The organism is Flavobacterium reichenbachii, from assembly GCF_002217435.1.
Lineage (GTDB): Bacteria > Bacteroidota > Bacteroidia > Flavobacteriales > Flavobacteriaceae > Flavobacterium > Flavobacterium reichenbachii.
On sequence record NZ_MUHF01000019.1, the window covers coordinates 1 to 57,671 of the forward strand.

The 57,671-nt window shown below is 32.2% G+C and carries 52 protein-coding genes and 1 tRNA gene (1 of these 53 running past the window's edge); 39 read left to right on the forward strand and 14 right to left on the reverse strand.

The annotated features are described in order from the left end of the window. Positions 1-121: 121 nt before the first annotated feature. Complete coding sequence (locus tag B0A68_RS15040) at positions 122-2,239, reverse strand: glutamine--tRNA ligase/YqeY domain fusion protein (protein WP_035687124.1); 2,118 nt, start codon at positions 2,237-2,239, stop codon at positions 122-124. Between the two features lie 107 nt (positions 2,240-2,346). Between B0A68_RS15040 and folB the strand changes: the two genes are divergently transcribed. Then, the gene (gene folB / locus B0A68_RS15045; RefSeq protein ID WP_035687122.1) at positions 2,347-2,706 is read left to right on the forward strand and encodes a dihydroneopterin aldolase; all 360 of its coding nucleotides are present in this window, start codon (positions 2,347-2,349) and stop codon (positions 2,704-2,706) included. Between the two features lie 94 nt (positions 2,707-2,800). Next, a tRNA-Cys gene (locus B0A68_RS24495) sits at positions 2,801-2,871 on the forward strand. 626 nt (positions 2,872-3,497) lie between these two features. Here the strand turns inward: B0A68_RS24495 and B0A68_RS15050 are convergent. The 3 genes from B0A68_RS15050 to rnr are packed head-to-tail and all read right to left on the reverse strand — an operon-like array spanning position 3,498 to position 7,067. Further along, positions 3,498-4,178 (reverse strand): LysE family translocator, encoded by a 681-nt coding sequence (locus B0A68_RS15050; RefSeq protein WP_035687120.1) that lies wholly within the window; start codon positions 4,176-4,178, stop codon positions 3,498-3,500. Positions 4,179-4,192: 14 nt separating this feature from the next. Next, positions 4,193-4,861, reverse strand: a complete 669-nt coding sequence (locus B0A68_RS15055; RefSeq protein ID WP_035687117.1) for a head GIN domain-containing protein — start codon at positions 4,859-4,861, stop codon at positions 4,193-4,195. 25 nt (positions 4,862-4,886) lie between these two features. Then, entirely contained in the window at positions 4,887-7,067 is a 2,181-nt protein-coding gene (gene rnr / locus B0A68_RS15060; protein WP_035687114.1) for a ribonuclease R, read from the reverse strand. A gap of 109 nt (positions 7,068-7,176) precedes the next feature. Here rnr and B0A68_RS15065 point away from each other — a divergent pair, with 109 nt between their 5' ends. Together B0A68_RS15065 and rpiB are read left to right on the forward strand one after the other, a co-directional pair. After that, positions 7,177-7,410, forward strand: coding sequence for a putative signal transducing protein (locus B0A68_RS15065; protein ID WP_035687110.1), 234 nt, complete (start codon positions 7,177-7,179; stop codon positions 7,408-7,410). A gap of 778 nt (positions 7,411-8,188) precedes the next feature. Next, complete coding sequence (gene rpiB, locus B0A68_RS15070) at positions 8,189-8,620, forward strand: ribose 5-phosphate isomerase B (RefSeq protein WP_035687107.1); 432 nt, start codon at positions 8,189-8,191, stop codon at positions 8,618-8,620. Positions 8,621-8,765: 145 nt separating this feature from the next. Here the strand turns inward: rpiB and B0A68_RS15075 are convergent, their stop codons facing one another. Further along, positions 8,766-9,032 carry a DUF1294 domain-containing protein gene (locus B0A68_RS15075; RefSeq protein WP_035687104.1) on the reverse strand — a complete coding sequence of 89 codons (267 nt, stop codon included), beginning with the start codon at positions 9,030-9,032 and terminating at the stop codon, positions 8,766-8,768. Positions 9,033-9,148: 116 nt separating this feature from the next. Between B0A68_RS15075 and B0A68_RS15080 the strand changes: the two genes are divergently transcribed. Further along, positions 9,149-11,272, forward strand: coding sequence for a Tex family protein (locus B0A68_RS15080; RefSeq protein ID WP_035687101.1), 2,124 nt, complete (start codon positions 9,149-9,151; stop codon positions 11,270-11,272). A 68-nt stretch (positions 11,273-11,340) separates the two neighbouring features. Here B0A68_RS15080 and B0A68_RS15085 read toward each other — a convergent pair whose 3' ends face one another. Further along, on the reverse strand, positions 11,341-12,738 hold the full coding sequence (locus B0A68_RS15085; RefSeq protein WP_035687099.1) for a glycosyl hydrolase family 8: 1,398 nt from the start codon (positions 12,736-12,738) through the stop codon (positions 11,341-11,343). 112 nt (positions 12,739-12,850) lie between these two features. Further along, positions 12,851-13,033 (reverse strand): Sec-independent protein translocase subunit TatA/TatB, encoded by a 183-nt coding sequence (locus B0A68_RS15090; protein ID WP_035687096.1) that lies wholly within the window; start codon positions 13,031-13,033, stop codon positions 12,851-12,853. A 210-nt stretch (positions 13,034-13,243) separates the two neighbouring features. Here B0A68_RS15090 and B0A68_RS15095 point away from each other — a divergent pair, with 210 nt between their 5' ends. The 8 genes from B0A68_RS15095 to B0A68_RS15130 all read left to right on the forward strand — a co-directional run bounded on the left by B0A68_RS15095 (position 13,244) and on the right by B0A68_RS15130 (position 22,357). Next, positions 13,244-13,747 carry a hypothetical protein gene (locus B0A68_RS15095; RefSeq protein ID WP_035687093.1) on the forward strand — a complete coding sequence of 168 codons (504 nt, stop codon included), beginning with the start codon at positions 13,244-13,246 and terminating at the stop codon, positions 13,745-13,747. An 11-nt stretch (positions 13,748-13,758) separates the two neighbouring features. After that, positions 13,759-15,243, forward strand: a complete 1,485-nt coding sequence (locus B0A68_RS15100; protein ID WP_035687090.1) for a GH3 auxin-responsive promoter family protein — start codon at positions 13,759-13,761, stop codon at positions 15,241-15,243. An 81-nt stretch (positions 15,244-15,324) separates the two neighbouring features. Continuing rightward, a complete protein-coding gene (locus tag B0A68_RS15105; RefSeq protein WP_035687087.1) occupies positions 15,325-15,900 on the forward strand; it encodes a transposase in 576 nt (191 codons plus the stop codon). A gap of 74 nt (positions 15,901-15,974) precedes the next feature. Then, complete coding sequence (locus tag B0A68_RS15110; RefSeq protein ID WP_035687085.1) at positions 15,975-17,654, forward strand: DUF6909 family protein; 1,680 nt, start codon at positions 15,975-15,977, stop codon at positions 17,652-17,654. 9 nt (positions 17,655-17,663) lie between these two features. Further along, positions 17,664-18,650, forward strand: coding sequence for a hypothetical protein (locus B0A68_RS15115; RefSeq protein WP_035687082.1), 987 nt, complete (start codon positions 17,664-17,666; stop codon positions 18,648-18,650). Positions 18,651-18,696: 46 nt separating this feature from the next. Continuing rightward, entirely contained in the window at positions 18,697-20,001 is a 1,305-nt protein-coding gene (locus tag B0A68_RS15120) for an MATE family efflux transporter (protein ID WP_035687079.1), read from the forward strand. 15 nt (positions 20,002-20,016) lie between these two features. After that, positions 20,017-21,081 carry a hypothetical protein gene (locus B0A68_RS15125; RefSeq protein ID WP_035687076.1) on the forward strand — a complete coding sequence of 355 codons (1,065 nt, stop codon included), beginning with the start codon at positions 20,017-20,019 and terminating at the stop codon, positions 21,079-21,081. A 139-nt stretch (positions 21,082-21,220) separates the two neighbouring features. Beyond that, the gene (locus tag B0A68_RS15130; RefSeq protein ID WP_240475267.1) at positions 21,221-22,357 is read left to right on the forward strand and encodes an O-antigen ligase family protein; all 1,137 of its coding nucleotides are present in this window, start codon (positions 21,221-21,223) and stop codon (positions 22,355-22,357) included. Here B0A68_RS15130 and B0A68_RS15135 read toward each other — a convergent pair. Beyond that, on the reverse strand, positions 22,326-23,402 hold the full coding sequence (locus tag B0A68_RS15135; protein WP_035687071.1) for a glycosyltransferase: 1,077 nt from the start codon (positions 23,400-23,402) through the stop codon (positions 22,326-22,328). The two genes, B0A68_RS15130 and B0A68_RS15135, sit on opposite strands and share 32 nt — an antisense overlap. A gap of 166 nt (positions 23,403-23,568) precedes the next feature. Here B0A68_RS15135 and B0A68_RS15140 point away from each other — a divergent pair, with 166 nt between their 5' ends. Genes B0A68_RS15140 through B0A68_RS15150 form a run of 3 tightly spaced genes read left to right on the forward strand, consistent with a single transcriptional unit; the run spans position 23,569 to position 26,723 of the window. Beyond that, positions 23,569-24,552 carry a UDP-glucuronic acid decarboxylase family protein gene (locus B0A68_RS15140; protein ID WP_035687069.1) on the forward strand — a complete coding sequence of 328 codons (984 nt, stop codon included), beginning with the start codon at positions 23,569-23,571 and terminating at the stop codon, positions 24,550-24,552. A 36-nt stretch (positions 24,553-24,588) separates the two neighbouring features. Continuing rightward, positions 24,589-25,956 carry an undecaprenyl-phosphate glucose phosphotransferase gene (locus tag B0A68_RS15145; protein ID WP_035687067.1) on the forward strand — a complete coding sequence of 456 codons (1,368 nt, stop codon included), beginning with the start codon at positions 24,589-24,591 and terminating at the stop codon, positions 25,954-25,956. Next, positions 25,956-26,723 (forward strand): glycosyltransferase family 2 protein, encoded by a 768-nt coding sequence (locus B0A68_RS15150; RefSeq protein WP_035687065.1) that lies wholly within the window; start codon positions 25,956-25,958, stop codon positions 26,721-26,723. Before B0A68_RS15145 ends, B0A68_RS15150 begins: the two co-directional genes overlap by 1 nt. 73 nt (positions 26,724-26,796) lie before the next feature. Here the strand turns inward: B0A68_RS15150 and B0A68_RS15155 are convergent, their stop codons facing one another. Then, positions 26,797-27,270: an ORF6N domain-containing protein gene (locus B0A68_RS15155; RefSeq protein WP_262486764.1), complete on the reverse strand. Its 474-nt coding sequence runs from the start codon at positions 27,268-27,270 to the stop codon at positions 26,797-26,799. Positions 27,271-27,360: 90 nt separating this feature from the next. Further along, on the reverse strand, positions 27,361-28,671 hold the full coding sequence (locus B0A68_RS15160) for a phenylacetate--CoA ligase family protein (protein WP_035687062.1): 1,311 nt from the start codon (positions 28,669-28,671) through the stop codon (positions 27,361-27,363). A gap of 134 nt (positions 28,672-28,805) precedes the next feature. On the opposite strand from B0A68_RS15160, the gene purD reads away from it, so the two are divergent. Further along, positions 28,806-30,080 (forward strand): phosphoribosylamine--glycine ligase, encoded by a 1,275-nt coding sequence (purD, locus tag B0A68_RS15165; RefSeq protein WP_035687060.1) that lies wholly within the window; start codon positions 28,806-28,808, stop codon positions 30,078-30,080. Here the strand turns inward: purD and B0A68_RS15170 are convergent. Continuing rightward, positions 30,072-30,302, reverse strand: coding sequence for a DUF6341 family protein (locus B0A68_RS15170; protein WP_035687056.1), 231 nt, complete (start codon positions 30,300-30,302; stop codon positions 30,072-30,074). The genes purD and B0A68_RS15170 overlap by 9 nt on opposite strands. A 136-nt stretch (positions 30,303-30,438) precedes the next feature. Here B0A68_RS15170 and B0A68_RS15175 point away from each other — a divergent pair, with 136 nt between their 5' ends. Beyond that, positions 30,439-31,368: a DUF6427 family protein gene (locus B0A68_RS15175; RefSeq protein WP_035687053.1), complete on the forward strand. Its 930-nt coding sequence runs from the start codon at positions 30,439-30,441 to the stop codon at positions 31,366-31,368. Here the strand turns inward: B0A68_RS15175 and upp are convergent. Further along, a complete protein-coding gene (gene upp / locus B0A68_RS15180) occupies positions 31,363-32,016 on the reverse strand; it encodes a uracil phosphoribosyltransferase (RefSeq protein WP_035687050.1) in 654 nt (217 codons plus the stop codon). The two genes, B0A68_RS15175 and upp, sit on opposite strands and share 6 nt — an antisense overlap. A gap of 111 nt (positions 32,017-32,127) precedes the next feature. Here upp and B0A68_RS15185 point away from each other — a divergent pair, with 111 nt between their 5' ends. Further along, the gene (locus B0A68_RS15185) at positions 32,128-32,733 is read left to right on the forward strand and encodes a DUF4254 domain-containing protein (RefSeq protein WP_035687048.1); all 606 of its coding nucleotides are present in this window, start codon (positions 32,128-32,130) and stop codon (positions 32,731-32,733) included. 43 nt (positions 32,734-32,776) lie between these two features. Next, a complete protein-coding gene (locus B0A68_RS15190; protein WP_035687046.1) occupies positions 32,777-33,784 on the forward strand; it encodes a glycosyltransferase family 9 protein in 1,008 nt (335 codons plus the stop codon). A 79-nt stretch (positions 33,785-33,863) separates the two neighbouring features. On the opposite strand, the gene B0A68_RS15195 is transcribed toward B0A68_RS15190, so the two are convergent. Next, positions 33,864-35,276, reverse strand: coding sequence for an MAC/perforin domain-containing protein (locus B0A68_RS15195; RefSeq protein ID WP_084679090.1), 1,413 nt, complete (start codon positions 35,274-35,276; stop codon positions 33,864-33,866). Between the two features lie 598 nt (positions 35,277-35,874). After that, positions 35,875-36,927 carry a ferredoxin--NADP reductase gene (locus B0A68_RS15205; protein WP_035687042.1) on the reverse strand — a complete coding sequence of 351 codons (1,053 nt, stop codon included), beginning with the start codon at positions 36,925-36,927 and terminating at the stop codon, positions 35,875-35,877. Positions 36,928-37,054: 127 nt separating this feature from the next. On the opposite strand from B0A68_RS15205, the gene B0A68_RS15210 reads away from it, so the two are divergent. The 19 genes from B0A68_RS15210 to B0A68_RS15305 all read left to right on the forward strand — a co-directional run. Beyond that, positions 37,055-38,515: a DUF5687 family protein gene (locus tag B0A68_RS15210; RefSeq protein WP_035687039.1), complete on the forward strand. Its 1,461-nt coding sequence runs from the start codon at positions 37,055-37,057 to the stop codon at positions 38,513-38,515. 91 nt (positions 38,516-38,606) lie between these two features. Next, positions 38,607-39,302 carry an ABC transporter ATP-binding protein gene (locus tag B0A68_RS15215; RefSeq protein ID WP_035687036.1) on the forward strand — a complete coding sequence of 232 codons (696 nt, stop codon included), beginning with the start codon at positions 38,607-38,609 and terminating at the stop codon, positions 39,300-39,302. Between the two features lie 87 nt (positions 39,303-39,389). After that, positions 39,390-42,005: a type IX secretion system periplasmic lipoprotein PorW/SprE gene (gene porW / locus B0A68_RS15220; protein WP_035687033.1), complete on the forward strand. Its 2,616-nt coding sequence runs from the start codon at positions 39,390-39,392 to the stop codon at positions 42,003-42,005. 2 nt (positions 42,006-42,007) lie between these two features. Beyond that, a complete protein-coding gene (locus tag B0A68_RS15225) occupies positions 42,008-42,406 on the forward strand; it encodes a bactofilin family protein (RefSeq protein WP_035687030.1) in 399 nt (132 codons plus the stop codon). Then, a complete protein-coding gene (locus B0A68_RS15230) occupies positions 42,387-42,614 on the forward strand; it encodes an AtpZ/AtpI family protein (RefSeq protein WP_035687027.1) in 228 nt (75 codons plus the stop codon). Before B0A68_RS15225 ends, B0A68_RS15230 begins: the two co-directional genes overlap by 20 nt. A 571-nt stretch (positions 42,615-43,185) precedes the next feature. Next, entirely contained in the window at positions 43,186-44,361 is a 1,176-nt protein-coding gene (atpB, locus tag B0A68_RS15240) for a F0F1 ATP synthase subunit A (protein WP_035687023.1), read from the forward strand. A 33-nt stretch (positions 44,362-44,394) separates the two neighbouring features. Continuing rightward, positions 44,395-44,592: an ATP synthase F0 subunit C gene (gene atpE, locus B0A68_RS15245; protein WP_008465835.1), complete on the forward strand. Its 198-nt coding sequence runs from the start codon at positions 44,395-44,397 to the stop codon at positions 44,590-44,592. 87 nt (positions 44,593-44,679) lie between these two features. After that, a complete protein-coding gene (locus B0A68_RS15250) occupies positions 44,680-45,180 on the forward strand; it encodes a F0F1 ATP synthase subunit B (protein ID WP_035687021.1) in 501 nt (166 codons plus the stop codon). A gap of 7 nt (positions 45,181-45,187) precedes the next feature. After that, complete coding sequence (gene atpH, locus B0A68_RS15255; RefSeq protein WP_035687019.1) at positions 45,188-45,721, forward strand: ATP synthase F1 subunit delta; 534 nt, start codon at positions 45,188-45,190, stop codon at positions 45,719-45,721. A gap of 38 nt (positions 45,722-45,759) precedes the next feature. Further along, the gene (gene atpA, locus B0A68_RS15260; protein WP_035687016.1) at positions 45,760-47,337 is read left to right on the forward strand and encodes a F0F1 ATP synthase subunit alpha; all 1,578 of its coding nucleotides are present in this window, start codon (positions 45,760-45,762) and stop codon (positions 47,335-47,337) included. Positions 47,338-47,428: 91 nt separating this feature from the next. Beyond that, complete coding sequence (gene atpG / locus B0A68_RS15265; RefSeq protein WP_035687013.1) at positions 47,429-48,289, forward strand: ATP synthase F1 subunit gamma; 861 nt, start codon at positions 47,429-47,431, stop codon at positions 48,287-48,289. A 686-nt stretch (positions 48,290-48,975) separates the two neighbouring features. Continuing rightward, on the forward strand, positions 48,976-49,416 hold the full coding sequence (locus tag B0A68_RS15270) for a GNAT family N-acetyltransferase (protein ID WP_035687010.1): 441 nt from the start codon (positions 48,976-48,978) through the stop codon (positions 49,414-49,416). A gap of 129 nt (positions 49,417-49,545) precedes the next feature. Next, a complete protein-coding gene (locus B0A68_RS15275; protein WP_035687008.1) occupies positions 49,546-50,220 on the forward strand; it encodes a YlbF family regulator in 675 nt (224 codons plus the stop codon). Beyond that, positions 50,220-51,341, forward strand: coding sequence for a DNA repair protein RecN (locus B0A68_RS15280; protein ID WP_035687005.1), 1,122 nt, complete (start codon positions 50,220-50,222; stop codon positions 51,339-51,341). Before B0A68_RS15275 ends, B0A68_RS15280 begins: the two co-directional genes overlap by 1 nt. 26 nt (positions 51,342-51,367) lie before the next feature. Beyond that, the gene (locus tag B0A68_RS15285; RefSeq protein ID WP_051892724.1) at positions 51,368-53,182 is read left to right on the forward strand and encodes a phosphate ABC transporter substrate-binding/OmpA family protein; all 1,815 of its coding nucleotides are present in this window, start codon (positions 51,368-51,370) and stop codon (positions 53,180-53,182) included. 49 nt (positions 53,183-53,231) lie between these two features. Continuing rightward, positions 53,232-54,002 (forward strand): ABC transporter permease, encoded by a 771-nt coding sequence (locus B0A68_RS15290; protein WP_035687002.1) that lies wholly within the window; start codon positions 53,232-53,234, stop codon positions 54,000-54,002. Between the two features lie 2 nt (positions 54,003-54,004). Further along, positions 54,005-54,835 (forward strand): ATP-binding cassette domain-containing protein, encoded by an 831-nt coding sequence (locus B0A68_RS15295; RefSeq protein ID WP_051892722.1) that lies wholly within the window; start codon positions 54,005-54,007, stop codon positions 54,833-54,835. A 9-nt stretch (positions 54,836-54,844) separates the two neighbouring features. Further along, entirely contained in the window at positions 54,845-56,362 is a 1,518-nt protein-coding gene (locus B0A68_RS15300; protein ID WP_084679088.1) for an AAA family ATPase, read from the forward strand. A gap of 89 nt (positions 56,363-56,451) precedes the next feature. Next, on the forward strand, positions 56,452-57,671 hold the 5' portion of the coding sequence (locus B0A68_RS15305; protein ID WP_035686999.1) for a lipopolysaccharide biosynthesis protein. The gene runs 244 nt beyond the window's last position; the window shows 1,220 of its 1,464 coding nt (coding positions 1-1,220); it begins with the start codon at positions 56,452-56,454; its stop codon lies off the right edge, out of view.

The following is a 57,671-nucleotide window of genomic DNA, read 5'->3' on the forward strand; positions in this document are numbered from 1 at the left end:
AAAATTAATTTATGAAAGCCGATTTTAATCTAATAAATTTATAGTTTTATAAATAATAATAGAAAATATAAATAATAAAAAAAGCGCTTATAAAAAGCGCTTTTCAATCAATTTTATTTATTTAAATTTTTACCATTTCAGATAAAATGTCTTTTTCTCTATCCGATACATTTTTCGGCGGATTAGAATATAATTTTAAAATTTCATCATCATATTGATTTCTCAAACTTTCGTTTTCTAAATCTCTTAAATTCAAAAGTGCTTTTGATCGAACGTAAGTTGATTCACTTTTCAAAGACATCGAATATAATTTTTTAATATCATCTTCTTCAAAATCCGGAGATTTCCAATTAGAATATTTCAAAATAAATTGAGCAAATAAAAGCGATGCTTTATTATTGTTGATATTCTTCTTTAACGAATTTTGTATGAGTGAAAAACTAGTAACATTTTTTATGTTCTCCCCTATTGCACTTTCAATCGCAATTCGCTCTGGTTTAGATTCAACTTTAAAATATTTGTTGATTTCTTTTAAAGAATTATTAATGCTGTTTTCTTCTTTTTTACCTTTTTCTTCCCAAGCATCTTTCAATCCAACCGTTTTGTTAAACACTAATTTTGAAGGAGTTGAGTCTTTATCAACCGTAAAATAACCTAAACGCTGAAACTGAAATTTATCTTCGTTTTGAGCGGTTGCTAAACTTGGTTCCACAAATCCTTTTACAATTTCTAATGAATTTGGATTCACAAAATCTAAGAAATTTTTCTCTTTATAACTATCCGGCGCTTCGTCAGTAAACAAACGATCGTACAAACGAACTTCTGCTTCTACTGCATGAGAAATAGAAACCCAATGTAAGGTTCCAGACACTTTTCTCTGACTTGCTTCTGTCCCGCTTCCGCTCAAAGAATCGGTATCGTAAGTAACATGAATTTCTGTAATATTCCCTTCTGAATCTTTTATAACACTTTCTCCTTTAATGATATACGCATTTTTAAGACGTACTTCTTTTCCTAAAGTCAAACGGAAATATTTTGCCGGAGCATCTTCTAAAAAGTCTTCTCTTTCTATATATAATTCACGTGAAAAAGGTACTTTTCTAAAACCTGCATTCTCATCTTCCTGATTATTTTCGGCTTCCAGCCACTCTTCTTTTCCTTCTGGATAATTAGTAATAACCAATTTTATAGGATCTAAAACGGCCATCACACGAGGTGCAATTTTGTTCAAATCTTCACGAATACAAAACTCTAAAACCGATACATTTATCAAGTTATCACGTTTTGCAATACCAATTGTATTAGCAAAATTACGTAAAGATGCTGCTGTATAACCACGTCTTCTTAAACCTGAAATGGTTGACATTCTTGGATCATCCCAACCGTTAACATGCTTTTCCTTAACGAGTTGCTGTAATTTTCTTTTACTAACAACCGTATGTGATAAATTACGTCTTGCAAATTCTCTTTGCTTCGGGCGCAGTTTATTATCTTCTAAAATCTGGTCTAAAAACCAATCGTATAATTCGCGGTGAGGCAAGAATTCGAGTGTACAAAATGAGTGTGAGATTTCTTCTAAATAATCACTTTGACCGTGTGCCCAATCATACATCGGATAAATTTTCCAATCGTCTCCGGTTCTATGATGATGTCTGTGTAAAATCCTGTACATAATAGGATCACGCATCAGCATATTGGTTGATTTCATGTCTATTTTGGCGCGAAGAATATGAGTTCCAGCCTCAAATTCACCGTTTTTCATTCTTTCGAATAAATCTAAATTTTCTTCAACAGAACGATTTCTAAATGGACTATCTGTTCCAACTGTAGACGGAGTTCCTTTTTGAATCGCCATATCTTCAGAAGACTGACTGTCAACATAGGCTTTATCTTTTTTAATTAATAAAACAGCCCAATCGTATAATTGCTGGAAATAATCAGATGCATAACGTTCTTCTGCCCAGGTATAACCCAGCCATTCCACATCTTTTTTAATGGCGTCAACAAATTCCTGCTCTTCTTTCTCAGGGTTTGTATCATCAAAACGCAAATTTACAGGAGATTGATAATCAATTCCTAAACCAAAATTTAATGCAATAGAACTTGCATGACCAATGTGCAAATAACCATTTGGTTCTGGTGGAAAACGAAAATGAAGTTTAGTTTGGGAAAGACCTGATTTAAGATCTTCCTCTATGATTTGTTCAATAAAATTGAGTGATTTATCTTCTGATGCCATTATTTTATAGTAATTTTAGCAAAGATAAAAAAAAGGTTTCAGGTTTCAGGTTTAAAGTTATTTAAGTGGCGTATAACCTGAAACTTTAAACTTTAAACAACAAGAAAATGGGAGTTATTAAACTAAAAAACATCCGCACTTTTTCGTACCACGGATGTTTAATTGAAGAAGGAAAAATAGGATCTGACTACACTGTAGATCTAAAAATTAAAACTAATTTACAGAAATCAGCACAAACAGATCATCTTGCAGATACGGTCGATTATGTTCATTTAAACAAAATTGTAACCGAAGAAATGGCTATTCGTTCGCATTTATTAGAGCATGTGGCTAAAAGAATCAATATTCGCGTCCTTGAAGAAATTAATACAATAGAAAAAACTACAGTTTGGGTTTCTAAAATAAATCCTCCTATTGGTGGTGATGTTGAATCTGTTACGATTAAAATGACAGAAGTTAGAAAGTAATTTTTTTACTTTAAAAACTAATTTTTTAAAATACTTCATTTTAATCTTTTGAATTTTAAAGATTTTAGTTACTTTTGCCATCCGTTCAAGCAATGGCGTCGTGGCCGAGCGGCTAGGCTGGGCTCTGCAAAAGCTCCTACTCCGGTTCGAATCCGGACGATGCCTCAAAAACCTTCAAGGAAACTTGGAGGTTTTTTTTATGATTAATTTTTAGAAAAAAATTATATAAACATTAGGTTCGAATCCGCACGATGCCTCAAAAACCTTCAAGGAAACTTGGAGGTTTTTTTATGATTAATTTTTAGAAAAAATTATATAAACATTAGGTTCGAATCCGCACGATGCCTCAAAAACCTTCAAGGAAACTTGGAGGTTTTTTTATGACTAATTTTTAGAAAAATTATATAAACATTAGGTTCGAATCCACACGATGCCTTTATACTTTCAAGGAAACTTGGAGGTTTTTTATGATTAATTTTTAGAAAAAATTATATAAACATTAGGTTAGAATCCGCACGATGCCTCTAAAAGAGATGCAGAAATGTGTCTCTTTTTTTGTGCTTAATTTTTCTTTTTTGTCTTTGAGAGCAACTAAGCAATCTCATTTAGTATATCCATTTTGTAAACTTATGCTAGTGAGATTGCTTAGTTCCTCGCAAAGACAATTGGAGTCAACTTTGTCAAAGTTTTAAACTTTGACAAAGTTTATACGCATAAAAAAACCTCTCAAATTGAGAGGTTTTAAATTATAAAAGTAAAAGTTTATATCACATATTTTTTTTAAAGTTAGACTACTCTTTTTCAATTCTTTCAAAGGCATTTTTTACCATTTCTTTTTCTTTAGGAAACCAACCTTGCACAATTAAAGCGATTCCAAAAACCATTAAAACAATACTAATAACTTTCTTTATTTTTAGAATATTAGTTGGTGTCATTTTAGTTTTTAATTGTTTTGCTAATAGAATTTTAAGACAATCAACAAGTAAATAAGTAATGATTACTGAAGTAAAAAATGTAAACATTCTTGAGTTCTGCATTTCTAATTTTGGTCCGACAGAAATAATAACGGCCAACCAAAAACCTAATACACCAATGTTAATAACGTTGAGTAAAAAACCTTTAATAAACAGACTTCCGTAGTTTCTTTTTATTATATCACGGTCAATTTCTTCGTCGTCAATTTTTTCTTCATTTCGTAATCGTACAAAAGAAATTACTCCATAAGCCAGCATAATTATGCCCCCAAAAATAAAGAGTGCAGGTTTATCTTTTAAACTCTGAATCAGTCTATAGCTTCCTAAATAGGCAATTCCTATAAAAAAAATATCACCTAATACTACACCAAAATCAAAAACTATTGCAGCTCTGAATCCTTTTGTAATACTGGTTTCTAATAGTATAAAAAATACTGGGCCTACCATAAAACTTAGGAAAAGTCCCCATGGCAGCCCAGCTAAAATATCATTTATCATTCAAATAGAATTAATTACTTTACTTCTTCGATTTTTCCTCCCAAAACGGTTTTCTGATTAATTTGTTTTGGTTTTCCATAAATGTAAATAGAGCCTCCTGCGCTTACTTTTGCATCTACAAGTACCGAAGCATTCACATCTGCTTTTCCTCCCGCAGAAACGCTTACTTTGGTTTGTGAGGTAGCTAATTTACTTGCAAGCAAATATCCGCCTGCTCCTAAACCTGCATCTAAGTTTGCCGCCTTACCAGAAAGCGTAATTTCTCCTCCGGATACTGAACTTACATTTAGTTTATCAACATCCAAATTTATATTAATTTTTCCGCCTTCCTGCGCACTAACTTTAAAAGCTGTAGATTTTATTGTCTCTTTACTAGAAACTATTGCACCTTCATTAACATCAATTAGTTCTAAACGTTTGTAATACACAGTAATATCAAGATCATCTCCAGATAATAATTTAGGAAAAGGCATTCTTAATTTTAGTAAACCTTTTTTGTTAACAACTTCTACTTCTGCTTCACGAGCTCCTTTTATAACAATTTTGTTTTCTGATGACTGTACTAATTTTATACTTAGTTTATCAAAAACTTTAACCGAATCAAAATCTCCTAATTCTTTGGTAACCTGACCAAAAGATAATTGTGCAACCAATATTGCAGCGCCTATAATCAATTTTTTCATGTTTCTTCTTTTTTAAATTTAACAACTATTCTGCTCTTCGTAAAAAATGAAAATCCAATTGTTTTTTAACCAAATCTGCATTTTTTACTTTAACGTAAATTTCATCTCCTAATTGTAAAATACTGTTTGATGTTGCACCAACTAAGGCATATTGTTTTTCATCAAAAGTATAATAATCGTCTTTTATCTCGCGTATTCTAACCATACCTTCGCATTTGTTAGATACGATTTCTACATAAATTCCCCATTCAGTAACACCAGAAATAACTCCAAGAAATTCTTCGTCCTGATGATCCTGCATGTATTTAACCTGCATGTATTTAATACTATCTCGTTCAGCATTTGTTGCTAAACTTTCCATATTTGAACAATGAAGACATTTTGTTTCATAAACTTCTTCATCTACAGAAGCTCCATTATCTAAATAATATTGCAGCAATCTGTGTACCATAACGTCTGGATAACGACGAATTGGAGAAGTAAAATGACTGTAATAATCAAAAGCTAAACCGTAATGACCAATATTTTCTGTAGAATATTTGGCTTTACTCATACTTCTAATCGCCAGTGTATCAATCAAATTCTGTTCTTTCTTACCGTTTACTTCTTCCATCAAAGCATTCAGTGATTTCGAGATATCTCCTTTGTTTCTAAAATCAATTTTATAACCAAACTTTGCAATTACAGTTTGCATCGCAATTAATTTATCTTCATTTGGTTCATCGTGAATTCTGTAAACAAATGTTTTCTTTTGTTTTCCGATATACTCGGCTACTTTTCTGTTTGCCAAAAGCATAAATTCTTCAATCAGATGATTGGCATCTTTAGAAACTTTAAAATAAACGCCTTCTGGTTCACCTTCTGCATCCAGATTAAATTTTACTTCGACTTTATCAAAAGAAATAGCACCATTCTGCATTCTTTTCTTTCTTAAAATCTTTGCTAATTCATCTAATTTTAAAGTCGCATTTGTTATTTCATCTGAAACTTTATAAGATTCTCCTGTAATTGAAACATCCAACGGAATCGTATTATCTTTTGTTTCAATAATATACTGTGCTTCTTCGTAAGCAAATCGCTGATCTGAATAAATTACAGTTCTACCAAACCATTGGTTAATAACTTGTGCGCTTTCTGAAACTTCAAAAATGGCAGAGAATGTATACTTCTCTTCATTTGGACGAAGAGAACAGGCAAAATTAGATAAAACTTCAGGAAGCATTGGCACTACTCTATCTACCAAATAAACCGAAGTTGCTCTTTGATACGCTTCATCATCCAGGATTGTTCCTTCTTCCAGATAATAAGAAACATCGGCAATGTGAATTCCTATTTCGTAATTTCCGTTTTCTAACTTTTTGAAAGACAAGGCATCATCAAAATCTTTTGCATCTTTTGGATCTATCGTAAACGTAAGTGTATCACGCATATCACGTCGTTTTGCAATTTCGGCTTCCTGAATTGAGGTATCGATTTTTTGAGCATACACCTCTACTTCTACCGGAAAATCCGATGGTAAACCGTACTCTGCTAAAATGGCGTGAATTTCTGTATTGTGTTCTCCGGGTTTTCCTAAAACTTTAATCACAGATCCAAACGGACTGTCGGCTCTTTTTGGCCAGTCTTCAATCGTAACCAAAACAACATCACCGTTTTCTGCTTCTCCTATTTTATCTTTTGGGATAAAAATATCGGTATACATTTTAGGATTTGCAGTAGAAACAAATGCAAAATTTGCCTGAATGTCAATAACTCCTACAAACTCTGTTTTATTTCTTTCTACAACTTCAATTACTTCACCTTCAGGTCTTTTTCCTTTTCTTCTGTTGTAAACATACACTTTGACTTTGTCTTTATCCAGCGCACGATTCAAATTATTGGTCGGAATAAAAACATCTTCTGCAAAATCAGGACAAATAAAATAAGCTGTTTTACGGCTCGTCATATCAATTGTTCCTTCGTAATAATCCTGACTTTCAGCTTTTACTAAATATTTTCCAGGTTCTGTTTCTATAATTTTTTTTGAAGCAGCCAGAATTTTTAAGTCTTTTATAATTTGGTTTCTGCTTTTTGTATCGTCAAGTTCAAGCTTTGCTCCTATTTGTTTGTAATTGAATGCTTTGTTAGGGCTTTGCGATAAAATTTTTATTATTTTACTAGAGAAATCCTTCTCATTTTTTATCGGCTTTCTAATTTTCTTACTCATATATCTTTTCTTATAAAGTTTAAAATTACAAATAAGATATCAGATAAAAGATTTTAACAAATAGAATTATTAAAATTATAACTTTCGTATCTTTATAAAAAGACCTTTTATGGAAAGCTTTAAAACGATTGCCATATTCAATTACGACCACGAAACGGTCATTCTTAAACATTTATTACAACAGGAAGCGATACCCTATTTTTTTGAAAACGAAAACACTTTATCAGTAATTCCTATGTACTCTGCGGCACTTGGCGGAATCAAACTCAAAGTTCATCCCAACGATTTCGATCAGGTTCAGGAAATTCTGGACAATCTCAAGAATCCTCTTAAAATTGTCTGATTCCAGTTCAAATTCAATTCAAAATATTTTTTTTTCGATTTTCAACTTTAATAGTTTTCAACATATATTAAATACAACAAAAAAAGAATTTTAAATTTAATTAAATTTTGTTGGTTATTATAGTGTGTTAATATGTCGAATAAGTTTATTTTTAAAAGTATTGAATTGAAGTTTTACTTAGTTATTGGGAGTTATCAACATAGTTATATTTGGTTAAATGATTAATTTTAAACTCTTTTCTTATTTTAATTAACAATGGTTGACAACCAAAAACAGATTCATTTTGTAGATAAGTTCATATGTTGATATTTGTTGAAAATGGTATTTTTAGTATTGATAACTTTTCCAAAAATTCCTTAAACTTTATTAGGTTTTTTAATCTCAGTTTTGGATTAGGTTTTTTTTTGACACAACCAAAAAAAACTTCTAATTTTCTATTCCAACTTATTAACAAATAATGTTAATTTAAAGTTAACTGAATATCAAGGCTTTAAGTTTTGATATTAACACCTCAAAAATTTAACAAAAAAAATGTCTATTATTTATTGATTATCAGTGTATTATATACTTATCAAAATTGTTAATAACTGATAAGTTTTTGACAGTAAGATAGTTGTAAATAAAGGTTTTTGGGCACACATTACATCATGTACACTAATTAATATTGTAATGTTTAGATTGTGTTTATAAAGAAAAGAATTTGTGAAAATTAGAGAAATTCATGGCAAACATTCATTAATTGAGTAAATTTGCGTAACACAACTTAATAGTATAAAAAATGAAAATTTCGATAGGAAACGACCACGCCGGACCAGAATATAAAAAAGCAATTGTAGAAATGCTTAAAGCAAAAGGATATGAAGTAACCAATTATGGAACTGACTCTGAAGATTCTGTAGATTATCCTGATTATGGACATCCGGTGGCTAATGATATATCTGAGGGAAAAGCAGATTTTGGTATTGTAATCTGCGGCAGCGGAAACGGAATCGCCATGACGGTTAATAAACACCCAAAAGTAAGAGCAGGATTGTGTTGGACAAAAGAAATTGCATATTTGACACGTTTACATAACGATGCCAATATTGTGAGTATTCCGGCACGTTTTACTTCGATTCATCAAGCCGTAGAAATTGTCGAAACTTTCTTGACAACAGCTTTTGAAGGCGGAAGACACCAAAACAGAGTAAACAAAATAGCCTGTTCGTAAAAAGTCAAAAAAAATCGGGTGCTGCGCACCAAAAAAATAAACACACCGGGCGGATTTTTTTAAATTCATCCGGTGTATTTATTTAAAACACTATATATCAGTTTGTTAAATGTATTTTTTAAGTTATTAACATTGTTTATATCTATTATTTGTAAGTAAATATCAAATAACCGATTGCTATTTGAAAAAGAATAATTCCTGCAAATTTTAAAATAAAGGAAATTTTACTCGTTTTGTGAGTAAATAGAAACATTGCTGTTAATAAACCTATCGAACCTCCAATAAATGCGAGGAAAAACAGTGTATTTTCCGGGATTCGTCTTTTTTGCTTAATGGCCATAGATTTATCATAACCAGCAATACCGAACTCTAGAACATTTATAACTAAAAAATATATTAATAAAACTTTCATTGGCTAAAAATTAGAAACAAAGATATTATTTTAGCTCCGCGAATGATGAACTGTTTAAGGTTTTAAACAAACAGATTAAGTCATTTTATAATCAAGAAATTATCTCATTTAAAGCTATGACTAATATTCAATTTATTGCAAAGTCTGTTCAAACAGCAGCGATTAACATTCAAAACACGGTAAAATTATTAGAGGAAGATTGTACAATTCCGTTTATCTCACGTTACCGAAAAGATACAACCGGAAATCTGGATGAAGTTCAAATTGAGCAGATTGCCAAGCTTCAAAAAGAGTATGAAACGATTGTAAAACGTAAAGAAGCAGTTCTAAAATCTATTGAAGAACAAAAAGCGCTTACACCAGATTTGAAGCAAAAAATCGAACAAAGTTTTGATTTACAGGAAATTGAAGATTTTTACCTTCCCTACAAAAAGAAGAAAAAAACAAAAGCAGATGTTGCCCGCGAATTTGGTCTGGAGCCTTTGGCAAAAATAATTATTTCAGAAAATGATGTTGATGTTGATTTCATTTCGACGCAATACATTAATGAAAATGTTATAAACGAAGAAGCAGCAATGCAGGGCGCGCGCGATATTGTTGCCGAATGGATTAACGAAAATATTTATGTTCGTAAACAGCTTCGTAGATTGTTTCAGCGAAAAGCAACGATTGGAACCAAAGTGGTAAAAAAGAAAGCTGAAGAAGAAGGCGCACAAAAATTCAGTCAGTATTTTGATTGGGAAGAACCGCTGACAAAAGCACCTTCTCACCGATTATTAGCCATGCTTCGTGCTGAAAATGAAGGATTTGTTAAAATGAAAATTGACGTCGATATCGACGATGCATACGATGTGATTGATGAAATCATTATAAAAAAACAAAATAACACAACAGCACATTTGCAATTAGCAATTGAAGACAGTTATAAACGTTTGTTGAATCCTGCGATTGGAAACGAAAGTCTTCAGGAAGCAAAAGCAAAAGCCGATGCCAATTCTATTCAGGTTTTTGCAAATAATTTAGGACAGCTTTTATTGGCACCGCCTTTGGGCGAAAAACGAATTTTGGCAATCGATCCAGGATTTAGAAGCGGTTGTAAAGTAGTTTGCTTAGACGAAAAAGGAGATCTATTATATAATGAAACAATTTATCCGCATGCGCCTCAAAATGAGGAAACCATGGCGATCAAGAAAATCCGTTCGATGGTAAACGCATACCAGATTGATGCAATTTCCATCGGAAACGGAACTGCTTCTCGTGAAACCGAATTTTTCATTAAAAAAATCGCGTTCGATAAACCGCTGCAAGTTTTTATTGTTTCAGAAGCTGGAGCTTCGGTATATTCGGCTTCAAAAATTGCGCGAGAAGAATTTCCTAATTATGATGTAACCGTTCGTGGTTCAGTTTCAATTGGACGCAGACTTTCAGATCCTTTGGCCGAATTAGTAAAAATAGATCCAAAAGCAATCGGCGTAGGCCAATATCAGCACGACGTTGATCAGACTAAACTAAAAGAAGAACTAGACAATACCGTAATTCGCTGCGTAAACTCAGTTGGAATCAATATCAATACGGCAAGTAAACATTTGCTGAGTTATGTGAGTGGAATAGGAGAAAAACTGGCCGAAAACATTGTGCAGTACCGTTCAGAAAACGGTCCGTTTGAGGACAGAAAGCAACTTAAAAAAGTGCCTCGTCTGGGCGATAAAGCATATCAGCAGGGGGCGGCGTTTATTAGAATTTCGAATGCAAAAAATCCGCTGGATAATTCGGCTGTGCATCCGGAAGCATATCCCGTTGTAGAGAAAATGGCGAAAGATTTGAAATTATCAGTAAACGACTTAATTGCCAACAAAGAGAAAACAGCCTTAATCAAGGCCGAAAACTATATTACACCCGAAATTGGTTTATTAACGCTGAAAGATATCATAAAAGAGCTTGAAAAGCCTGGATTAGACCCAAGAAAGTCGGCCAAGGTTTTTGAATTTGATGCAAATGTAAAATCGATTAAAGATTTGAAAACCGGAATGATTCTGCCAGGAATTGTTAACAATATTACCAATTTTGGCTGTTTTGTTGATATCGGAATCAAGGAAAGCGGACTGGTTCACATTTCGCAGTTAAAAGCCGGATTTGTAAGCGACGTAAACGAAGTGGTAAAACTACACCAGCATGTTGATGTGAAGGTTACCGAAGTTGATGAAGACAGAAAGCGAATTCAGCTGACAATGGTACTTTAAAAGTATAAAAACAGTATTATAAAAAAACTCCCAAATTACAGATGCAATTTGGGAGTTTCTATTTGTACTTAATTCAGAATTACTTTTTTGGTAATGCTCTTAAAATCATCGTTGGCTATTTTTACAAAATAAACTCCAGAAGCCTGATTGGCAAGATTTATTTCGGTTGTTTCTGAAGTTGATTTTTGCTGGTGAATAATACTTCCAGAAGCAGAAATTACATAAATAGTTGATCGCTCAGGTGCGTTAACTGTAATTCGATCAGCGCTCGGATTTGGAAAAAGCGTAACAGTAGATTTTTCAATATCAAAATTATCATTAGATAGAGTAGCATTTGATGGTAAATAGAAATTACCTGTTAACAAAAAAGTATATAATGTTTTCAGTGTTTGGTTAAAGTAGCTGTTGGGCTCGTTTAGATTTTTAAGATCGGTATAAGATTCATTCAAATGTATTTGATTATCTCCTCCCATTGCTGCACACGCAAAAGCTCCAACAAAAGTTGCATTATGCCATTGCCCGACCAAACTTCCGTCCTGACTATATCCATCTTTAATATTTGAAGTACCGCCAAGATTTACACGTACAAAATCAGATGATTTTTTAACATAAGTCTTTGCATCAGCAGTTCCGTACCAAACATAATCTACCGCGATGCGCCAAGGCGTTCTTACAGCATCGTAATTATATGTCTTACCGTCATATTTATAAATTCCCGCTTCAGAAGAATAAGTTCCCGCAGCAGTACACCAGTCAGAAACCAAACCACCTACTGCATTGTTTACTGTCAGATTGTTGTTAATAATGGTATATGATTTTGCCGCAACAGAATTCCAAAAAGAAACATCATTAGTAAAGGCTCCAAAAGCTCTGTAATATGCTGGCGAAAAATAAGAAGGATTTGTAATTTGGCTTCCGCCGAATTGATCTCCCGGTTTCAGTACAAATGTATTAGCTTCAATTTCATGAAGTTTAATCGTTGTGATCAAGCTTTTAGCATCATTTTTATAATTGATACTTCCAGTGCTTCCCCATTGAAAATCGGCGACGATAAGCGCAAAAGCAACATCCAGTTCGGCATCGGTTGCACCGTTAGGGCTATGAGTTCCAGAACATCCGTTGATTTTCCAGTTCATAACACCATTAGAATTGACATTATCTTTATAATAAAGCCAGAATCCGTCAAAAAGTTCTTTGTCTGTTGCGTAAACTGCAAGGAGCATTCCGTATCCAATTCCTTCAGAAACGGTCTCAGACGGAGTATCAAATTTTACCCGGTACCGCGCGTTATTACATTTTTCAACAAAATTGCTTTTCCAAAGCTGGTAGTTGGTTACAGCATCCTGGCTGTTTTTTGTTCCGGCCATAATGCCATAAGAATAGACAGTACTGGCTGGAAAGGATTGCTTTTGCGAATAACTTTCGAGACACAAAAAAGCAATACTAAATAGAAGTAGGTTTTTCATATTTATTATTGATAAGATTTGGGACTCTAAAAATAAGATTTTTTTGATATAAAAAAAATCCCAAACAAAAATCGTATGATTTTTGTTTGGGATTTAATAAGTTAAAAATTAATTATTTAATTTCTTCTTCTTCTTTTTTAGCTGAAGGAGCAGGCTGATCGTCTTTAGCAGCGTTTTTAAATTCTTTAATTCCGCTTCCTAAACCTTTCATTAATTCTGGAATTTTTTTCCCTCCAAAAAGTAATATAACAATACCTACTATTACGAGGATTTCTGTAAGACCTAATCTTCCCATGGCTGTTTATATTTAATGCCGAAGCAAATTGTTTTGTAATTTTATGCAAATGTATATAGAAATATACGAACAAAAAGAGTTTTTGGATTAAAATCTTAGTTTTTAGATGCGTTAAATATTTTATAAAATGATAAATTTAGTATATTCATAAATTTTCTACAAGCATCAACAATATGATTAATCACTATATTTGCTTCTATTAATAAGCATATGACGAAGAAAAAGAAACAAAATTTCAGAAGAAGATTATTTATCAAAAGCCGGTTGATAATTTTGAATGAAGATACTTTTGAAGAGCGGTTTTCGTTCAAACTTAACATGATGAATGTTTTTGTAACATTTACTCTGGGCGGTATTTTTTTAATTGCAATTACTACTTTTATCATTGCTTTTACTCCTTTACGCGAATTTATTCCAGGATATTCTTCTACAGCCCTAAAGCGTAATGCGACCGAATTAGCTATAAAATCAGATTCTCTAGAAACCGCTTTAAGAAAAAATGAAGCCTATATAAAAGGAATTCAGAAAGTTTTGAAAGGCGAACTGGATTACGCAAAATTTAATAAGGATTCGATCATATCAGAAACAGAAGAAAGTCCCGATGTAAATATGAAAGCCGGTGAAGAAGAACTAAAATTAAGGGAAGAAGTAGCCAAAGAAGATGCCCAGCCAACCGAAAAAGCTCGAAATAAAAATAAAAAAGACAAGAAATAATCTCGTAAAAGATGTCTATTAAATCAGTAGCGGCAAAATTATTTGCCAAAAGAATATACCACAAAACGCTGGCTTGGGCCAATAAACCAATCGAAACGCAGGAGACTGTATTTAAGAGTTTAATTAAAAATGCTAAAGAAACCCAGTTTGGAAAAGATCATCATTTTGATTCTATAAAAACAGTTCTTGATTTTCAGAAGCATGTTCCGATTCGTGATTATGAGGATTTAAAACCTTATATTGATAAGATTAAAACAGGAGAAGAAAATATTCTCTGGAAAGGAAAACCACTTTATTTTGCTAAAACTTCCGGAACTACATCCGGTGCAAAATATATTCCGTTAACCAAAGAATCAATGCCGTTTCATATAGAAGCTGCGCGAAATGCAATTTTGCATTACATTCACGAAACGCGAAACGCAGATTTTGTCGATGGAAAAATGATTTTCCTGCAGGGAAGTCCAATTTTGACAGAAAAACACGGAATCAACTTTGGAAGACTTTCCGGTATTGTGGCGCATTTTGTTCCGAAATATTTACAAAAAAACCGAATGCCTTCCTGGGAAACCAATTGTATAGAAGACTGGGACACTAAAGTAAATGCTATTGTAGGCGAAACGATTAAAGAAGATATGTCTGTAATTTCGGGAATTCCGTCCTGGGTTCAGATGTATTTTGAGCGTTTACAGGAAAAAAGCGGCGGCAAAAAAATAGGTGAGATATTCAAAAACTTCAATTTGTTTATTTATGGAGGCGTAAACTACGAACCATACCGCGCCAAATTTGAGCAGATGATTGGCAGGAAAGTAGACAGCATTGAGTTGTTTCCGGCTTCTGAAGGTTTTTTTGCTTACCAAGATTCTCAGAAAGAAAAAGGAATGCTTTTATTATTGAATTCGGGAATTTTCTACGAATTTATAAAAGCCGATGAATTCTTTATAGAAAACCCAAAACGATATACTATTGGCGAAGTAGAAAAGGGCGTAAATTATGCTTTAATTATTTCTACTAATGCCGGACTTTGGGGTTATAATATTGGTGATACGGTTCAGTTTACATCTTTAGCTCCGTATCGTCTTATAGTTTCCGGGCGTATCAAACATTATATTTCTGCTTTTGGAGAACACGTTATTGCAAACGAAGTAGAAAAAGCCATGAAAGAAGCAACGGCAGACACAAACATTGTAATAAACGAATTTACTGTTGCGCCGCAAATTACGCCGTCAAGCGGATTGCCGTATCACGAATGGCTGATAGAATTTGAAAATGAGCCTGAAAATTTCGACGCTTTCGCGGAAGCGATAGACAATGCCATGCGAAAACAAAACATTTATTACGACGATTTAATTACTGGAAATGTTTTAAGAAAAGTAGTCGTGACCAAAGTTTCAAAAAACGGATTTCAGGAATACATGAAATCGCAGGGAAAATTGGGCGGACAGAATAAAATTCCGAGATTATCGAATGATAGAAAGATTGCAGATAATTTGAAATAAGTTAGATAATAATAGTAGGGACAGGGCATGCTCTGTCTTCTATTATTATCAACATGAATAAGATGCAGAGGTGAATTAAAAATGAATCAGGGAAAATTTCAAAATAAATATCGTATTTCTTCAATAAGAGCACAATGGTGGGATTATGGTTGGAATGGCGCCTATTTTATAACAATTTGCACACAAGAAAGAGAACATTATTTTGGAAAAATTCAAAATAGTAAAATGGTTTTGTCAGAGGCAGGTATTATTGCCGATATATTGTGGTATCAAATTCCCATACATCATAAAAACGTTGAATTGGGCGATTTTGTGGTCATGCCAAATCATATTCACGGAATTTTGATTATTGATAAACAATCGACCAATATTGATATAGTTGAGGCAGGGCATGCCCTGTCTCAACAAAAACCAGGTTCTCAACGTTTTCAAAACATTGGAAAAAACACCATTTCGTCAATTGTTGGATCCTACAAATCTGCGGTAACAAAACATGCTAACAGATTAGGATATCCACATCAATGGCAAAAATTATTTTATGACAACATCATTAGAAACAATATTGCCTATCAAAAAATTTCTGATTACATTGTTTCAAATCCGGAAAATTGGGAAAAGGATAAATTTAAAACAGAAAATAAATCAAAATCAAAATGATATTTAAAAAATGATATTGTAGATACAAGGCATGCTTTGTATTTTCCTACATTTGAGTTTTAAAATAAAAATACATGAAAGAAACCAAACATATATCAAGATCAAGAGCGCAGGAATCATCTGCAGCAATAGAAAAAATGTACATCACAATGCGCCATTTATTCAACCGTGGTTTTTATAAACCTATGGGAGTTTCTGGCGATAGTTTAAGAGAATCATTATTAGCATTACGTCCTGAAATCTACGGAAATATAGCCGAAGAAAAAGTAGAACTAAACGGACTTTTGTACGTTATAGAGCGTCTTCCGATAGGAATTGAACAATGCCGATTTATCAATTTAACTTCGGACGAAGGATATTCTAAATCACATTTTAAAGCGATTGTTCCTCCAAAAAGAAGAAGAAACTGTTACAGAATAGACGAGGAGCAGATGAATGTCGAAATTACTCGCGGCCGTTCTGATATTTATGATATTCTTACGCATTTGACTTTTATTTTCATCGAATCTCATAAAATAAAAAACAGAGTTTTAGTAGACGATGGAGGAGAAGTTTCTCGCGACTGGATGAAATTAGAGCAGGCAGTGATGCAGACAAAAAAACTGCCACAGATAGAAAAAGAAAAAGCAATATCGCATGTTGCCAATATCTTAGCAAGAACTTTTGAAGAAGTTCTGGACATTTATGATGCTTTTGGTTCTGAAAATGAACCGGATCGTTTCTTAAATGTTATTTACTGGTTAGGAAAACTGGCCATAGAAGAAGTAGTAGATAATAATAAACGTACTATAACTTTTAGTCCGGTTTTAAGAGAACGTTTAGGACACCACATTCATGGAGAGATTTGGGCAACCAACATCAAAGAAGTTTTAAAAGAAAATAATCTTTTAAAACGCCCTATTCACGTAATAAGTGCAAACATGCACAGTGTAATGAATTCTATTTTTGCTACACCATTACTAAAACCAAAATTCAAAGACAAGACAGATTTCTTTATTTATGAAGAGCTGAGCAAATCTGGAGCAAAAGACACGAGAAATATTGTTGAAGAATTGGCTTTAAAAAACGGAATGATTTCACTTCCAGATACATCTGGAACTAATATTGATGTTCAGATTTTTGATACGGCGAAAATTGACTGGTCTAAAACAGCTTTTTCATACGGGAATATAGACGAAGAAAAACCCGTTATCATTGTAATGGATTATGCGTTTGGCGAGCAGGCTTACGAAACCATCGACGAACTTTTAAAACCCTATAAAAAAGAGACTTTACTAAATGTAAGATCGGTTTCTATAATGGGGAAAGCGGGAATTCTGGAAGGCGGAAAAGGAGATATCATGATTCCGACCGCACACATTAATGAAGGAACGGCAGATAATTATTTCTTCGAAAATGAATTAACAGGCGCCATGTTTGAAGGAAATGACATCGCTGTTTTTGAAGGTGCAATGGTAACCGTTTTAGGAACATCACTTCAAAATAGAGATTTATTAAAATTCTTTCACGAGTCGACTTGGGGTGTAATCGGACTAGAAATGGAAGGTTCTTATTATCAAAAAGCAATACAATCTGCCTCAAAAATCAGAAAAAGTGTGCCTCATGATGTTAAGGTTCGTTATGCCTATTATGCATCGGATAATCCTCTGGAAACCGGAAGTACATTGGCTTCGGGCGGATTGGGAACTACGGGTGTAAAACCAACTTATTTGATTACCATTAAAATTTTAGAACAAATTTTTAACGTAAAATAACCTTTAAAAATGAGTACAAATTTACCCCAAAATCATGAAAATCAGGAAATTGATATTTTTCAGCTTTCAAAAAGCATCGGAAGCTTTTTTGATAGAGTAAGTTTCTCGATTTTTAAAGCGATCCAGTTTTTTATCAGAAATTGGATTATAGTTCTTGTTCTGGTTATTCTGGGATTTGGATTGGGCTGGTATTTAGATTCAAACAAAAAAACGTTTAAAAATCAGATTATAGTAACACCAAATTTTGGAAGCGTAGATTATTTGTACACAAAAATTGATTTAATTCAGGCAAAAATTGCTTCTGGAGATACTGTTTTCTTAAAAAACACTATTGGTATTTCCCGTCCAGAAGCCCTGAAAAAAATCGAAATTAAACCCCTTGCCGACGTTTATAAGTTTATTCAGGACAGAGAACAAAATCTGGAACTGATAAAAATAATGGCTGAGGTTGGAGATGTCAAAAAAATTTTAGAAGACAATGTTACCAGCAAAAATTATACGTTTCATACTATAAATTTTGTTTCTAATACAGAAACAGACGAAAAGGACATTGAGAAACCGTTATTAAAATATTTGAATAATTCTGCTTATTTCGCAGAAGTTCAGAAAGCAGAATTTGAAAACCTGCAGAAACAGATTACTCAAAACGATACTATAATTTCGCAGATTAATACTGTTTTGAATGGTTTTTCTAATACTGTAAAAAATACAGCCAAGAATGATAAACTCGTGTATTATAACGAAAACACACAGCTAAACGATATTATTAAAACAAAACAAAATTTAATAATCGACCAGGGAAAAAACAGATTAAAATTGATTAGTTATGACAAAACGATAAAAGATATAAATGCTGCACTTAACATCAATGATACTAAATTCACCAACGGTATTTTTAAATTTGTAATTCCTTTTATTTTTATTTTTATTTTCGTTTGTATCAGCTTATTTCAAGGCTTTTATAGAAAACAGCTTTTAAAAACGCAGACAAGATAAAGTTTAAAAAACACATTTTTATTCTTTCACCCATCATAAAACTCAATTGAAAACAAATAACATATTTGAGAAAATCTCTAGAAATCCATTTTTAAAGCAAAGTCTCAGCACTTTGTTTTTAAGGGTTTTTGGAGTTCTTTTGTTATTTGGCTTTACTATTTTTTTAACCAAATCGTACAGTCCGAAATTAGTAGGACAGTATGATTTTGCACGCTCTTTTCTGCTGGCGGTAAGCAGTATCTGCATGCTGGGTTTTGATCAGTCAATATTATATTTTAAAGGACGATTAGCAAGTCTCAATGCTCTCGATGAACTCAAAAATATTTATATCAAAATGGCTGTTATGGTTTTTGCCGCTTCTATAACCGCTTTATTAATAGTTTTAATTATCGATAAAAAATTAATAAACAGCTATTTTTCAGATCAGGAAGTATATTCCATATTTTTAAAAGGAGCCGCAGCGTTGTTTTTTTACGGAATATCAACAATAAATACAGAAGTTTTTAGAGCTCTGGATAAATTGTATGTAGCTGAATTATTTCGAAATATAATAAAATATGTTCCTTTGATTGTTGGCTCTGTAGTTCTGTTTTATTGGCATCAGGAAAATTATTTGGTAGATGTTTTTTTGAGCGGTTATGTTTTCCTGTCTTTAATAAGCTCTTTATTGGTTTACAAATATTTTAAAAACACGGCTGAAAACACAGTTATAGAAAAAATTTCGCATAAAGAAGTATTTCTAAAATCTTATCCAATTGCGATCAGCGGTATGGCAATGTTTTTACTAATGTGTTTTGATATTATGTTTTTAAAGAAATACCGAAACGACGAGACAGTAGCTTTTTATTCGGTTGGAGTTAAAATAATGACCATTGTTACGGTAATCGTTTTGACAATAAACATCACGGTTTCGACCAAAATAGCAGAGTCTTTTTTTAATTCAAAAATCGCCGATTTGCAAAAAGTAGTTCGAAACAGCGTTCGGTTAATCTTCGGAATTACATTTCCGGTGATCGTTTTATTGTGTATTTTTTCAGAATATGTACTGGCTTCTTTTGGGAGTCAATATATTGCGGCCAAAGATGCTTTCTTGATTTTGATCATCGGTCAGGGAATTTGTTCTGCATTTGGTTCTGTTCCTGTTTATCTAAATATGACTGGGAGACAGCATATATTTCAGGTGATTTTAGTTTTGGCAGTCATTCTTAATTTTGTTTTAAATCGATTTTTAATTCCGGTTTATGGTATGACCGGCGCAGCGATTGCTTTTGTTTCAAGTACCTTTTTCTGGAATTTTGTCTCAGCGGTAATCGTTTTCAAAAAAGATAAAGTAAAAGTTTTTTTGCATTAAGCAATTCAAAATAATATGCAATACCTGATAAAAAAAAATACAGCAGCATTTTTACTGATTGCGGCCGCCAATTTGGTCGTTGCATTTGCGGCGTATTTTGTTTTACCGCCAAAGTTTTTTTATGATGCTGCGATTATTGTTTATGATAACGGAAACGAAATTGGTTTTTTTGGAAGTTATCCCGTAACGATCTTATTATATAAAATTTCGGGACTTCGTTATTTACCTTATCCCGTAATTGCATTGATCCAATTTCCTATTCTCTTATTTATTTTATACAAAATAGGAGTTCCTGATAATTTCGAAAAAATAAATGTCAAGAACATTTTGGTGTATTTAGGAATCGTAATGATTGCTATTTTTACTTCTATGCCATCAAAAGAATTCATTACTTTCTTGTACGTTTCTCCAATTGTTTTTATGTGTTTAAACAACCAGATTTCGTTAAAAAAAACAATATTATACACTGTACTCCTATTACTAGTTTTTGGAGTGTTTTATCGCCCTTATTACGCCTTGATTCCCATTATCGGAGGTGGTATGTATTTGATTAGTCTGGTAAGTTTTAAAAACAAAACCATAAAGACCATTTTTTACGGACTGTTAATTGCTGTTTTTTTGTCTTTCAGCCACGGAATTCTAAAAGGAAAATATCTTTCAGAAATCAGCAGAGAATTGGTAAACAGCGATAGAATGGGTTCTTCAGATGCAAATTCTATCATAATTTCACCTGTAAAAACAGATACTTGGTACGGAGAAGCAGTTGGTATTTTTTATGGTTTTTTTACAGTAAATATTCCGGTAAATGGTTTAAAACATATTTTTTCTCCGCAGATTATAGTATTTATTATTTGGCAGCTTTTATTGTTTTATATCTTGATTGTTCGGTTTTCTAAATGTTTGAGAGAAAGAAAAAAATATCCAAAAGAACTTTTGATTTTATTAATAATCTTTTCGTTCTTTATCGTACAGGGCGTTTTTGAGCCCGATTTAGGTACCGCTGTCCGTCATAAAATAGGCATTTTTCCTTTAATTTATTTTGCATTGTACTATGAATCTTTCAGAAAAGAACTTCAATAAAATCTTCACTGTTTTCCTGTGTCTCATAGCGATCCTGATGATCTTCAGAAAGCCGTGTTCTATCCTCATTATTGTTTTTGGAGTCTTTAATTTAATATTCATTAGAAAATTAAAATTTACCAAAACAGCACTAATTTTAATGGTCTGTATCTCATCTCCAATTTTGCTGGAAATACTACTTTTCTGGAATAATGATTCGTATTTAAAAGGATTAAAAGCACTCGAAAAAAGTACCTCTTTAGTATTGTTCCCAATTTTTATAATAGGAAATTATCAACGAATTGATTTTTTAAAAATAACTCAGATTTATTATAGTATAACAACAGTTGTAATGCTGTTTTTCCTGATTCGGTTTAACCTCATTTATCCCGAATTAATCAGCAAATACGCTGGCGGAATTGACTTGTTTGAAATAGGCTATAAATTTTCAGACAGTGTTGGCATGCATGCTCCTGCACTTAATATGCATTTGGCTTTTGTATCTGTGTGTGCGCTTTATTTTGTTTTTTATAGTTTTATGAAGAATGAAAAACCAATTCTTAAAATGCTTCGGTTTGTTGTATTTCTGCTTTCCTTCTTTTTCGTGCTTTTTGTCAATACAAGAATAGCTTTAATAGGCGCTTTTATCGGTTTTATAGTAGTTCTTTATTTTGCTGTAGAAAGTAAATTTAATATTAAGCAAATAGCAATTACATCTGTAACTATTTTGGTTTTAATGGGAGGAATTTTGTTTTTATTCGTTCAGAAAAACCCTTATATGAAAGAGAAATACTCCACAGTAACTTTTGCTTACATGGATAAAGTTGGAAAACTGGATGAAATTGATCATCCCGAAATAAAAGTCTTCAATTCGTTAGTAACCAGAGTTTCCATCTGGAAATCGGCTTGGGAATTGTCTCTAAAAAATCTTCCGTTTGGAGTTGGAGCTTCTAACGGGAAACCAGCATTAAACAAATATTATGCAGCAACCAATCAGCATTTTTTAGCCAAATATGAATTTCCGACGCACAATCAGTTTCTTGATTTTTTATTAAAGTTTGGAATTTTAGGGCCTATTGTCGCTCTTCTTTATATGTTTACAATTGCGTATTTGGGTTATGATTTAAAAAACGGAATAATACTTTCGTTTTTTATAATCTTTTTCATTTCAAATCTGACAGATGATTTTCTGCTTCGTTTTGACGGAATAGCTTTTAGCGGTTTTTGGTCCTCTGTCTTTGCCGGCTTCTGGCTGCAGCAAAAAGCTATTCTTTATAAAGATCAAGGAGCTGGTTAAAACTTTTATTTTTATCGAATAATTCCTGAGTTCTTCTAAAAGCATTTTGACCCAAAGAAATTCTCGTTTGATGATCCTTTAAGATTTCAAAATAAGAATTTAATTCTTCTATTTTATCAAATAAATAGCCAGTCTGATTTTGCAGCACGAGATCTTTATTTCCTATAATGTTGGTTGCAACAACTGGTTTTTCTAAAACCATAGCTTCTAAAACGGCAATTGGCAAACCTTCCCAAAGTGAGGTTTGCAGGTAGATATCAATGGCGTTTAATTCTTCAAAAACCTTTTTTTTATCTAAAATCCAGCCGGTTATTTTTATGTTTGGAGCAGTAATTAGTGCATTTAATTCGCCGTTTCCGATCCAGACAAAGTCGAATTCCGGAAAACGTAAAGCAATATCATTAAAGAGCTTAGGATTTCGTGCAGCTGTAATTCGACCCAGAATTCCGACAGTTAATTTTGAATTATGATGAGGTAAAAAGTACTGGCGGATCTCTGAGATATCAACTCCGTTTCGGACTAATTTTGAAGGCCCTATTTTTTTAGCGATTTCAAATTCGGTATCGCCGCAAGCAATTATTGTTCCGCCAAAAATCTGCTGAAAACGATTCTCAATTATAGAATATAATCTGCGTGAATTTTTAGAAATATCGGTTCTCAAAAAAGCATAACCGTGCGGTGTATAAAAAAGCTTCTTTTTTTTGAATAAAAAAAAACAAGCAATTCTGCCCAATACTCCGGCTTTTGAGGAATGAAGATGAACGATATCCGGATTGATTTTTTTAAGTTCTTGAATTAGCTTAATTGTAGATTTTAAGTCTTTTAACGGCGAAATTTCCCGAACCATACTTAAATGTATCAATCTGACTCCTGTAGAAAACTCAGCATTTACTTTTTCAGGACTAACACCATTTCTATGTCCGCTGTAAAGGATAGTGGTTTCTACAGCATTGCTTATTTCTTTGTCTCCAAAGAAAGTCGACAAATCTTTAAAGTAAGTATACACACCACCTTCTAGCGCTTCAACAACATGTACAACTTTCAAAACAAATTAATTTAGTTGCGTAAAAATAGGATAAACCAATCGATAATGAATCAAAAATTAATCTAACATTTTAGTAAAAATATTACATAATTTAAAAGTCTAATATTTTATTACATTTGTGCTTATTTACAGATATTACCAAAAATAAAGGTTCAACATAATAATTATGAAAAGAGTACTCATTACCGGAGCAGCAGGTTTTTTAGGATCACATTTATGCGATCGGTTTATCAAAGAAGGATATTATGTTATCGGAATGGATAATTTGATAACAGGAGATCTTAAAAACATTGAACATTTATTCAAATTGGAGCATTTTGAATTTTACCATCACGATATCACGAAGTTTGTTCATATTCCGGGCGATTTAGATTATATTTTACATTTTGCATCTCCGGCAAGTCCTATAGATTATTTAAAAATTCCGATTCAGACTTTAAAAGTAGGATCACTAGGAACACATAATTTATTAGGTTTGGCAAGAGTCAAAAAAGCCAGAATTTTGATTGCTTCGACTTCAGAAGTTTATGGAGATCCTTTGGTACATCCTCAGACAGAAGAATATTACGGAAACGTAAATACAATTGGACCGAGAGGCGTTTATGACGAAGCCAAACGTTTTCAGGAATCTATTACAATGGCTTATCATACTTTTCATGGTGTAGAAACCAGGATTGTGCGTATTTTTAATACTTACGGACCAAGAATGCGATTAAATGACGGTCGTGTTATTCCGGCATTTATCGGACAGGCACTTCGCGGTGAGGATTTAACTATTTTTGGTGACGGCATGCAGACGCGTTCTTTCTGTTATGTTGACGATCAGGTAGAAGGAATTTTTAGATTATTGCATTCTGATTATGTATATCCGGTAAATATTGGAAATCCTGATGAAATTACGATCAAAGATTTTGCTGAAGAAATTATAAAACTCACAGGAACAAATCAAAAAGTGGTTTATCATCCGCTGCCAATTAACGATCCTTTACAGCGCCAGCCCGACACTACAAAAGCAAAACAATTACTAGGCTGGGAAGCAAAAGTAAGCCGTTCGGAGGGAATGAAGATTACATACGATTATTTTAGATCACTTTCTAAAGAAGAACTTTCTAAAGAAGAGCATAAAGACTTTTCAAATTATATAAAATAAAAGTTTACAGAGAAAATTCATAGTATAAACTAAGGTATGAAAGTGTTTCAGAAAGGAAGATACTCAAAGTATATCAGGCCGATTAGTATTGTAATCGATTTGATTCTCATTGCTGCTGTAAGCTTTTTTGTTTTTAAGACACAGGTTTCTAATATCTTATTTTACATATTATACCAATTTACAGGATGGGGTTTAATCGCATTTTCTATAAAGTTTTACGATATATACAGGTTTACAACGCCTTTAGAAATCGTTTCAAAAATATTTAGACAGGCAATTCTTTTTCTGTTAGTGGCAATTTCTTTTTTTCCGTTTTCAAAACAGGCTTTATTTAGCGAATCTGATATTGCAATTTTTATATTTTTAATAGTATTATTGGTAACGAGTTTTAAATTTTCGCTGTTTTTTTATTTAAAAGAATATAGAATTTTAACAGGTAGTAATTACAGAACGGCCGTTATTATTGGTTATACGCCAGAAGCAATTCGGCTGAAAGATTTTTTTGAAACCAGAAAAAATTACGGATATCGATTTCTGGGATTTTTTTCTGATAAAAAAGTAAATCAAGCGATTACAGGAAAATTATCTACTTTAAAACCTTTTGTAATTGATAATCTGGTCGATGAAATCTATTGTTCTTTAAACGAAGTTTCTAATAGTTACCTAAAAGATTTAATTGATTTTGCAGACGAGAATAATAAAACCATAAAATTTATTCCAGACACCAAAGAGATTTTTTCAAAGAATTTAAAAATAGATTATTACGAGTTTTTTCCGGTATTATCCTTAAAAAAGACCATGCTGAATGAACCGGCAATAAAACTTCTTAAGCGTTCTTTTGATGTTTTTTTTGCTGTTTTTGTAATAGTTTTTCTATTATCCTGGTTGTATCCGCTGCTGGCGATTTTAATAAAATTAGAATCTAAAGGACCTGTTTTTTTTAAACAGGGAAGACCTGGAATTGACGAAAATGAATTTGTCTGTTATAAATTTCGTTCTATGAAAATGAACATGACAACCGAGAAAGAAGCGTCTAAAAACGATCCGAGGGTAACAGCAATTGGCAGGTTTATGAGAAAAACCAGCATAGATGAGCTGCCTCAATTTTATAATGTTTTATTAGGCGATATGTCTGTTGTTGGTCCAAGACCGCATCTTTGGTCGCAGAATAAAGAATATGGAAACAGGGTTAAGAAATATATGATAAGACATTGTGTTAAGCCCGGAATTACAGGATTGGCACAAGTAAGCGGATTTAGGGGCGAAATTACAATGGAAAGAGACATGATCAATCGAATCAAATTTGATGTTTTTTATATCGAAAACTGGTCGCTTTTTCTGGATTTTAAAATAATTTCCCAAACAATAATCAATATTTTTAAAGGCGATAAAAAAGCATATTAATGAACGAATTAGTTTCTATTATAATACCAGCCTATAATACTGAAAAGTTCATTAGAGCAACCCTTGTTTCAGTTCAAAATCAAACTTATAACAACTGGGAAATGATTTTGGCTGATGATGCTTCAACAGATCAAACGGTTTCTATAATTGAGGAATTTGCCCAAAAGGACTCCAGAATAAAACTCTTTAAACTAGAAAAAAACTCCGGAAATGGAGTAGCAAGAAATACTGCTTTAGAAAAAGCTTCGGGAAAATATATTGCCTATCTTGATGCTGATGATGTATGGTTTCCTGAGAAATTAGAAAAACAAATACAATTTTTAAAAACAAATAATTTAAGATTCACTTTTAGCTTTTATGATTGTATTGATGAAGAAGGAAATGAATTAAAAAAAAGGGTAGAAGCCCCATTAAAGCTAACGTACAAACAATTATTTTTCTGTAATTACGTAGGAAACTTAACTGCGATTTACGATGCAGATTTTTTCGGAAAAATCGCTTTACCAGATTCCCAAAAAAGGCAGGACTGGCGATTGTGGCTGACAATTTTAAAACAAATTAGAGAAACGAAACCTGTGCCGGAACCTCTTGCTTTTTACAGAATAAGAAAAGATTCTATATCGTCTTCAAAATTCAAATTAATTAAACACAATTTTGGTGTTTACAGAGAATTTCACAAATTTAATTTTGTGTTTTCTGTTTTATTGATGATGAGGTTTTTGTTTACACAGCTGATTATAAAACCTCGTTATATAAAGAAGATTTAAAATTCAGCTTGATGCCGAAAATTTAGACTTCAAGTTTCAAGGTCACAATTTGTGACCTTGAAGAATTAAAGAACTATTTTTTATAACCAATTTTTATCCTTTCAGACTCATTTTCTTTCTTCTCAGTCAATTCATCCAAATAAGAAAATACTAATTCAATGTTTTTATCGTGATTCTCTAACTTCTTCTGTATGTGAAGTATATCCACTTTAATTTCAGTCGTATCTAAAAGCATTTGTCTCACTTTCGTGAAAATTCGCATAATTTGAATATTGGTTTGAATTGCTTTATCGCTTTTTAAAATGCTTGAAAGCATTAGAACTCCGTGTTCTGTAAATGCCATAGGTGCATGCCGCAAACCCATCTTTTCAGAATTGGAGGTCGCAAATTGCGACCTCCAATTTTCAAATTCTATTTTGGTAAGTTCGAACATAAAATCTTCAGGAAAACGATTTATATTTCTTTTTACTTGTTCTTTTAATCGTTTTGTTTCTATTCCGTAAAGTAATGCCAGACCCCTGTCTAACAACACTTTTTGATTGCGGATGTACTATATTTTATTAGAAATTGTTTCCTCAGAAAGAAAAGATTGATCGGTCATAAGTTTTTAGTCAAAAAAGCAAACGTAAGATTTTATCTATAAATAAGATTTAAACTGTTTCAATTTGCCGCTTTTTGCTCGTTCCAGTTTTTCTCTTCGAATGAAAATGTATTTTAAATTAGGTTCCAGATAGTTAGAAAACTCTTTTTCTATATTTTTTATTTCAGAATTACTTAGTTCATTTTCACTTGTATATTCTATTTCAAAAACGTCTATTTTGGTTTGTTTTATTATAAATTCTTTTACATTTCCCTCGTCTCCAAATAGTTTTTTGGTAATAGAATAAAAAGTCATTCCGGGAGATTTTTTACCGCTTGGTAAAATGGCGACATCATTAGTTCTGCCGATTAGTTTTTTTAAGATAGGTTTTTTAGGAGTGCTTTTTTCGTCTAAAATTCCGTAATCGCCAACTTCATATCTAATAAAAGGATGTGCTTTATTGTGTAAACTCGTAATCACAATTTTGCCTTCTTTTCCGTAAGGGACCGGCTGGTTGTTTTCATCCAGGATTTCAACAAAAAGTGTTTCAGCATTTACGAGCCATTCTCCATCGGTATTTTCAAAAGCAATAATACCTATTTCTGATGATCCGTATTCATTAACTACAGGAACGCCCAATTGTCTTTCTATTAAGGTTCTGTCTTCTTCAAAAAGCATTTCGGACGTTACCACGCACACTTTTAATGAAGGGCAGATTTGAGCAAGGATTTTATTGTTTTTTTGTAAATATTTTGCCAGCAAAACAATATTGCTTGTATAGCCGTTTATATAATCAAATTTCTTTTTTTGAAATTGTGCTGTAATTTTTTCTAATCCTTTATCAGATAAATCAAAGATGTTAAAACGGTATCGACGGCTTAAAAAATCTTTGAAGCGTAATTTTTTGTTCTCTAAAAAACTTAGAGGCATTCCGTAAAACCGAGCTTGAAAAGAATGGTTAAAATCGATCTTGAACCATGAAAACCTACGGATATTATCTTCCCATGTTAAGGCATGAGCAAACTTGTCTTTTGCAAAAACCATGGGATCTCCGCTGGAACCAGAAGTTTTATTTGTGTAAATATTTTTTAGCGAATATCCCGTTGAAAGTCTTTCAATTAAAGGTTTTTGAAGATTTCTTTTACTCAAAATTGGTAAATCTGACCAATTTTCATAAGAGTCCAGATTAGATAATTCTTTATAAAAAGTATTATTTTTTAAATGAAAATTGACAATTTCTTTTTTTTTAAGCTCCACAAAATCATTATAATTTTCTTCTGGAACTGCAATTATTTTTTGCAGTTCAGCTTTGGCTTCCTTCATCGGAAAACCATTTAGATATAGAGCTAAGTCAAAAATTTTAAACATTTGAAAGAGTAAATTTCACCAAAAATAATATTTAGCAATTACTATTACAGATTAAAAGTTAACTTTTTAAGATTTAATTATTTTTTAAGTTCAAAAGCAATTATTTTTGCACCACAACTAAAATACAACAACACATGACAATTTTATTATTGGGATCAGGCGGAAGAGAGCACGCATTTGCATGGAAAATGATTCAGAGTCCACTATGCGAAAAACTTTTTGTTGCACCTGGAAATGCAGGAACAGCTTCAATCGCTGAAAACGTGGCAATAGCTCCAACTGATTTTGAAGCAGTAAAAGCACTTGTACTTAAAGAAAATATAAGCTTAGTAGTCGTTGGACCCGAAGATCCATTGGTAAAAGGTATTTACGATTATTTTAAAAATGACGAAAGTTTAAAACACATACCTGTTATTGGACCATCAAAATTAGGTGCTCAATTAGAAGGAAGTAAAGAATTTGCAAAAGAATTCTTGATGAAACACAACATTCCGACTGCAGCATACGACAGTTTTACGGCTGAAACAGTTGAACAAGGATGTTCGTTTCTTGAAACATTGCAGCCTCCTTACGTTTTAAAAGCAGATGGATTGGCGGCAGGAAAAGGAGTTTTGATTATTCAGGATCTTGAAGAAGCAAAAACAGAATTGAGAAATATGCTGGTTCATGAAAAATTTGGCGCAGCAAGTTCAAAAGTTGTGATCGAAGAATTTTTGGATGGAATCGAATTGAGCTGTTTCGTTTTAACAGACGGAAAAAGCTATAAAATCCTTCCAACAGCAAAAGATTATAAAAGAATTGGAGAAGGAGATACAGGATTAAACACAGGCGGAATGGGAGCGGTTTCTCCAGTTCCTTATGTTGATGCTGTTTTGATGGAGAAAATTGAAACCCGTATTGTAAAACCAACAATTGAAGGTTTCCAGAAAGACGGAATCGAATATAAAGGATTTGTATTTATTGGTTTGATTAATGTAAAAAATGAACCAATTGTTATTGAATACAATGTAAGAATGGGTGATCCTGAAACCGAAGTTGTGGTGCCAAGATTAAAATCTGATTTGGTTGAATTATTCTTGTCTGTTGCAGATCAAAAATTAGATTCTTTCGAATTGGAAATTGATCCTAGAAGTGCAACAACAATTATGGTGGTTTCTGGAGGATATCCTGAAGATTTTGAAAAAGGAAAAGTAATTACAGGTTTGGAAAACATTACGGATTCTATTGTGTTTCATGCCGGAACAAAATTAGAAGGCGGCGCTGTTTTAAGTAATGGAGGACGTGTGTTAACAATTACTTCTTACGGAGATGATTTCCAACAAGCCATAAAAAAATCTTACCAAAATATAGATAAACTAAATTTTGATAAGATGTATTTTAGAAAAGATATCGGCTTCGACTTACTTTAAAAAAGAGTGAGCAGTAGTATCTTGGTTTTCTGTTCCTGCATCATCAAAAATGCGTAATTGTTTAATCCAATAAACGATTGCACATGCACAAATAATCATAAAAATCCAGTTGATTGTATTTGCACCAAACCAAGTAATAAGTTCTAAATGACGTAATCCATCAAGTGGTTTAAATAAAAAATCAACAAAAAGTGATTGTATTCCTTCAAAAAAAGCTTTCATAATTTATAAAATTATATGTTATTTATTGTTTTGTAACCGTTGAAGTCAAAAATGAAAGAATAGAATCTTTTTTCAACTTGATGGTTTTCGTTTTAAACAAGTTATATTTACAATCACAAAAGTATAAAATATCCTTATGATAACAAGTGTTTTTAAAAAATCTACACCATTAAATTATTCATTGGTTGTAATTTTAATACTGGTTTTCTTTTTTCTGTCTCAATTTCAAGAAACTGCCTGGGAAGGTTCTAATTTTTTGCTGTTTCAAAAAGTGAGTTCATTGTGTTTTATTTTGGCTTCCTTTTTTATGATTAATTTTATTGTAAAAAAGAATGGTCTCAGTAAAGACAACGGCTACGCGATATTTTTCTACTTATTGTTTATAATGTTCTTCCCGAGCATTTTTAATAATCTGAATGTTATTTATGCCAATTTTTTCATTTTATTGGCACTTCGAAGATTGATTTCATTACAATCTCTAAAAGCTTCAAAAGAAAAAATATTCGATGCTTCTTTTTGGATTTTTGTAGCTTCTTTATTTCAATTCTGGTGCGTTCTCTTCTTGATTTTGGTTTTTATATCCATAATTTTCCACGTTTCGAGAGATTATAGAAATTGGATTCTGCCTTTTATAGCTCTTTTGGCAGTTGCAGTTGTTTTCTTAATGACATCGTTTATCTTTCATATAGATGCTGTAGAATTTTTCCAGAAGCGTGCAGTTGTAGATTTTAGAATTGATTATTTTAAGAATAATTACGAAAACGGCGCACTTTCTATTTACACCGCAGTAGCTTTATTTTTTGTGTTTTCAATGCTGACTACCTTATCAAACAGACCACAACTGGTACATGCTTCTTATAAAAAGATTGTAGCCTATTTTTTTATAGCTGTTTTTGTTTACGTGCTTTCTCCTGATAAAAGTAACGACATACTTTTTTTTAGTATTGCACCGTTAACCATTATGGCCGCAAGCCATGTGGAGTATATGCAGCAAAAACTAAATAACGAAATTGTTTTTTACGTCCTTATTTTGTGCAGTTTATTTACTTTTTTCAGCCAATTATAATTTACTTCCGTAAGCAAGATCGCCGGCGTCTCCAAGTCCCGGAATAATATATTTTTTATCGTTTAATTTTTCATCCAGTGACGCAACCCATAAATGACAATTTTCGGGCAGCGTCTTTTGTAGATATTCAATTCCCTCAGGAGCAGCGATAACAACCACAATATGAATAGCTGCCGGAACTGCATTTTCTATTAATTTTTCATGCACTGCTGCTATAGAATATCCTGTTGCAAGCATTGGGTCAAGAAGTAAAACCGTTTTATTATTTAAGTTTGAAAGTGCCTGATATTCTACTAAAATTTCAAAATCATCATCATTATTTGGATGATATCTGCAAGCCGAAACAAAACTGTTTTCTGCCTGATCAAAATAGTTTAAAAAACCATTATGAAGCGGTAATCCAGCTCGTAAAATAGAACAGAGTACGAGATCATTTTCTATTTCGGTAGTATGTTTAATGCCAAGAGGAGTTTGAATTTCGACATTTTTATACGTCAGATCTTTGCTTAATTCATACGCCATAATTTCACCAATCCGCTCGATATTTCTTCTAAAACGCATGCTGTCTTTCTGAATATTTACATTTCTGATCTGTCCAAGAAAATGGTTTAGGACACTGTTGCTTTCTGATATATAATGAATTTGCATAATGAATTGTTATGAATTTTTTAGTCAATTTTATTAATAACGAAAAAAATAAGGATTTTTTCGGACTACTAAAGTATAAAAAGTATCTTTGTCTATATAAAAATTAAAGACATGTTTTCAAAATTAGCATATTCGGTTTTCGAACAAAGCATAAATGATTATCATCAATTTGATAATGTAGATCAGCCTATAAGTAATCCTTATCCAAAAGATAAATTTGAACATTTATTATATCTAAAAAACTGGATAGATACCGTTCAGTGGCACTTTGAAGATATTATTCGTGATCCGCAGATTGATCCTGTTGCAGCTTTGACTTTAAAAAGAAGAATTGATGCTTCAAACCAGGAACGTACAGATATGGTTGAATATATAGACAGCTATTTTTTGCAAAAATACAGTAATGTACAAGCAAAAGACGGTGCAAAAATCAACTCAGAAAGTCCTGCCTGGGCATTTGACAGATTGTCTATTTTAGCTCTAAAAATTTATCACATGCAGGAAGAAGCCAATCGTGCAGAGGCATCACAAGAGCATAGAGATAAATGTCAGGAAAAACTAAATATTCTTTTAGAGCAGAGAAGTGATTTATCTACAGCAATTGATGATTTATTAGCTGACATCGAGAATGGAGAAAAATTCATGAAAGTGTACAAACAAATGAAAATGTACAATGACGATGATTTGAACCCGGTTTTATATCAGAATAAAAAATAGTTTGGCAGTAAAGTTGTCCAAAACTATTCAACATATAGCCGTCATGAGACTTTCCGCAATGGGAGATGTTGCCATGACGGTTCCTGTTTTACGTTCTTTTGTAAAACAATATCCCACAGTAAAAATTACGGTAATTTCTCGTCCGTTTTTTAAGCCGTTTTTTGATGGAATTCCAAATCTTGATTTTTTTGCTTTTGATGAAAAAAAACGCCACAAAGGTTTTCTTGGACTTTTGCGATTGTTTAGAGATGTTAAAAAATTAAAGATAGATGGTTTTGCAGATCTGCATAACGTTTTAAGATCTAAAGTGGTGAGTTTATTATTCGCTTTAAGCGGAAAAAAAACAGCAACTGTTGACAAAGGCCGTGAAGGTAAAAAAGAATTAACACGAGCCGAAAATAAAATTTTAAAACCGCTGCCTACAATGTTCGCCAGACATGCAAAAGTGTTTGAAGAACTTGGTTTTCGACTTAATTTATCCAATCCTGAATTTCCTAAAAAAGCAGTTCTGGGTGCAGAAATTACAGATTTGATAGGAGAAAATTATCAAAAACTAATAGGAATAGCGCCATTTGCACAATACGATTCTAAGGTTTATCCCATAGATTTAATGCAGGAAGTAATTGAAAAACTGGCAGATAATAAAGATCATACCATTGTACTTTTTGGAGGAGGAGCAAAAGAAATCGAGATTTTAGAATCACTTTCTAAACCCTTTAAAAATGTAATAAATGCAGCCGGAAAAATAAAATTTCAGCAGGAATTAAAGCTGATCAGTAATCTGAATGTAATGCTTTCTATGGATTCTGGAAATGCACATATTGCAGCAATGCTGGGCGTAAAAGTAATTACACTTTGGGGCGCAACACATCCTTATGCAGGATTTTCTCCTTTTAATCAAAGTCTGGAAAATGCTTTAATTTCAGACCGAAATCAATATCCACTGCTGCCGACCTCTGTTTATGGAAATAAAATAGTTGAAGGTTATGAAGATGCAATGAGGACTATTTCTCCTAAAAAAGTAGTGAAGAGTATTGAGAAATTATTGTAAAATTCAATAATGTTAATAAAACAAGGGCAAGATTTAATTAAAAATCCTGCCCCTTGTATTAAAACTTATAATTGATTAATTATGGTAATGCATAAAATTCAACCCCTTCTGATATATAATTTCTAGGTATCTGATTTGATTTGGTGTAATAATGATCACTATCTTTTCCACTATAATACATGTATATTTGAACAGCACCATTTAAACTTAATGTGGCATTTGGATATGCATAAAATGCGATACCTTCTGAAACATAATTTATTGGTATCTGACTAGATCTAGAATAATAATGATCGCTATCTTTTCCGCTATAATACATATATATTGGAACTGTATTTACTGCTGGATAATTAAATGCTTTAAAAAACACTCCTTCTGAAATATAATTATTAGGAATAGTGTTATTTTGATTATAGTAATGATCACTATCTCTACCACTATAAAAGCAATAAATATCTACTGGTATATCTTGTATTTTTACAGTATTATTGATTATGTATTGATCTACATATTGTTTAATTTGTGATTTTTTTACTGGATCATTAATAAGATCATATATGTAAATTAATCCATTAGGTGCAATATCCATCAATACAGAATTTGAAACATCAACACTATTTTGCCAATCTGAAATATTCAAGGTTTGAACTGGAGATTTTTCCAAATTGATTGTTCCAATTAATGATTTTGAAGGGTTTCCACCTCGTGTGTTATAGAATATTTTTCTATTATAGTTTTGAGATGCATAAGAAGTATTTACATCGTTATTTACATCCATACTAAAAACATTTTCAACACTTGATTTAACACCAGCTCTTGCCGCAAGTGCTCTATCGAGGTTTTTTGTTTCAGATTGATAAAGAACATTTAATTTTGCACCAGTATAAATATCTGTTAAAATATGTGTTCCATAATCTTGCACGATTTGTTGCGGTGTTTTAGAATTTAAATCAGCTATAAACTCAGGAGTAAGATAATTTTTAAGCAAGTCTATTGTACTGTTAAATCTTAATCGTTTATATTTCACTTCTAAAGAATAGCTTCCGTAGATGTATTTTCCTTCAAATTTGTTTGTGTCAGTTGTGTTTTGTGTAAATGCAGATGAAAGAGTTTTGCCATAAACAACTTGTGAAGAAGTACTTTCTGTTTTTTGTGAAAGGACTTTAGAATATGTTAGAGCATTTTCACCGTAAACTTCTTTATATTCACTAGAATATGTAAATTCCTCACTTAATCTTGAAGCTTGTTCTGCTTTAAATCTTGCTATGTCAATTACTTGAAAACCAGCAGAATTAGAATTTGCAAATTCTTTTGTAACATCATAACCATATCCTAATGCATCATAACCTCCGTCTCCAGGTCTTTGAGTTGATTTAGAACTTATTTGTTGTGTTTGAGCATTAATAATTTGCTCTTGATTTTCTTCATCAGAACATGAAGCAGTAAATAATAACATAAATGTTAGTGGTAAAACAAATAGTTTTTTTTTCATTTGTAAATAAGATTAAAATTTTAACAAATGTAAGAAAAAAACACAAAAGAAAGAAATAGCTTTCAAAATTAATAATAATAATAATAAAATTTTTATAAAAATTTAAGTATTAACATTTTAAACCGTTAATTTATCAAAGCCAGATTAAATTTTTGCAGCATTAATACATCCAAATTTTCTCCTCACGGCATCTGATGTAAATATATCTTTTAGATCACAGTAGACTTATAATCGGGATCATTATAACCAAAGCGTTAGTGTTCCTTTTGTTCTTTTTCCAAAACTTCACAGCCTTTTATAACTTCTAGGATCATATCAATTAGAGCGAGTTCCTTATTATCAGTTTTCTGAAATCTTAATTCGACATTTCATCTTGTAATTCATCGCAATAATCGGCAAGTTTTTGTACTTCTGGTTCTTCCAAAAGATGTTCTTTATTTCTAAATATTTCGTGCATTGATCTCATAACAAATTAAATTCCAATTTTTAAATTCAAAATTCCAAAGCTAATTTTATAAAAAAGATTCACATAAAAAAAATTCCAAATTCCTATAGTTATATCGGAATTTGGAATTTTATATTTGTTGGATTTTAATAATTAAACATCATCAAAATCTACATAAATTGTTTCTGAAGTTGGATGCGCCTGACAGGTTAAAACTAAACCAGAAGCAATTTCTTTATCTGTTAAAATTGAGTTTTTTGTCATTTCTGCCGTTCCTGCCGTAATGCGTGCTAAACAACTGCTGCAGATACCGCCCTGACAAGAATAAGGTGCATCAATTCCCTTTTTTAATGCTGCATCTAGGATGGTTTGTTTTTGAGACATTTCAAAAGAAACTTCTTCATCATCAACCAAAACAGTAATTTTTGTATGCCCTTCTAATGAAGTCGAAATTTCGTGTACTTCTGTAGATGAAGTAAAAAGCTCAAACTTAATAGCAGATTCTTTTACGTTTTTTTCTTTTAATACATCCGAAACCGTATTGATCATTTCTTCTGGACCACACAAGAAAAATTTATCAAACTGCAATTCTTTATGCTTATTATTCAAAACAAAATTTACAGAAGATTTCTCAATTCTGCCAAATAAAGCATTTTCGGCTTTAGCCTGACTAAATACGTAATGTACAAAAAAACGTCCTACATATTGTAATTGAAGATCGTGAAGTTCTTGGTAAAAAATAGTTTCTTCTGGATTTCTGTTTCCGTAAACTAATACAAATGAGCTTTTTGGTTCGCTTTTTAGAACAGATTTTATAATAGAAAGTACAGGAGTGATTCCGCTTCCTGCCACAAAAGCTGCGTAGTTTTTTTGTCTTTCAGCTTCAGGTTCAAATGTAAATTTTCCTTCAGGATGTCCTACTTCCAGAACATCGCCGGCTTTTAGTTTGGTATTTGCAAACTGAGAAAACATCCCATTTTTTACTGCTTTTACAGCTATTCGTAATTCACCGCTTTCTGGAGCAGAACAAATAGAATATGCACGTCTAATTTCTTGGTTATCAAGAGTTAGTTTTAAATTAATGTATTGTCCAGCTATAAATTTATAGTCAAGTTTTAGTTCTTCGGGAACATTAAAAAGCACAGAAACAGCATCTTTTGTTTCTCGTTTTACCTCTTTAATTATAAGTTTTAAGAATGAAGGCATGGTTGTAATTTTTATGCAAAAGTAGCAAACGGTGGTAAATGATATGCACGAAATCAATTTTTTTAACTTTTTTTGTAACGTTTACTTACATTTGATCTCTTACTATCAAAATCAAAATTAATTGACCATGATTAAAAAGTTTATTTATCTCGAATGGAAAGCCTTTACCAGATCTGCTTCGTTTGGTGCCAACCTGGCAATGAAAATTTTAGTAGGTTTTTTGATGATCTATTTTTCATTAATTTTTATAGGAGGCGGTATAGGAGTATTTTATATTCTAAAAAAAATGAATCTCGAACCCTTGCAAACCGTCAACAGGTTTCTGATTTATTACTTTTTGTTTGATCTCGTTATACGATTGTTAGTGCAGGCTATTCCGGTGCTCAATATAAAACCTTTACTTATTCTTCCTTTTAAGAAACCTACGATAGTTCATTTTTCTTTAGGCAAAACGGTTTTGTCATTTTTCAATTGGATCCATGCACTTTTCTTCGTTCCTTTTTCTATTGTGTTAGTTCTGGAAGGTTATAGTATTACTGGAATTATTTTGTGGCATCTTGCTATTATATCCTTAGTATACATCAACAATTTTGTAAATATCATTTTAAGCAATATTGATAAATTGTTTGTTGTTTTTATAGGATTAATTCTTGCTTTGGCAGGAGCACAATATTATAAGTTATTTGATATTACAATTTTCACAGCGCCTTTTTTTAACGGATTGTACCAATCAAAATGGCTGTTTTTAATTCCGATTGTATTTTTAATCGGATTGTATTTATTTACATTTCAGTATTTTAAAAACAACTTATATCTGGACGCCGGACTTTCTAAAAAAGAAGATGTTGCTGCAACAGAAAATCTTTCCTGGCTTAATCAATTCGGTACTTTAGGCACGTTTCTTAAAAATGATATTAAACTAATCAAAAGAAACAAAAGATCTAAAACGACGATTTTTATGAGCGTTATCTTTTTGTTTTACGGACTTATATTTTTTGGAAATTCTCACCAGCCGGCTGTGATGCATATTTTTGCGGGCATATTTGTTTCAGGTGGATTTTTATTTGTATTTGGACAATTTGTACCAAGCTGGGACAGTTCTTATTATCAATTAATGATGACACAAAACATTCCATATCGAGGTTACATTACCTCAAAATGGTGGCTTGTGGTTATTGCTACTTTTGTCTCGACGATTATAGCTTCATTTTATCTTTTTTACGGATGGGAAGTTTACTTAACAATCGTTGTCGGAGCGATTTACAATATAGGAGTAAATTCACACTTGGTACTTTTGGGCGGTGCGTTTACCAAAACTCCAATCGATTTAAGTAGTTCAAGCGGTGCTTTTGGCGACAAAAAAGCTTTTAATGTGAGTGCGATGTTACTAACCCTTCCGAAATTATTACTGCCTTTAGGTTTGTATGGACTTGGACTTTATTTGGGAGATAAAACACTCGGATTATTATTAGTTTCAGGAGCGGGAGTTTTAGGTTTTGTTTTAAGAAACAAGGTTTTTTCGTTAATCGAAAAAAGATACAAAATCGAAAAATACAGTACTATAAGTGCTTATAAACAAAAGAATTAAATAATATGCCAATTAGAAAATTAAATCTATTGGCAGCCAATTAAACAAACCAAAGACAGATTTTATAATCAACTCATAAATCCAAATTATTATGATACAAGTTAATCAGCTTTCAAAAAAATATAACGACACAACAGTTTTAAATATTAGTAATCTTGAAATCCCTAAAGGACAAAGTTTTGGATTAGTAGGAAATAATGGAGCCGGAAAAACCACTTTTTTTAGTTTACTGTTAGATTTGATTCAGCCTTCAACGGGGAATATTAAAAACAATGATATTCAGGTAAATACTAGTGAAAACTGGAAATCTTTTACAGGTTCATTTTTAGACGAAAGTTTCTTAATTGGTTACCTTACTCCCGAAGAATATTTTTATTTTGTTGGAGATTTACGCCATCAAAATAAAGCAGATATTGATGCTTTATTGGCGCAGCATGCAGAGTTTTTTAATGGAGAAATTTTAAATAATAAAAAATACCTTCGAGATTTATCAAAAGGAAATCAGAAAAAGGTCGGAATAATAGCGACACTTATTGGGAATCCCGAAGTTGTTATTTTAGACGAACCTTTTGCAAATTTGGACCCGACAACAGTAAGCAGATTAAAAAAAATAATTAAAGAACTTGCTGAAAATCCAAATGTTACAGTATTAGTTTCCAGTCATGATTTACAACATACAGTTGAGGTTTGCGATAGAATTGTTGCACTTAATAAAGGAGAAATCGTAAAAGATATTGTGACATCAAAAGAAACCCTGCAGGAACTAGAATTGTTTTTTGCGGTATAAGCCCTAATATTTCAAAAAGAAGCGTATTTTTACGAGCCTTTATACTAAAACTTCTTTTTGGAAGTTATTGATTAAAAATCTTTTCTATTGAAAAAGAATACTCTAAAATATTGTTTTTTTGTCGTGTTTTTCTTTTTGTTGATAGCTTGTTCTACCAAAAAAGACACGTTTTTATCAAGAAACTCTCATGCCTTAAGTACAAAATATAATATTTTGTATAATGGTGGTATTGGTCTTGAGAAGGGATTATTGTCTGTACAAGGTAACGATCAGGATAATTTTTGGAAGATGCTGCCTATTGAAAAAATGCAGATTGAAGAAAATTTTTCGGAAGAAGAAAAAGCTAAAAATCCGGATTTTGAGCGTGCAGAAACCAAAGCAACAAAGGCCATCCAGAAACACTCAATGAATATTGGAGGAAGAGAAAAAAATTCTCAAATCGATGAAGCTTATCTGATGCTTGGTAAAGCAAGATATTACGATCAGCGTTTTATTCCGGCGCTTGAGGCATTCAACTATATTTTATACAAATACCCAAACAGCAGTAATATTTATACAGCAAAAATCTGGCGCGAAAAAACCAATATGCGTTTAGGAAACGATGCAATTGTAATCACGAACATTAACAGATTATTAAAAAGAACGGATTTAAACAAACAGACTTTTTCTGACGCAAATGCTTTGCTTGCAGAAGCATTCTTAAATTTAGAAGAAAAAGACAGTGCTGTAACCAAATTAAAAATTGCAGAAGAATTTAGCAGAATAAACGAAGAGAAAGCTAGATACCGTTTTATTCTTGGACAAATGTATCAGGAAGCAGGAAAAAAAGACAGTGCAATTTACTTTTACGACGGTGTTATAAAAATGAATAGAAAAGCCGATCGAAAATACATGATGCATGCTTATGCAAAAAAAGCAGAGCTTTATGATTATGAAAAAGGCAATGATACTCTGTTCTTAAAAAAATACAATAAACTGACAAAGGATCGTGAAAACAGACCCTACTACGACATCTTGTTTTACGAAATGGGTCTGTTTTATGACACCAGAAAAAATCAGGACGAAGCATTAAAATTCTATAATAAATCTTTACGCAGAAAATCTAAAGATTCCTATTTAGCAGCTTCTGCTTACAGAAACATCGGAAACATGTATTTTAAAAGTACAAACTATACCATGGCAGCTAAATATTATGACAGCACCCTGGTAAAATTAAATCCGAAGAGCAGAGAATATGCATTCATTAAAAAGAACAGAAAAAATCTTGATGATGTAATTAAATATGAAGGAATTGCAAAACGAAATGATAGTATCATCAAAGTATATGGTTTACCTCCTGCAGATAGAAAAATTTATTTTGAAAATTATATTGCCGAGCTTAAAAAGAAAGACGAAGCAAAACGTATTTTATTAGAGAAGCAAAACGAAAAATTAGCCAATATAGATCGTAATTCTCAAGCTCAGATTCCTGGAAATGGAGCTGTTAATCCGCAATCTTTAGGTAAACAAGTCGAACCTGATGGTGTTGGTCTGCCTCCGGGAAGCAATGATGTTGTAAGTACTTTTTACTTTTACAACCCGACAACTGTTGCCTATGGAAAATTGCAATTTAAAAAAATGTGGGGTAACAGAACGCTTGGCGGCAACTGGAGATTAGCTTCTATTAAAGCGGCGAATAGTGCTGCAATGAATGACAGTATTACGAATCAAGCAGACAATAATAATATAGTGAAGGATTCTGTCGTAATAGAAAAATATACAACAGAGTTTTATCAGAAACAGCTTCCAACCAAACAAGCTTCAATAGACAGTATTGGAGTTGAGCGTAATTTTGCCTACTATCAATTAGGACTTATATATAAAGAGAAATTTAAAGAATATAATCTGGCCAGTGATAAGCTAGAGCAATTGCTGCGTAATAATCCGGAAGAGAAATTGATATTGCCATCAATGTATAATTTGTATAAAATATATCAAATTACAAATCCTGCCAAAGCAGAAGCTATAAAAGCAAATATTACAGCAACATATCCAAACTCTAGATATGCGCAGATTTTGAATAATACAAACGAAGCCGATAATTTGTCGCCTGAAAAAGAATATCAGAAATGGTATAAATTATATCAAAACGAAGAATTTAATACCGTACTGGATAATATTGATAATTTGATTAATCAATACGCTGGTGAAGACATAGTTTCTAAGTATGAATTGCTTAAAGCAAATACCTTAGGAAAAGTAGATGGTTTGGAGGCGTATAAAAATGGTTTAGAATCGGTTGCAGACAATTACCCGAATAGTGAAGAGGGCAAAAATGCAAGAGAAATTCTGGAAAAACAAATTCCAAGTCTCGAAAAACTTGCTTTTACAACTGCAGATAACAAAAACTGGAAAATCATTTATCCAATTTTAAGTAATGATACAAAATCAGCCAAACAAATAGAAGATGCAATTAAGAAATTTTTAGATTATGAAAATTTTATGAGACTGACAACTTCTTTGGATAAATATAATAAAACGCAAAGTTTTGTAGTTATTCATGGTTTAAAATCAGAGTCTTATGCTAGAGACGTATCAGATGTTTTAGCAGAAGATAAAAAATATAAAATTTTGCAGCCTTCAATTATTATCTCAAGTGATAATTATAAGGTGATTCAAATTAAAAAAAATCTTGAAGAATACAAAGCCCCAAAAAACCCTTAATCATGTTTGACAAAGTAAAAAAACCCGGAACAGAACTTTTAGGTAAAACCAATAGAATAGTAGAAGGAACATCAATAATAGGAGATATTGTTTCTAAAGCTGATTTTAGACTAGATGGAGAATTGATAGGAAATTTTACTTCACAGGGGAAAATAGTAATTGGAGCTAAGGGAGTTGTAAAAGGAGAAATTATTTGTAATAATGCTGATATTGAAGGACTGTTTCATGGAAAAATAAAAGTTCTCGAAATCCTTAATATTAAATCTACTGCCCAAATACACGGAGAAGTAGCAGTAGGAAAACTTTCGATAGAACCGGGAGCAGATTTTACGGCAACCTGTACTATGCTTGCAAATTCTAATCAGGTAATCATGTTAGAAGATGGAAAAGGAACCGAATAAAAATAGAAGAAATAAATGGCTGGCATTTATTAATATCCCTTTTCAAATGGGGGTAATAATATTTTTATTCTCTTATTTTGGAACCTGGCTGGATGAAAATCATCCGAGTCCTAAAGTTTATTACAATACCATTTTTGTATTGGCAGGTGTAGGTCTTGCTTTATATAATGTTATCCGTCAGGTTAATGATATTAATAAAACAAAGTAAAATTTTTCATTTGTAACAGCGTAGATAAAAGTTGCATCTTTGCAAAAAATTTTACGTGAAATGTTATTAAAAAATTACAAACCCTTTTTTTATTTATTTTGTTTTGCAGTTGTCGCATGTATACTGCACAGCACAGCATTTTTTTTACTGGAAATTAATTTTCAAAAATTTCATTATAGTATCGGATTAATTTATTTGATTTTTTTCGGATTATCTGCTTTGTTGTACACTATCTTATTGATGGTAAAAAAGAAGAATTTTGAAATCGTTGGAATGGTTTTCTTATTTGGAACTTTTACACAAATGTTATTAGGATATTTAATATTGCAGCCAATTTTGGAAAACAAAACTGAAACAGCAGATGTTGAAAAAGTTAGTTTTTTTATAACATTTATTTTGTTTTTGTTATTTGAGACGCTTTTAACTGTCCGATTATTAAATGAAAAGCGTTAAATTAGCGATTCTGTAAAACAAGGTTCAAAAATAATTTTTCATATCCTTTTGAATATTAATAAAAAATGTACCTTTGCACCAAATTTTAGAAACGTAAAAAAATAAGATTTTCCACGATATGGTGATTTCAAACAAACCGCTCAGCTTTATTCTTGCCGCTTTTGTAGCTTCTCTACCAATTATGGGTTTTGCAAATCCAGAGAATGACTCAACGCATGTTCAAACTGAAACAGCTCACGAAGAACAAATAGTTTCACACAATGCTCCTGTGGAAGGAGAGCACGCAGCTCTTGATCCAAAAGCAAAAGTGGATGCTTTTATTGATCATCACTTACAAGATTCTCATGATTTTATTTTCTTTTCAGATGAAAAGGAAAATAAACATTATGGTTTTCCTTTACCAGTTATTCTTATCGATGGAGGTTTGAAAGTTTTCTCTTCTTCAAAATTACACCACGGTGAAGAAGTTGCAGAAGTAGATGGAAGTTTCTACAAATTAGTTCACGGTAAAATTTATAAGACAGATGCAGCCGGAACAATTAAATTAGATGAACACGGTCATCCTTCAAACGAAAAACCTTTAGATTTTTCTATTACAAAAAATGTTGTATCAATGCTTTTTGTTTCATTACTATTATTCTTAATGTTTACTGGTTTAGCAAGATCATATAAAAAAGGACCAATCCCAACAGGATTTGGAAGAGTTTTGGAGCCGCTAATTATTTTTATCAGAGACGAAATCGCTGTTCCTAATATTGGAGAGAAAAAATACAGAAAATATATGGGTTACTTATTAACCGTATTTTTCTTTGTGTGGTTGTTAAACTTATTAGGTATGACACCACTAGGAATTAACGTTACAGGAAATATTGCTATTACAGTTTGCTTAGCAGCATTTACTTTCATCATTACGCAATTTAGTGCAAACAAAGATTATTGGGGACATATTTTCTGGATGCCAGGAGTACCAGTTCCAATGAAAATAATTTTAGCACCAATTGAGGTGTTAGGAACATTAACAAAACCATTTGCATTATTAATTCGTTTGTACGCAAATATTACTGCAGGTCACGTAGTAATTATGAGTTTAATTGCAATGATTTTTGTTGGAAAAAATTTAGCTGCAGATTTGCCAATCTCTATGGGATTAACATTATTTATTTCGGTTATCGAAGTTTTAGTTGCATTTTTACAGGCTTTCATTTTCACAATGTTATCATCATTATTTATTGGTATGGCTGTTCAGGATCATGATCACGCTCACCACCATGAAGATGAAACAGCAATTATTTAATTTAGAAGTTTAATTTTATATATATAAATAGTTATGGGAACAATTCCAACTTTAGTAGGTGCTGGATTAGTAGTAATCGGAGCAGGTTTAGGTTTAGGTAAAATCGGTGGATCTGCTATGGACGCTATTGCTCGTCAGCCAGAAGCTGCTGGTAAAATTCAAACTGCGATGATTATTATCGCGGCTTTATTAGAAGGTTTAGCATTTGCTGCTTTAATCTTAGGAAAATAATAAAGAAAGAAATAACAACATCTTTAACGGTTGGTTAAAGGTGTTGTTACTTTAAAAAAGAAATTAAATATTTAATATAGTTATAAAATGGATAAGTTAATTAACGATTTTTCATTCGGTTTATTCTTTTGGCAAGCTTTAATCTTGTTAGTATTGATTTTACTTTTAGTGAAATTTGCATGGAAACCAATTATGGAATCTATTACTGCAAGAGAAGAAGGTATTAAAAACGCATTGCTTTCTGCTGAAAATGCAAAGAGAGAAATGGAAAATTTACAAGCTGATAATCAAAGAATTTTGAATGAAGCTCGTGCAGAACGTGACGCGATGCTAAAAGAAGCTCGTGAAATGAAAGAGAAAATGATTGCTGATTCTAAAAACGAAGCACAATTGCAAGGTCAAAAAATGATCGAGCAGGCTAAGGCAGCTATCGAAAGTGAAAAAAATGCAGCTATGGCTGAATTGAAATTACAAGTTTCAACTTTATCATTGAGCATTGCTGAAAAATTATTGAAAGAAGAATTATCTAACAAAGAATCTCAAACTAAATTAGTAGAGAAAATGTTAGGTGACGTAAAGTTAAACTAAGATTATTATGGCAAGTACAAGAGCAGCAATTCGTTATGCAAAAGCAATTCTAGACTTAGCAAACTCTAAAGGTGTTGCCGAAGCTGTTAATAACGATATGAAATCTATTGCTGATGCGATAGATACCAATTTAGAATTGAGTACCTTTATTCAGAACCCAACAGCAAAAGTTGAAGTTAAGGAAAGTGCTCTTCTTGAAGTTTTTGCAAATGTAAATGGAGTAACAAAAGGTTTGTTTCATTTATTGTTTGAAAACAAAAGATTTGAAATTCTTGAAGCAATTGCTTTAGAATATAAAAAATTATTTGATGAAAGTAATGGTGTTGAAGTAGCAAAAGTTACTACTGCTATTCCTTTAGATGCAGCTTTGGAAGCTAAAGTTTTAGCAAAAGTTGCAACTTTATCAGATAAAAAAATAACAATTGAGAATATAGTAGATCCATCAATTATTGGAGGATTTATTTTAAGAATAGGTGACAAGCAATACAATGCTTCTGTTGCAAACAGATTACAAGTATTAAAAAGAGAGTTAAGTAATTAGTTTTTATAACACAAAAAGTGTCTAAATTATAAATTAAGATGGCGGAAATCAAACCTGCTGAAATTTCAGCAATATTAAGAAAGCAAGTAGAAGGTTTTGAATCTGGTGCTACGCTGGAGGAAGTAGGAACAGTACTTCAAGTTGGAGATGGTATTGCTCGTGTTTACGGGCTATCTAATGTACAATATGGTGAGTTAGTAGAATTTGATAACGGTATGGAAGGTATCGTATTGAATCTTGAAGAAGATAATGTTGGGGTTGTACTTTTAGGACCATCAACTGGACTTAAAGAAGGATCTACTGCAAAAAGAACTCAACGTATTGCTTCTCTTAAAGTAGGTGAACAAATGGTAGGACGTGTAGTAAACACTCTTGGTTTTCCAATTGATGGAAAAGGACCAATCGGTGGAGACTTATACGAAATGCCTTTAGAAAGAAAAGCTCCTGGAGTTATCTTCCGTCAACCAGTTACTGAGCCATTACAAACAGGTGTAAAAGCAGTAGATGCTATGATCCCGGTTGGACGTGGACAACGTGAGCTTGTAATTGGTGACCGTCAAACAGGTAAATCAACTGTTTGTATCGATACCATCTTAAATCAAAAAGAATTTTACGATGCAGGAAAACCTGTATTCTGTATATATGTTGCAATTGGGCAAAAAGCTTCAACTGTAGCAGGAATCGCTAAAATGTTAGAAGAAAAAGGTGCAATGGCTTATACAGTTATTGTTGCTGCTAATGCTTCTGATCCAGCTCCAATGCAAGTTTATGCTCCTTTCGCAGGTGCTGCAATTGGAGAATATTTTAGAGATTCAGGTCGTCCTGCACTTATTGTGTATGATGATTTATCTAAACAAGCTGTTGCTTACCGTGAGGTTTCTCTTTTATTAAGAAGACCACCGGGACGTGAGGCATATCCTGGAGACGTTTTCTACTTACACTCTCGTTTATTAGAGCGTGCTTGTAAAGTAATTGCTGATGACGGAATTGCTAAAAACATGAACGATTTACCAGATTCTATTAAGTCTATCGTAAAAGGTGGTGGTTCATTAACTGCATTGCCAATTATCGAAACTCAGGCTGGTGACGTTTCTGCATATATTCCAACAAACGTAATTTCGATTACAGACGGTCAGATTTTCCTTGATGGAGATTTGTTCAACTCTGGAGTTCGTCCTGCAATCAACGTAGGTATTTCTGTATCTCGTGTTGGAGGTAATGCACAGATTAAATCAATGAAAAAAGTTTCTGGAACTTTAAAATTAGACCAGGCTCAATTCCGTGAATTAGAAGCTTTCGCTAAATTTGGTTCTGACTTGGATTCTGTTACATTAAACGTAATTGAAAAAGGAAGAAGAAACGTTGAAATCTTGAAACAAGGTTTAAATGATCCTTATCCTGTTGAAAATCAAGTTGCAATTATTTACGCTGGTTCTAAAAACTTATTAAGAAACGTTCCTGTAAATAAAGTAAAAGAATTTGAAGCAGATTTCTTAGCTTACTTAAACAGCAAACATAAAGATACGCTTAACGCGTTGAAAGCTGGTAAGTTAGATGATAATATTACAGATGTTATCGAAAAAGCAGCAAAAGAAATTTCAGCAAAATATATTTAATTAGATAATTCGTTAATTAGATAATTAGAAAATGTCTTCAAAGACTTTCTAATTATCTAATTTTCAAATTGTCGCATTTTTTAATCGACAAATGGCAAATTTAAAGGAAATCCGTAATAGAATTACTTCCGTTTCATCGACGATGCAAATTACATCGGCTATGAAAATGGTTTCTGCAGCAAAGCTTAAGAAAGCACAAGATGCAATCACTGCAATGCGCCCTTATGCCGAGAAATTAACGGAGTTGCTTCAAAATCTTTCTGCTACACTTGAGGGTGAAGTTGGAGGAGATTATACAACTCAACGTGAAGTAAAAAAAGTATTACTTGTTGCAATTACTTCAAACAGAGGTTTATGTGGTGCATTTAATACAAACGTAATTAAAGAAATTAAAAACCGTACTCAGTTTTACGCCGGAAAACAAGTTGATGTTTTTCCTATTGGGAAAAAAGGAAATGATGTTTTGGCAAAAACTCATAAAGTTCACGGTCATCATAATGCAATTTTTGATCACTTAACTTTTGATAACGTTGCTGGAATTGCAGATAATCTGACTCAAAAATTCTTATCTGGAGAGTACGATAGAATTGAATTGATTTACAATCAGTTTAAAAATGCTGCAACTCAAATTGTTCAGACTGAGCAGTTTTTGCCATTAGCTCCAATTAAATCTGATGCAGCAGTAGCTGCTGGAGATTATATTTTTGAGCCTTCAAAAGAAGAAATCGTGTTGACTTTGATTCCAAAATCATTAAAAACACAATTATATAAAGGTATTCGCGATTCATTTGCTTCTGAACACGGAGCACGTATGACAGCAATGCATAAAGCAACTGACAACGCAACTGAATTAAGAAACCAGTTGAAATTGACTTATAACAAAGCACGTCAGGCAGCAATTACAAACGAAATCTTAGAGATCGTTGGTGGTGCAGAAGCTTTGAATGGATAAACAATCCATAAGTAAGAATAAAAAAAGAGCCGATTATCATAAATAATCGGCTCTTTTTTTATTCAAATATTTTGCTTCTTTTTAATTCTTATAAAATGGTGATTCTCAATTTATTTAAAATTGAGAATCAATACCATTTTATAAAATTTTGTTACAGATTTTATATATCTGTTGTGCTTTGTCTTTAATGGGAACAAACTAGCTTTATTAATCCCAATGCTCTGTATTTTTAAGGGTTACATTTCAGCAGAATCAATCCCTGTGCTTTGTCTTTTATGGGAACAAACAAGCTTTATCAGTCCCAGTGCTTAGTTTTTTTAAGGGTTACATTTTAGCTAACTTCAATCCCTGTGCTTTGTCTTTTATGGGAACAAACAAGCTTTATTAGTCCCAGTGCTTAGTTTTTTTTAAAGGGTTACATTCTAGCTATCCTCAATCCCTATATAGCAAATTTAAGAAGAGTTTAAGAAAAAAATCTTACATAATTTTTATCGATATTTTATATATTTCACATGTTTTGAATAATTTTATCGGTTAAAAGCTCAAAACCATGCACTTAAAGGAATTTTTTTCTTGTATTGCTCTTTAATTTAAGTAAGTTTTTTCTTTGTTTTATTAGAATATGCAGCAATAATTTTAGTTAAGTCAATCCTTTTTAGTTACATTTGAGATCTATTTTTTGTCAAATGAAATTACAAGAACTTACTACTATAAAAGAGATGCTTGATCAAATTGAGACCATGAGGTTTCTGTATCCAAATCTTTCTATCGAAAAGTACGAGTCCTATCTTTCTGAAATGGTCCCGAATAATTATATTCAGATTGCTGTTTTTGACGGCAGTATTTGTCTAGGAATTACGGGATGCTGGTCTGCAACTAAATTATGGACTGGAAAGTATCTTGAAATAGACAATTTTGTAGTAAATCCTGAATTTCGCTCAAAAGGAATAGGAAAACTTTTGACAGATTATATTGAGCAAAAAGCCTTAAACTTAGGTTGCAGCAGTATTGTTTTGGATGCCTTTACAGGAAATTTTGCAGCACATCGTTTTTATTACAATCAGGGTTATGTGCCCAAAGGATTTCATTTTGTAAAAGTTTTAGATGAGAGCAAACTTACTTTATAATAAATAGTTACCTCTTTATTATAAAAACACTTGAATTTTAATTTTTATATTTAGTAACTTTTTAACACTTCTTACGTATAACATTTAACAACCAAAGAAGTATTAAAAAAATAGATCAACTAAAAAACAATGGCAAAAGAAAATTTTAATTGGAAGAGCCTCTTTATTAATGATGAAGCTAACAAGGCCGAAGAATCGGCTGAAGTTAAACCAGCAGCACCAGTTTTATCAGCTCCTGAAAATAAATTTCCAACTCAAGTTACAGATTCATTTCCTGGTAATGCAGTGACAAATCCTTTTTTAAATGAAATTTTTGAAGTTTATAATAAAGGTTTTGAGTCATTGAATGCTGAAGGTTTTGATTTTTTCGAAATGTATAAGTCGGTAATGGCTGTCGGAGTAACAAATCCGCAGAGTTATCAGATGGCTTTTACGATGGGAAAAACCATCAAATCTGATTTGAACAAAGAGTTTCTTTTAGAAAAATCGGGTTTTTATATTAGTGAAATTGAGAAAGTTTATGCAAAATATGATACTGTCGGAAAAACTAAAAAAGCCGAATTAGATAATAATATTACAAAAGAAAAATACAATCTTTCTAAAAGCATTTCTGATTTAGAAGCTAAGGTCATTGAACTTCAAAAAGAGCTGGAAACTAAAAAAATGGAACTTCAAAAAATTGATCCGAAAAATATGGAACAGCTTTCTGAAATTCAGTTAAAAATGGAAGCCAACGATTTAGCAAAACAAAAACTATTAAACTCAATCAATACTGTAATAACAGGAATTAATCAATATTTATAATGGACAAATTCGAACAAGAGAAAAGCACTCTTTTATCATTACCAATTTTAAAACATTTTGATGAATCTAAAGGAGAAATTGCTTTAAAATCTGGAGTACTTAAAAAAGGCGAAAAGTCATTATTTTGGGCTTTAGCGTTAGGTTTGTTAGGAGTTGGAGGATATTTAGTGTGGACCTATATTATTCCGCCATTATTTACAATGCTTGGACAGGCTATAGCATTATCTGCAACAGGTGTTTTCCTGGTTTTTTTGGTAATGATGTTTCCTGTTATAATGAAAGCCCTTCGTTTTGCAACAAAAAACATTCACAAAGCACTAATTCAAAGTAATCCATTTAATGAATTGGAAGAGCAAAAGCAAAAGATGATTAAAAACCGTGAAGTTTTTAAAAACACAAAAGCGAAGCTTAAAGGATTGAAAGGTGAAATGGAAATTGAAGCAAATAAGGCTGAAAAGGAAGCAAAATCATTTCAGGAGCAAGTCTTAAGTTTACAGCGTCAGTCTGAAAGATTAAAATCTGCCATGGATGAAATGGTAAAAGTAAATGGAGTTGCTGCAAAAGATACTGATGAATATGTAGCCCTGCAAAGTGAGCTGGCTAGAAAATTAAGTGACTCGCAAAGAATTTCAACTCAATATGAGCAGAGCAAAAGTTTTATTCAGAAATATGGTGTTCGTGCCAATGTTTTAGGAAAAATGGATAGAAAACTGACTTTAGCAGGAACAGCAATCGATATTAAAATTGCCGATTTTGATGCTACAGTTACGATGCTTCAGAAAGAATATGAGTTTGCAAGAAATGCAAAAGAAGCCACAGAAAGTGCAAAAAGCGCTATGATGTTTACAAAAGACTGGGAATTAGAATATGCCCTTGAAGTTGTAACTTCTACAATTGCTCAGGATATTGCTAAAACTTCTGAAAATCTTATAGATATTGATGCTTTAACTTCTAAATATTCTGTTGATAATGACGAGTTGTATTCTAGATTAGATTCATTGGCTGATGAAATTAAAACGGGAGACAATACAATTCCAGATTCAACAAAGTATACAAGTCCGAATTATAAAATGACCAAAGAAGATAAATTATCAAGCGGCGGTTTTGGAGATATTTTTTAATAAATAAATTTAATTTTAAATATAAAATGGGAAAAATTTTAAGAACAGAAAAGTTAACCACATTTTCTGAATTATTAATTGTTATTGTAGCAATTGGAGTAATTTTAGGAGGAGTTTATTACCTGTCTCCAGGAATTAAAACAGCAGTTTCAAAACAACTCGATGGAATAGATCTTAACCAAACTGACGTTAATAACGTTACAAATGCTCAAAAAATAGCACTTCCGAGCACAGAATTATCTTCTGAAGTTTCTGGAAAACCATTAGTAAGAATTGCGGCATATGCTTGGAATGCACAATCTGGAATCATTGTTTCTAATGGAGGACCTAAAACAACAAAAGGTTCTTTGATGGAAAAAAATGGAGTTAATCTTGAAATTATTCGTCAAGACTGGCTTTCAGAATTACGTAACATGCAAATGAAATTTATAGAAGAGTTTGACAAAGGTGAAGCTTTTCCTAGTTCAGATAAAAGTGCTTTTGCTGTAATAATTATGGGAGATGGTGCACCATTTTACATTAGTTCTGTTCAGAAAGCTTTAAACGAAAAGTACGGAAAAGATAAATACCATCTTCAGGTTATGGGAGCAGTTGGTATGAGTTACGGAGAAGATAAATTGATTGGACCTCCAAGCTGGAAATCTGATCCAAAAACTATGAAAGGATCTGTTATCTCTGCAGTTTTAGGAGATGGAGACTGGGTTACAACAGTAAACTATTGTTTTGCAAATGGTTTAAAAGTAAATCCAGATCCAGCAACTTATGATGCAGATGCGGTTAATATTTATCCTTCTGAAAATGATGATTATATTAAATCTGCAGAGGAATTGATAAAATCTCAAACAACAGGATGGACAGTTACATTAAAAGAAGTTGTTGATGGTAAATTAACAGGTAAATCTGTAAACAGAAAAATCGATGGTTGTGCAACTTGGACACCTGGTGATAAAACAGTTTTTGATAAGCTTACTGGTTTTGTTGATATTGTATCGACAAAAGAATTTAACAACCAGATGCCAACTACTATTATTGGTGTAAAAGAATGGGCAGAAAAAAATCCGGACATTGTTTCTAATATTTTAAAATCTGCGCTTACAGCTTCTAATCAAATGAAAAATTATGAAGACTGGAAAGTAAGAGCATCTCAGGCAGTTGCCGATACTTATAAATTGGAAACTCCAGAATATTGGTATAAAATGTTTAAAGGACAACAAGGAACTAAAGGCGGTTTAACCTATAATATGGGTGGTTCTAAAGTTTTCAACTACGCAGACGCAATGCAGTATTATGGTTTGTCTGACGGTGTAAACAGATATAAATCGGTTTACAATCAAGTTTCTGGATATTTGACAGAGTTAAATCCTTTTGGATTCAATGAAAATGTTGGAGCGGTTGTTCCTTACGAGCAAGCGGTAAATTTATTTTTCTTAAAAAACATTAATGATATTGAGTCAAGTTCTGCAGACAAGGCAGATTATTCTAATCAAGCAACAGAAGTTGTAGCATCTGGAGAATGGAAAATTAATTTCAATACAGGAAGTGCAGATATTTCTAATAGTTCAAGCAAAGAGGTTGAAAAAATCTATAATCTTTTGGTTCAGGCAGAAAACACAAAATTAACTGTTGTGGGTCATACTGATAATATCGGAAATCCTGCTTCTAATTTGGCTTTATCAAAAAGCAGAGCAGAGGCTGTTGTAAGTTATTTGAAGCAAAAAGGAATTCCTGCAAACCGTTTCCAATTGGTTGACGGAAAAGGTCAAAATGATCCAATCGGTGACAATAATACAGCTTCTGGAAAAGCACTTAACAGACGTGTAGTGATTACTTTCTTGAAATAATAATTTAAAAATAAGAAGGCTGTCTTTAGGGACAGCCTTTATTATAACTATGATAAAATTTTTAACGCCCTTTGAAAAAATATCAAAAACCAACAGAACCTTAATTTTAACGGGCTGGTTGGTTCTTTTGATTGCTATTTGGTTTATTGCAACTTCAGGCGAAAAACATTTATTTCCTTCTCCAAGTCAGGTTTTAACTGGTTTTCAGGAATTATATAAAGAAGGATTGGTAGTACATATTTTTAATTCCTTAAAATTATGTTTTATCTCGATTTTTTTAGCCACAATTATTTCGCTGGTGCTGGCTTACTCGTGGCCAATTCCGTTATTAAAGTCAGTCTCAGAATTTGTAACCAAATTTAGATTTCTGCCTTTTACCGGACTTTCATTTTACATCACTATGGTTGTTCATGAAGCCAGAATGATGCAGGTTTGGATTTTAGTAATTTTCCTGACTACATTTCTGACTACATCATTAATTGCTGTAATCAAAGATATTCCGCAGGAAGAATTTGATCACGCCAAAATGCTGAAATGTACACGACTAGAAGTACTTTGGCAGGTAATTATTTTAGGAAGAATAGATTATGTAATTGATGTAATCAGACAAAATCTTGCCATAACATGGATGATGCTTGTTACTGTAGAATCTATAGTTGTAGCAACAGGAGGTTTAGGATTTTTAATAAAAAACTCTGATAAATTTATGAATACCGGACGTATAATTGCGTTGCAGATTATCATATTATTAATAGGTCTTGGCTTAGACGCAGGAATAAACTATTTAAGAAAGTCCATTTTCAGATATTCAAAGATATAATCATGACATACGAATTTAAAGAAACGCTTTTATATGTAGAAAATCTCAGCGTTGCCTATGATGATACTATAATTATCAAAGATATAAACGTAATAGAGAAAGATGTTGTTCGTCCAAATGTAGATTGCACAGGTCAGGTTATTGCTTTTTTAGGAAGATCGGGCAGAGGAAAATCGACATTTTTTAAAGCATTGACCGGGTTGATTCCTTCAAACACTGGTAAAGTATTAATTAGAGATTTTGAAAATAGCGAACCCAATGCAGCCAAACCCGTTAAGGAAGGCGATATTGGTTTAGTAGATCAGAAGTATACTTTATTCAGACATAAAACCGTTACCGAAGCTTTAAAATTTTCACTAAGAAAAACAAAGCTTTCAGAATCAGAAAAAAACGAAAAAATAAAACAATATTTAAAAGAATGGGGATTAGATAATTGTGCAGACAAATATCCTAACGAACTTTCTGGAGGACAAAGACAAAGAACCGCCATTATTGAGCAGTTGTTTTCGTCCGATCAATTTATTGTTTTAGATGAACCTTTTTCCGGACTGGATGTCGGCAATATTCAGGAAGTAAAAAAAGCTTTTGATTTGCTCGGAAAATCTTCTGAAGTAAACACGGTAATTTTTTCTACGCATGATATTGAATTAGCTTTAGAGTTGGCTCAGACAATTTACGTTATCGGGTATCCAACTATCGACGGAAAATTACAGAGTTACGGAACCATTGTTGCTAAATATGATTTGCGAGAAATGGGATTAGCATGGAAAGATTATTGTGGAGATCATTTAACATTATCAAAAGAAATCATACATCAAATGATGATTTCTTAAGCATTTTATATGGCAAAAAAAAATCCAATATCGATTATTGAAGAATCGTTTTTGTCTCTAAAAAAATATTTAGACACAAACACAAATCAAAATGAAGCCGTTTTTACGGCTTCATTTATTAATGATTTGCACAAAGAAACTGCTGCAATACTTGAAACTTGCAAGGAGTTAAATCAAGACGCTGCGTTTATTCAAAAAATAAACGGACGGGTTTCTAATTCTTCTGGTTTATTATTTAAAACAGAACATTTTTTCCTTTCGGATATAATAGAACTTTTTGATCAAGTACTAGAAACAAAAAACGAAAAAGCGCAATTTGTTCTAGCGTATTATTACGATGCTTTGAGAAATAAACATTTTGCAGATTCAAATTCTGCGGGTGAATTAAATCAGCTGGTTTTTACAAATGAATTTAAAAATCATTTATCAAAAATTAGAAAAGAGAACAAAATAGAAGTAAAAAGCGACCAGCCGGACAAGTATTTATTAACAGCAGTTTTATCAGAAAACAACAATAAAAAACTTGAAGAGGTTCTAATTAAATATCAAAATTTTATTGCTTTTGCTTTTGATAAGAAATTTGAAAATCCAGATGCACTTAATAATTTCTTAGGCTTAAATAAAATTAAAAAAGAGGACAAAAAAACATCAGATCTTCCAGAAGAAGATACACTGGAAAAAGTGCTCGAAGAACTCCATTTATTAGTTGGTTTAAAAGAAGTAAAACAAGATGTTGCCGAGCTGATTAATTTATTAGAAATCCAAAAAAAGAGATCAAAACAAGGATTAAAAAATGTTGAGATTACCTTACATACCGTCTTTTTAGGACCTCCGGGAACTGGGAAAACCTCTGTTGCAAGATTATTGGGCCGAATTTTTAAACATTTAGGATTTTTATCGAAAGGCCAGATGTTTGAGACTGACAGAGAAGGTTTGGTTGCAGGATATGTCGGGCAGACAGCAGCAAAAGTAAACAGTGCGGTAGAAGCAAGTCTTGGCGGAGTGTTATTCGTTGACGAAGCGTACGCTCTGACGCAAAATCTAACAGGAAATGATTACGGTACAGAAGCCGTAAATACACTGATCAAAAGAATGGAAGATCATCGTGATGATCTGGCAGTTGTAGTTGCGGGATATACAGAACCGATGCAGATTTTTATTGAATCAAATCCTGGTTTGAGATCCCGATTTAATAGATTTTTTCACTTTAAACATTTTACTCCCGAAGAACTATTACAAATTTTTCAATCGTTTTGTAAAAAATCTGATTTTATTGTTTCTGAAGAAGCAAAAGAAAAACTCACAGATACTTTCGAATTATTATGTTCTGATAAAGATGAAAGTTTTGGAAATGCCAGAGTAGTGAGAAATTTGTTTGAGAAATGTGTTCAAAATCAGGCAAACAGAATTGTAAAATTAAAAAAACTGAATCAAAAAATTCTAAAAACATTTTCAGAAGAGGATATTCCGGAACCTAAAGAAACTCAGAAAAATGTAAAATTTACTGCAGCAGACCAAACTTCATAAATCGTAACAATCCTTTAATACCTTGTAGAATTAGGCAATTATCTCAAAGAAATGGTTATTTTTGCTTTATAAACTTTATAAAAATTATTTTGGGATTATATAAAAATCTGTTCAGACAAACTGCTATTTACGGACTTGCAACGGTTTTACCGAGAATGCTGAGTTTTTTTTTAGTTAGATTGTATACTGGTATTCTGCCAACTGCAGAATACGGTGAAGTTTCTATCGTTTTGTCTTGGATGGTTTTCTTTAACGTAGTACTTTCTTACGGAATGGAAACCGCATTTTTTAGGTTTTACAGCGCAGAAGAAGACAAGAAAAATGTTATCGCAACTTCTACAATATCTATTTTTTGGTCTTCTATAATTTTTCTTTTTATAGCTTTAATTTTTAGAAATACCTTAGCCAGCCTGGCCGAAGTAGATGTGCAGTATGTCACGTATACGGTATGGATATTGGTTCTGGACGCCTTGGTTTTAGTACCTTTTTCTAAATTAAGAGCCAACCAGAGACCAATTATGTATGCGGCAATTAAAATAGGAAACGTAATAATCAACCTATTGCTGAATATATTTTTCTTAATGTATTTACCAAAACTTGCAGCTTCACATCCTAATTCGGTTTGGGAAAATCTATATGTTGAAAATTTCCAGATTGCTTATATTTTCATAGCAAATTTATTAGCAAGTTTAGCGACATTTATTGTGCTTTCGCCAAATTATCTTGGACTGGGACGAAAATTTGATCCTGTTCTTTGGAGGAAAATGATGAAGTACGGACTGCCAATTTTGGTTGCCGGACTTGCATTTGCGGTTAATGAACATTTTGACAAAATTCTTTTAGGATACTTACTTCCCGAAAATATTGCAAAATCTGAGGTAGGAGCCTATTCGGCCTGTTACAAATTAGGATTGTTTATGGTGCTGTTTGCAACAGCTTTTAGACTAGGAATAGAACCGTTCTTTTTTAGTCATGCTAAAAACGAAAACGCACCGCAGACGTATGCAGTTATTACTAAATATTTTGTAATTCTTGGATCGCTGATTCTTTTAGGAGTTATTGTTTTTGCAGATATTTTAAAACTTCTTCTTCTGGACAATAAATCGTATTGGGAAGCAATGAAAGTGGTGCCGCTGATTATCCTGGCCAATTTCTTTCTAGGAATTTACAACAACTTATCGGTTTGGTATAAACTGACGGATAAAACAAAAATCGGAGCGTACATTTCTATTGTTGGTGCGATAATTACTTTGGTTTTAAATTATTTTTTAATACCAAGATACAGTTACTACGGTTCTGCGATTGCAAC

What these genes read in the sequence shown, in the direction of transcription:
- B0A68_RS15170 (WP_035687056.1), bottom strand. Translation starts at nt 30,302, where the DNA reads ATGAAAGCTTTTTTTGAAGGAATACAATCACTTTTTGTTGATTTTTTA.
- B0A68_RS15295 (WP_051892722.1), top strand. Translation starts at nt 54,005, where the DNA reads ATGACATACGAATTTAAAGAAACGCTTTTATATGTAGAAAATCTCAGC.
- B0A68_RS15150 (WP_035687065.1), top strand. Translation starts at nt 25,956, where the DNA reads ATGAACGAATTAGTTTCTATTATAATACCAGCCTATAATACTGAAAAG.
- rnr (WP_035687114.1), bottom strand. Translation starts at nt 7,067, where the DNA reads ATGAGTAAGAAAATTAGAAAGCCGATAAAAAATGAGAAGGATTTCTCT.
- B0A68_RS15095 (WP_035687093.1), top strand. Translation starts at nt 13,244, where the DNA reads ATGACGAAGAAAAAGAAACAAAATTTCAGAAGAAGATTATTTATCAAA.
- purD (WP_035687060.1), top strand. Translation starts at nt 28,806, where the DNA reads ATGACAATTTTATTATTGGGATCAGGCGGAAGAGAGCACGCATTTGCA.
- B0A68_RS15105 (WP_035687087.1), top strand. Translation starts at nt 15,325, where the DNA reads ATGAATCAGGGAAAATTTCAAAATAAATATCGTATTTCTTCAATAAGA.
- rpiB (WP_035687107.1), top strand. Translation starts at nt 8,189, where the DNA reads ATGAAAATTTCGATAGGAAACGACCACGCCGGACCAGAATATAAAAAA.
- atpG (WP_035687013.1), top strand. Translation starts at nt 47,429, where the DNA reads ATGGCAAATTTAAAGGAAATCCGTAATAGAATTACTTCCGTTTCATCG.
- atpH (WP_035687019.1), top strand. Translation starts at nt 45,188, where the DNA reads ATGGCAAGTACAAGAGCAGCAATTCGTTATGCAAAAGCAATTCTAGAC.
- B0A68_RS15270 (WP_035687010.1), top strand. Translation starts at nt 48,976, where the DNA reads ATGAAATTACAAGAACTTACTACTATAAAAGAGATGCTTGATCAAATT.
- atpA (WP_035687016.1), top strand. Translation starts at nt 45,760, where the DNA reads ATGGCGGAAATCAAACCTGCTGAAATTTCAGCAATATTAAGAAAGCAA.
- B0A68_RS15090 (WP_035687096.1), bottom strand. Translation starts at nt 13,033, where the DNA reads ATGGGAAGATTAGGTCTTACAGAAATCCTCGTAATAGTAGGTATTGTT.
- atpB (WP_035687023.1), top strand. Translation starts at nt 43,186, where the DNA reads ATGGTGATTTCAAACAAACCGCTCAGCTTTATTCTTGCCGCTTTTGTA.
- B0A68_RS15190 (WP_035687046.1), top strand. Translation starts at nt 32,777, where the DNA reads ATGAGACTTTCCGCAATGGGAGATGTTGCCATGACGGTTCCTGTTTTA.
- B0A68_RS15205 (WP_035687042.1), bottom strand. Translation starts at nt 36,927, where the DNA reads ATGCCTTCATTCTTAAAACTTATAATTAAAGAGGTAAAACGAGAAACA.
- B0A68_RS15130 (WP_240475267.1), top strand. Translation starts at nt 21,221, where the DNA reads ATGGTCTGTATCTCATCTCCAATTTTGCTGGAAATACTACTTTTCTGG.
- B0A68_RS15065 (WP_035687110.1), top strand. Translation starts at nt 7,177, where the DNA reads ATGGAAAGCTTTAAAACGATTGCCATATTCAATTACGACCACGAAACG.
- B0A68_RS15100 (WP_035687090.1), top strand. Translation starts at nt 13,759, where the DNA reads ATGTCTATTAAATCAGTAGCGGCAAAATTATTTGCCAAAAGAATATAC.
- B0A68_RS15230 (WP_035687027.1), top strand. Translation starts at nt 42,387, where the DNA reads ATGGAAAAGGAACCGAATAAAAATAGAAGAAATAAATGGCTGGCATTT.
- B0A68_RS15195 (WP_084679090.1), bottom strand. Translation starts at nt 35,276, where the DNA reads ATGAAAAAAAAACTATTTGTTTTACCACTAACATTTATGTTATTATTT.
- B0A68_RS15210 (WP_035687039.1), top strand. Translation starts at nt 37,055, where the DNA reads ATGATTAAAAAGTTTATTTATCTCGAATGGAAAGCCTTTACCAGATCT.
- B0A68_RS15285 (WP_051892724.1), top strand. Translation starts at nt 51,368, where the DNA reads ATGGGAAAAATTTTAAGAACAGAAAAGTTAACCACATTTTCTGAATTA.
- B0A68_RS15125 (WP_035687076.1), top strand. Translation starts at nt 20,017, where the DNA reads ATGCAATACCTGATAAAAAAAAATACAGCAGCATTTTTACTGATTGCG.
- B0A68_RS15185 (WP_035687048.1), top strand. Translation starts at nt 32,128, where the DNA reads ATGTTTTCAAAATTAGCATATTCGGTTTTCGAACAAAGCATAAATGAT.
- B0A68_RS15085 (WP_035687099.1), bottom strand. Translation starts at nt 12,738, where the DNA reads ATGAAAAACCTACTTCTATTTAGTATTGCTTTTTTGTGTCTCGAAAGT.
- B0A68_RS15080 (WP_035687101.1), top strand. Translation starts at nt 9,149, where the DNA reads ATGACTAATATTCAATTTATTGCAAAGTCTGTTCAAACAGCAGCGATT.
- B0A68_RS15055 (WP_035687117.1), bottom strand. Translation starts at nt 4,861, where the DNA reads ATGAAAAAATTGATTATAGGCGCTGCAATATTGGTTGCACAATTATCT.
- B0A68_RS15140 (WP_035687069.1), top strand. Translation starts at nt 23,569, where the DNA reads ATGAAAAGAGTACTCATTACCGGAGCAGCAGGTTTTTTAGGATCACAT.
- B0A68_RS15275 (WP_035687008.1), top strand. Translation starts at nt 49,546, where the DNA reads ATGGCAAAAGAAAATTTTAATTGGAAGAGCCTCTTTATTAATGATGAA.
- B0A68_RS15110 (WP_035687085.1), top strand. Translation starts at nt 15,975, where the DNA reads ATGAAAGAAACCAAACATATATCAAGATCAAGAGCGCAGGAATCATCT.
- B0A68_RS15215 (WP_035687036.1), top strand. Translation starts at nt 38,607, where the DNA reads ATGATACAAGTTAATCAGCTTTCAAAAAAATATAACGACACAACAGTT.
- B0A68_RS15075 (WP_035687104.1), bottom strand. Translation starts at nt 9,032, where the DNA reads ATGAAAGTTTTATTAATATATTTTTTAGTTATAAATGTTCTAGAGTTC.
- B0A68_RS15280 (WP_035687005.1), top strand. Translation starts at nt 50,220, where the DNA reads ATGGACAAATTCGAACAAGAGAAAAGCACTCTTTTATCATTACCAATT.
- B0A68_RS15300 (WP_084679088.1), top strand. Translation starts at nt 54,845, where the DNA reads ATGGCAAAAAAAAATCCAATATCGATTATTGAAGAATCGTTTTTGTCT.
- B0A68_RS15175 (WP_035687053.1), top strand. Translation starts at nt 30,439, where the DNA reads ATGATAACAAGTGTTTTTAAAAAATCTACACCATTAAATTATTCATTG.
- B0A68_RS15290 (WP_035687002.1), top strand. Translation starts at nt 53,232, where the DNA reads ATGATAAAATTTTTAACGCCCTTTGAAAAAATATCAAAAACCAACAGA.
- folB (WP_035687122.1), top strand. Translation starts at nt 2,347, where the DNA reads ATGGGAGTTATTAAACTAAAAAACATCCGCACTTTTTCGTACCACGGA.
- B0A68_RS15040 (WP_035687124.1), bottom strand. Translation starts at nt 2,239, where the DNA reads ATGGCATCAGAAGATAAATCACTCAATTTTATTGAACAAATCATAGAG.
- B0A68_RS15160 (WP_035687062.1), bottom strand. Translation starts at nt 28,671, where the DNA reads ATGTTTAAAATTTTTGACTTAGCTCTATATCTAAATGGTTTTCCGATG.
- B0A68_RS15050 (WP_035687120.1), bottom strand. Translation starts at nt 4,178, where the DNA reads ATGATAAATGATATTTTAGCTGGGCTGCCATGGGGACTTTTCCTAAGT.
- upp (WP_035687050.1), bottom strand. Translation starts at nt 32,016, where the DNA reads ATGCAAATTCATTATATATCAGAAAGCAACAGTGTCCTAAACCATTTT.
- B0A68_RS15145 (WP_035687067.1), top strand. Translation starts at nt 24,589, where the DNA reads ATGAAAGTGTTTCAGAAAGGAAGATACTCAAAGTATATCAGGCCGATT.
- atpE (WP_008465835.1), top strand. Translation starts at nt 44,395, where the DNA reads ATGGGAACAATTCCAACTTTAGTAGGTGCTGGATTAGTAGTAATCGGA.
- B0A68_RS15225 (WP_035687030.1), top strand. Translation starts at nt 42,008, where the DNA reads ATGTTTGACAAAGTAAAAAAACCCGGAACAGAACTTTTAGGTAAAACC.
- B0A68_RS15115 (WP_035687082.1), top strand. Translation starts at nt 17,664, where the DNA reads ATGAGTACAAATTTACCCCAAAATCATGAAAATCAGGAAATTGATATT.
- B0A68_RS15250 (WP_035687021.1), top strand. Translation starts at nt 44,680, where the DNA reads ATGGATAAGTTAATTAACGATTTTTCATTCGGTTTATTCTTTTGGCAA.